This is a genomic window from Candidatus Lernaella stagnicola (assembly GCA_030765525.1).
GTDB lineage: Bacteria > Lernaellota > Lernaellaia > Lernaellales > Lernaellaceae > Lernaella > Lernaella stagnicola.
Genome location: JAVCCK010000002.1, coordinates 1 through 57671, shown reverse-complemented (window position 1 = coordinate 57671; position 57671 = coordinate 1). Strand labels below are relative to the sequence as shown.

Below are 57671 nucleotides of genomic sequence, written 5' to 3'. Positions count from 1 at the left end.
TGATCGCCGCGAACGGCGAGCGCCGAAAACACATCGAGAGAAAACGCCCGTAGTAATCGAAGTCGACGCGGTCCCATGCCACGAAGGGCAGTTCATCCAGCGGGATGTCCAAGGGATGCGACGGATTGACGTGAACGGTTTCATCGTCGCGGTAGATCAAGCCCGGGATGGAACGATAGTCTTCGCCCGCTCGCAGGGCTTGGATCAATGCGGGGAGGGCTTCTTCTCCCTCGCCGTGCACGGCCATATCCACTTCGGCCCGCTGCAGCACGCCGTGTGGATCCGCACTGGCGAAGGGGCCGCCGAGCACAATCGGCGTGTCCGGCAGGCGGCTTTTGAAAAACCGCGACACGGCGCGCGCGAAGGGCTGGTGGTTGGATACGGTGGACAAGCCGATCATCTCGGGGCGCGCGTCCACGACCCGTTCCAGACGGGCGCGCAGGTCGGTAAATCGCACGATCGATGTATCGACAACGTCGATGACCTCGATACCTTTTTTCTCCAGCACGGAAGTTAGCTGCAGAATCCCGAGCGGCATCATTACGCACGGATTGAGCATGGAAAGGTATTCCGTGCGAATCAGCGCTATTCCAGACACAGCGAAAACCTCCGATCCAACCGCCGGAGCAGCCTTCGCTTGAGTGGTAGCGGCGCCGCAATGCTCACGAGCTTCCACAGAAGCACGTCCCATCGCACGGCGAACCGCCAACGAAACTCGGAGGAAATCGCGAACCAATACCGCGGTCTGAGGAAGCGTCGCCGGGTGATTTTCAACGCGCGTTCGAGCAGTCGCCCGCCCTCATCGTCGTCGAAGCGATACCCATACGCGCCGTCGATGTCTTCGGGATTCAGGCGCGCGCCATCAGGATACACCATGTCCCACAGGGCGGTGCGGGGATAGGGCGTTACCATCGAGAAAACGGGAACCACACCCGGTAATTCACGGGCGAGGGCGAATGTCTGCTCGATTTCCTCGGGAGTCTCGGTGGGGAAGCCGACCATGAAGCAAACGAACGACGCAATTTGATACTTGTCCAGCAAGCGCGCGGCGTTTCTGATCTTGTCGACGTCGAGGCGCTTGCGAATCATTTTCTGCAAGCGGGGGCTGCCGGTTTCGGCGGCCATCGGCATGAAGTCGCAGCGCGCCTGTTTGAGCAGTCTCACAAACGGTTCGTCCAGAAGGTCGCCCCGCACGGCGTTGGGGAAGGATATCCGCAGGTCGGGGTAGTCGTCGCGGATTCGCCGAAGAATCGTCGCCGCGCGCTCGTATTCGAGGTTGAAACAATCGTCGATGATTTCCAGCCGGCGGATGCCGTGCTTGCGGTAGAGCAAATCGATTTCCGCCAACACGTGCGGCGCACTCCTCGCGCGAAAACGGCGACCGAAGTAGTTCTGGCAGTAAATGCATTCGTAGGGGCAGCCGCGCGACGTATGAATGCAGGCGCGTTTCCCCAGCCGGAGCGAAATGGAAAGGGTCCGCGCGTAGAGATCAAAATCCATCAGATCCCAAGCCGGTTGAGGCAGGCTGTCAAGATTCTCGATCGGCGCCACCGGTGGATTGACCACCGTACGATCGCCCTCTCGATAAGCGAAGCCTGGGAACCCGCGCCACGGGTCACCCGCCTGCAAAGCCGCAAGGAGGTTGGAAAACGCGGTTTCGCCCTCGCCGATCACGCAAGCATCCACCGGCAGGTTTTCAAGCACGTAGTCGGTGTTGGCCGTCGCCAGCGGCCCGCCGACCACGAGAAATGCATTCGGTAAGCGCTTGCGGACATAGTGAGCCAACTGGCGGGCAAATGCCGCATGGTGCGAGTGGGCGCTGAAACCGACTACGGCCACGTCTTCGCCCAGCGCGGCGTCCAAGCGGCTTTTCGCGTGCTTCCCCTGCAGGACGCGGAAGTCCAGCAGCGTCGGCTCGTGACCCGCCTGCCGCGCCACGGACGCGAGGTACATGATGCCGAGCGGATTGGTAACCCACCGATCGGTTTCGGTGATTCGTTCGGCTTTGATCAAGGTGATCTTCATTGCGTTGGTGCCCCGCCGAGCTGTTTGGGCGCACGCGATGGTTCGCGGCGACCGGGAATCAAGTCTAGGGTATCACTGCGGCGGGGGTCAAACTGAAAGCCGATCTCCGGAGGCGTGAGCGGCCGATGGACGTGGTTTAGCGCGGCGTTCGTTGCGGCTGGGTTCACCCTGTGGGATACTCGGCGCGGTTCGAACACACCGATTGGAGCTACGTTGCGCGCCCTGACCGAAACGAAACTCGACCTGCAATACGCGCTGTTTGTGCGCAAGCCGCTCATGCTCGCGCGCCTCGGTATGACCGTGTTTCGTGGCTTTTTCATGACGCGTGAGCCGCTTTGGTACGTTGATTTCGGCGTGGATTACGAGTGCAACTTGAATTGCCGACACTGTTACGCCCAGGCGCTCAAACAAAACGACCGGCGGCAAATGACCGTCGCCGATTACCGGCGGGTTGCGGCCGAATGTATGCGCTTGGGTACGATCAACTTTTCCTTCGAAGGCGGCGAACCCTTGATGTTCGATGCACTGCCCGACATCATCGCCGCGTGTCGCCCCGATCGAAACATCATTTCGATCACGACAAACGGCACCTTGCTCACCGCGGCGCGCGCCCGTGAATTGCGGCGAATCGGCGTCGACATCTTGACCTTCAGTTTGGACAGCGGGATCGCAGCCGAACACGACGATTTTCGCGGCCAACCGGGCGCTTTCGAAAGTACCTTGGCCGGCATACGCGTGGCGCGGGAAGCAGGCCTCCGCGTTCTGCTGAACTCCGTGTTAACCCACCAAAGCGTACAAGGCCCCGGGCTTCAGCGCCTGATCGAAATGGCCGAATCCTGGGGTTGCCTGCTGTATCTGCTCATGCCTGCGGCAGCCGGTCGCTGGCTGGGCCGGCAGGACATGTACCTGAGCGAAGACGACCTGCGTTTTGTGGATGAGTTGACCGATCGCTTGCCGCACGTGCGCACCGATTTGCAAGCCAATCGCGGTCAATACGGCTGCGGTGCGGTCAAGAAGAACATCTACGTTACTCCGTACGGCGACGTGATGCCGTGTCCCTTCCTACACATCGCGGCAGGCAACATTTTCGAGGAATCGGTCGAGAAAATCCGGAACCGGGCGCTGGCGAATCCGTACTTCGGGCGCTATCACGAAAAGTGCCTTGTCTCCACCGACCCGGAGTTCATCAGGAAGCATCTGAGCAAGACGGCAACCGCCGATCGACTGCCGCTTCCTTGGGACGAAGCGTTTCCCCCGCAAGAAACGCGGGATTAGCGGAGCTTGATTGTGATTCGCGATTCATGCTACCCCAAGCGGCGTATGGCGTTTTCCCGCTTCCTATTGAGTCGGCGGCCCTTAAGGTATTCTTTGAACACGGACGTTTGCGCGGCAAAGGTGAAATGGTCGCATCGACGATGAAAAGCACAAGTTACGAGAAAACCAAAACCCTGCTGGTTCACGTCCACAATCGCCGGCGTATTCGTTTCAATTTGAGCGGCCTGTTCCCCATGTTGCCGTTGGGAATCGCGATGCTCGGCGCGGCCTTGGAGCGCGCCGGTCACCCGGTCGAATTGCTGGACCTCTCCCTGAACGAAAACCAAGGCTTGGATGTCGGAGCAAAGGTGCGAGACGGCGGATTCGGCGTCGTGGGGCTGTCGGCAACCGTCTTCTCCCTTCCCGAGACGGCCGAGTTGGCGGCTTCGATTCGCCGCGCCGCGCCGCAGGTCGTCATCGTCGTCGGCGGGCCTGCCACGGTGTTCCCGCCCCAGACCCTTTTCGAATACATGCCGCAAATCGACGTGGCGGTGCTCGGCGAGGGTGAACAAGCGCTTGTGGAACTTCTGGAAGCAGGCCCCGATCCCGACGGTCGGCGGCACATCCCCGGCGTCGCTTACCGTCATGACAACGAGTGGATCGTCAATCCGCCCGCGCCGCCGCAGCCCATGGACGAGTTGCCGCTGCCGGCCCGCCATTTGTTGCGGCGCGACCGCTATCACATCCACCCGCCCTTCGGTCGCTTCGCGCCGGTAACCTTGGTTGAATCCGCGCGCGGCTGCCCGAACCACTGCGCGTTCTGTTCGCTGCCGCGCATCTGGCGCGCCCGTGGCGTCGAACACGTGATGGAAGAAGTGGATCAAGTGATTCGGGAAGACGGCGCGAAGGAAATTCATTTCGTCGACCCGACGTTCACCGTCGATCCGGACCGCGCCCTTGAACTGGCCCGGGCGCTGGCCCATCGAGGTCTCCACTTCACGTTCAAGACCCGTATCGACGCGGTTACAGTCGATTTGCTGCGGGAGATGCAGCAGTGCGGTTGCTACCTGATCAGCTACGGCGTGGAGTCGCTCTCCGATAGCGCTTTGGACCGTTTCAGCAAGGGTCACCAAGGTAACCTCAGCCTGGAAGTGTTGCGGCAGACCGATCAGGCGGGAATCGACTCGCTGGCGTATATGTTATTCGGCAATCCCGGCGAAACCTTCGGCGATGTCGTTCGCACGGTCGGCCAATTGGTCCGTTCCGGAAGTGAGTTCGCCTTGTTTTCGGGCTTGTTTCCCGACCCAGCCTCCGAGTTGACGCACAAGGCGATCGCGGCGGGTAGTCTCACGGCAAAGAACGTTGCGGATTACTATTTTCGGCGCGGCCCGTTGCCCGATTCGCCTTTTCCAGATACGCCGAGTTCTCGAATCGTATGGCGTCGGGTGCTTGTGGCGTTCATTCTATTTTATTTTTCGCCTCGGACCTTGTGGCGGCTCGCGCGGCGGGCGACAACCTATGGATACTTCGGCGGCTTTCTGAAAGCCGGTTGGAAACTTGTGGGAGACTTTTTCCGCGCCGATGACGTGACGTAGCCCGGGACCGCCAAAGGGCGTTCTTGTCACAGCGCGGAGTTGACCGACTCAACGGGACGGAATCGACGGATCACGATGAACTGCCTATTTGTTCACACGCCGAAATTCCGGAATTTCTACAATCCCATCGGATATTTTTCGCTGGGCGACATTCCTGCGAGCGGGCTCTTCTCGCTGGCCGACCACCTGGACCGGCGCGGGTACGGCGCGCGCATCCTGCATCTCGGCCTGGAGAAAAGCCGCGACCCCGATTTCGATGTCGTGCATTACCTCCGTTCGCAATCGCCGCGGGTGGTTGGCCTGTCCCTGCATTGGCACTATCAACTGCCTGACACCATTGCTTTGGCGCGAGCGATTCGACGCGGCGTCCCCAACGCGAAAATCGTGGCCGGCGGACTGACGGCGTCGCATTTCGCCGCGGAACTGCTGCGCTTAGTCCCGGAAATCGACTTCGTTATCCGGGGAGAAGGGGAGGCGCCGCTCGCTGAATTGTTGGCGTCCTTGGAAAACGACAGCGGCTTCGAGGCGGTTCCCAATTTGAGCTACCGCGCCGGCGGAGAGATTCGGCACAACGCAATCGGCTTTGTGGCCGACCGCGCGTTTCTGGCCACCGCCGATTTTGCACGCTACGATTTACTCGAGCACAGCCAAGACTACTTCCGGCTAGCCAATCACGTGCTCAGACCGCTGAGTCTGCCAGGCCGCGCGGCAAACCGCATGTTTCCTTCCGGGCGGCTGGGCCACGTGGTGACGATCGGCCGCGGCTGCCCCGTGGAATGCTCCTATTGCAGCGGGTCCAAATCCACCACGGCTACCACGACCGGGCGGGAAAATACGACGCTCCGCCCGATCGATTCCGTCCTCCGTGAACTGCGCTCGCTGAAGGAATGCGGCGTCAACGGCATCTATTTCGCCTTCGACCCATACCCGTACGCGTCCTACTATCCGCGCTTGTTCGCCGCGATTCGCAACGCCGGTTTGAAATTCCACGCCGGCTTCGAAAGTTTCGCTTTGCCCGACGAGCGTTTACTCGACGCGTTTGTCGAATGTTTCGGCGCGGGAACGGAAAACGAAATTCTGCTCGGCGTGGAAAGCGGCGACGAAACCCTGCGTGCAGCCAATCGCGGCTATCCCTTTACCAACGACGCCTTGTGGCAATCGCTCGAGGCGATGGCGCAGCGGAATCTGGTTTTCAACATCAGCTACACGCTGGGCTTGCCGGGCGAGACGACGCAAACGCTCCAGGCGACGCAGGACATGTGGCGGCGCGTGGCTCGCCGATATTCGACACAAGCGCGGCAGAATGCGACCATCATTCACTTGTCTCCCGGTTCCCCTGCGGAGAATAAGCCGGCAGACGCGAAGATCGCCATCCAGCCGGCGACCCTGGCGTCGCTGTTGGAAACCCACCGCCACGGAATGGGTCGCTTGATGGGCGCGTGGGGCCATTTCCCGATGCGCCACGAGTGCCTGACCCTCACGGGGCGTGATCCGACCCCGGCGGGCGTCACCGAGAAGATCCTACAACGAACCAAATGTCGCCATTTCTGCCCGCTGTCGGCGCGCGGCCTTCGCTACCCGTTGAATCGACTCGTCTGCGAGTGTCTCGGGTTGTTTTGGCGGGTAAAAGGCGTACGACGAAGCCGAGTTTCCGCCGTTCCCAGTGGCGGGAGCGACGTCGTTTATGATTGAATGACGACATGACGCGTTACGGAGACTCAGCTCAAGTGGAATACGAAGCGACGGCCGACGGTCGCCGGCGGCAAGTCGAATTCTGGCACCTTTGCGACTCGGATCGCGTGTTCGCCAGTTCCCCCTACTTACGCATCGCGACCTTTCCGCACCTGGGCATGCTGACCTTGGCCGCGATTTTGCGGCAAGCCGGATACGACGCGATCTACCGCGACCGCGCCTACGACACCATCGATGGCGACACGGTCGAACGCACGATCGATCGCCGCCCCGTGTTTTTGGGAATTTACAGCAACATCGCGCTCAAGGACGACGTCTGCGAATTGATAAGCGAGGTGCGGCGCCGTGATTCCGACCTGCCGGTGCTGATCGGCGGGCCATCGCATTTCCACGCGGACGAATACTTCGCGGCGGGCGCCTCGGCGGTCGTGGCCGGTATGGCGGACGAGGTCATCACCGAGCTTGCGAACCGGCTGCGCAGCGGCCGATCCCTCGAGGGCGTACCGGGAACGATCTTACCCGGCCAGCCGTGGGACGGATCGTTGGCGCCGTTTCCCGAAGACGTCGACGCGCTGCCGTTTCCGGCCTCGGACTTGGCGCCGCCGGGGCGCTTCCGCAACGATTTGGCGTTTATTCAAAAGCAGCCGTGGTACGTCATGCTCGCTTCGCGCGGCTGCCCGTATCGGTGTCACTTCTGTTCGCGGATTTATCCTCCCGAGATCCGCCAATATCGACTGCGCAATCCGGAACTGATCGTCGCGGAGATGCGGCATCTGCATGAGCGATACGCTACCCGCCACATCAAATTCCAGGACGACACTTTCGGCGGCCAATCGGCTTGGTTGCGCGAGTTCTGCGAACGGAAAATCGCGGCGGCGCTCCCTGTGGAATGGAACGCGTCGAGCATTCCCGTGTGCCTGCAAAACGAGCCGGAAGAAACCTATCGGCTGATGAGAACCGCCGGCTGCACCAGCTTCCACTTCGGCTTGCAGTCCAGCGATCCGGAGCAGTTGCGGCGAATCGGCAGGAGCCCCGAGGAACCGCGAATTCTCACGGAGATCATTCCCCGTTTGCGACGCGCCGGGATTTATTCGCTCGTCGATATCATCATCGGCCTGCCGGGGGAGAACCGCGCGACCATCGCCTCCCACGCGAAGTTTTTCGCGGACCTTCCGGTGGATATGATCCAGGTCTTCCCACTGCAAATCGTTCCGCACACTCGCCTGGCCCGCGATTATCCCGAAGGTCATGTCACCGAGCTTTCGAGCGGCGAGATAGATGACGCCGTTCGCAGCATCACGCGTGGTTTCATGCTGAAGCCCCGTACGATCATCCGGAACCTCGGGTACATCGTGAAAAACAATCCCCGCTACCTTCTGACCCTGGTTCGGCTCGTGCCGTACTTGGCGCGACTGGCGTTTGGTCGGTATAGGATGGCTCGCGTGCCGGGGCCGGCGGTCGGGAGCGAGCCGCGGAAATGAAAGTTTTACTCGCAACCCCGCCGCTGCACCCGTATCAAAGCTACAATTTCAAGTTCCCGCAATTTCCGATTTTCAATCTCACGCTGTTGGCGGCCTTGATTCGCGACCGACACGAAGTCCGCGTCATCAACCATGCCGCCGCGATCGACCGGCCGCATCTTGTCCTGGAAATCGCCGACGAATTTCAGCCGGACGTCGTCGGTTTCGCCGTTCCCTCACCGGTCAGTGCGCTGCGCCTGGCTGACGCGATTGCGGATCTGAAAAAAAGGCATCCCCGCGTACACGTCGCATTGGGCGGCCCGTTTCCGACCGTCGAGCCGCGGTATTGTCTCGAACGACTCGGGGCCGACGCGGCGTTCATCGGAGAGGCTGACGCCGCGTTTCCCCGTTGGCTTGACGATCCCGATGCGGCATCGGCCCCCGGCGTGCTGACAAGAAACAACGTCGGCGGAGACTCGGAACCGGTCTGGAACGACGACCTCGACGCGCTTCCTCCGCCCGCTTGGGACCTGTTGCCGTACCACCCGGAGATTTACACCGGCCGGCGGGCCGCGGCCGTGGAGATGTCGCGCGGTTGCCCGTACGAGTGCGAGTTCTGCACGGTGCATCGTGTGGGGCCGACGTACCGCGAGAAATCACCGGTCGCGATGCTGGCGGAATTGGCGCGCCTTTGGGCGGACGGCGTTCGTGAACTGCTTTTTGTCGACAATTCCTTTGCGCTCAACGAAGGTGCGGTGGATGAACTGGTCGAAGGCATGTTGTCGCACGGTTGGCGGTTTGAATTCGGGGCGTATTTTCGCGCGGACACCATTGCGGCCCATCCGGAAATGATTCGACGCCTGGCCCAGGCCGGGTTGCGGTATGCCATCGTCGGGTTCGAAAGCTACAGCGACAGCGCCCTCGCAACTATGCGAAAAGGCGCGCCCGCCGAGCGCAACCGCCAAGCCGCCGACATTCTGCGGGACGCCGGCGTGCGCAGCATCGGTAGTCACATCTTCGGCACGCCCAACGAAAGCCCCTTTGAAATGCTGCGAAGTTTCGCACACGGGACGCGCGACTCCGACGTCTTCAAAGCGGGGCTGTTCACACCCTTGCCGGGGTCGCGACTGCACGAGCGGCTTGCCGCCGAGGGCCGTCTTGCGGAAACCGATCCTTTGGCGATGGATTACCGACATTATCGGGTCGGTGGACGCTTGCGCCGCCTCGGCATACCGGCGCTGACGATGGTGTTGCTCGGCGGCTATTATCTTTCGCCTTGGCGCTTGGTCCGATGGCCGTTCCTCGACACGTGGTCGCGGATGTTGCATCGCGTCGAATACCGTGCGCTCTTGGGTCGCCTGCGCGCCGAGTGGCAAATGCGGGGGCGTTCGGCCCATCAAGGGGGCGGACGTGGCGATGCTTGATTACCTGGTCGTCGCGCCGCCGGCCGGCGATCTTCCCTTCGTGTTCCCGCTCGGTTTGCCGGACCTGGTCCGACGCTTGGGCAGGCCGACGCGTGGCTTCTACGCCGAGGAAGTGCCCGCTGCGCTGGTGGAACAGGTCGGCGTCGCGGTCGTTCCGCTGCACTGGTATTACTCGCTGGCGCCGGCGGCCGCATTGTGCCGGCGGTTGAAGACGATCAATCCGCAATTGAAGATCGTAACCGGCGGCTACACTGCTTCTGCGTTTGCCAATGAAGTGTTGGAGCGCGTGGCGGTCGATTTCCTAATTCGCGGCGATGCGGAGGAACCCTTCGTGCAACTGATGACCGCGTTGCTCGACGGCGGCGACCCGCATGCGGTTCCCAACGTGTCTTGGCCGGGCGGAAGCACGCCGCTGAGTTACCAGGCGGATTCGCAGACCCTCGCGGATTTCGACAACCGCGACATCTCGTGGTTTCCTTCCTTCGCGCGAATCGTTGCGGCGACGCAGCGGCTACGGGAACCGTCTTTTCTTTATCCCTGGGTCGTCGTATCCCGCGGGTGCGTCTTTGATTGCCCCGAGTGCTTTGCCTCGCCCGCCGCGCAGCGCGTCTTGACCGGACGGGCGATGATTCTCCGCCCGGCGGAGGCCGTCGCGGCCGAATTGCGGCATTGGTCGGGGTCGCCCGAGGTGCGGCACGTCCACTTCAACAGCGACTTTTTTTCCACCGCGCCGACCGGCTGGGGCGATCGTATTCTCGAGGACCGATACGATTTGGCGACCTATTATGAATGGTATCGCCCGCCGCAAACCCCCGACGTGGAAAAGCTGCTGCGTTCTTTTCGCGACGTGGTGTTCGGCGTGTTCTATCGACCGGACGGCCGCTGCGCTCACCCCGAATCCGCTGCCCCCGATGACAGCGCCGCCGCGCTTGCCTCGTTTGCGGAAAGCTGCCGCGGTCGAGCCCGCATCCTCTTGTACGTCACACCGAGTCTCGCCGTCGGCAAGCCGGATTACGTGCGCACGACCCGCCGCATCCGCCATGCCGGTCCGGTTCAACTTAGAACATTCGAAGAAGCGCCTCTGCCTCCAATCGCCTCAATGACGCCGGCAGATCGCCGGGAGACCGCCGACGCGCTTTTCGCGGCGAGCGAAGCGGCCATACCGCGTTTGATGCGCCAACACCGGCTGCTGGCATTCGTGTTCCTGCGCCTACCGATCCTGTATTCGGCACTCTCGCGACTTTCGGGTTTTCGAACCGGCTTGCGGTTGGCGTGGAACGCTTGGGGGCGAAGAAGCGCGAAACGCTGACGGGGCTAGTCGCAATCCCACGGCGGCAACGCGGGCAGTTCCGGCCCCTGCCACGGCCTCGATGTGCGATGGGCGAAGACACGGCGGCTGGCCTCGTCGAAACGAATGACGTAGTTCTGGCCGAACACGTCCAGGTACTTCGGATACTCGAACCACAGATCAAGTAGAAAGCGGTCGACGAGTGCGACGCGCGGGCGCGTAAACTCCAAATCCCGAATCAGATTTTCTTCGATCCCTGACGCGCGCGGGTCAAACAAGCGCTGGCATTCCCGGCTCGCGAAGAAACACTGTACCTCGTGCGGGATATGCCGGCTGATCCGGAATACGAAATCAAGGCCGAGATCGCCGACCACCGCGAGACCCAGAGACCACGCCGCGGAGCCGCGTCGAAATACGTGCAGCGAGTTCGAAGCCATCGCCATCTCGTCCCGGCCGACGTGTTCGTTGAAATAGCGAATCGCCGCGGATTGCTCGCGCCGCGTCACGAAATGTTCGAAGAGAAACGGATCGTACAGCTTGTAGAGCGTCACAAACGCTGCGCGCGGATTGGGCTCCGGAATCTCGGCCAGTGCGGCCTGCAATTCAACCAGCCGCCGATCGACGGCGCGGCGTTCCTCCGCCGGCCTGCCGAGGTTGGCGTGCGCCGTGAAGATGCCCGACGCGGCGACGGCAACGACCAGCCCGATCACCACGCGGCTCCGGCCCTGTCGCCAGATGCGCGCGCCGGCCAGAGCCATCATGGCTGCGACGGACAACGCGGGCAGCAACAGGTCCTGCAGATAGAACTGCCGTTTCACAAGCGGCACGAAAAACAAAGATATCGCCGCGCCGATCATCATCGCCCGCGTGAAACTGGCGAAAGCGGGCGCCTCGTCGCTGGGGCGAAAAAGGAAATACGCGCTCGCCAGCCCGCATGCCCAGAAGATCGGTTGTTGGGTCATCAAGCGGAAAATTTGGATGTTCGACAAACCTTCGATCAGCGTCCCGTGCAGTTGCAGGAAACCATCCAGCGGTCCGGAAGGAAGTTGAAGCAAGACGTCAAGCAGCGGCCGAAACATTGCGATCAGCATGGCAACGGGAATCGTCGCTCCGATAAAAAGCAGGCCGAGTATTTTGAGTCGCGACGTCGGTTTTTCATCCGTTTGCCCGCGAAGATGCAAGGCAAACAGCACAAAGGAGATGAGATAGGGAGCCGCCAAAACTTTTACGCCGACCGCGAACATGGCGCAGAAGCCGGCGGCAATCGTCGCGACGACCGGCCAACGTCGATCGGCCGCGAATTTGAGGGTGAAGAAACCTGCCGCGAGGAAAAACAGGACGAAGGGATCGTATCGAATTTGCTGCGCCGAAATGAGAAAGGGCGCGGAAATCGCGGCGGCAAAAACGCCGATGGTGGTCGATATCAAGCCCGCCCCGCAGCGAACGAGCGTCAGAGCGAAAAACACGAGCGCCGCCATCGATACCAGCGCCATCGCGGCGCGATACGGCAGTAAGTCGCCTTCTCCCAGGACGCCGAATAACGGCTTCAGCATCAAATGCAAGAACGGAGAGCGCGCTAGGTCGCAGACCTCAAACAGAAACCGGTCGCCCTGCGCGTACTGCCAGGCGAAATGCGCATGCGCGAGTTCGTCCACGTTGTAGGGCACGGCGCACATGAAGAAGCCGCGCCAAATCAGGTAGACCGCCGCCGCCGCCAAAAAGTACGGCCAATACCGGCGCAGCGTGAGATCGTGACTACTCATCGGCATCCTTGGCGCAGCGGAAACCTACCTGCGAAACGCCGCGATCCGGGCGCCAGAACAGTCGCAGCGTCGGCCGCACGTGGCGCGGGTCCGTGTGCCAACTGCCCCCGCGTAACGCGCGGTAGTGACCTTCCACGATCAACTCCGGGCGGTCGAATTCCAGCGGAAGGTTCGGCCACCAATTCACCGCTGGATGCGTATACCACTCGTCGCACCATTCCCACACGTTGCCCAACATGTCGTAGAGACCCAGGGTGTCCGGCGCTCGTGTCGCCACCGCCCGGGGACCATCCCCCGCGTTCCCCGCGTGCCATGCACGATCATCAAGCGGCGCGCGATCGCCGCCCGAGGCGCCAAACCGCGCCGCGAGCTCCCACTCGGGTTCTCGCGGCAGGCGTTTGTCCCGCCACTCACAATATCGCCGCGCGCCTTCCCATGTGACGCCGGTGACCGGCTGACGCGGGTCGTTGTAATTATCTTTGTCCAAGCTCTTCGCGGGCGGGCACGCACCGGCGTCGACGCATTGACCGTACGCGCCGTTGGTCACTTCGGTGCGGTCCAGAAAGAAAGGTCGAATGTCCATGTCGAGCGGTTTTTTGGCGGGCCAGGGCTTTTCGTCGCTGAACAAGTGGCCGGGAAGGGTGGCCGCCCCCATGGTGAAAAAGCCACCGGGAACACGCACCATGCCGTCGGGAACGACGCCCGCCGAAGCACGGCCGCCGACAACCAAAAGCGTTGCGGCGAACACAACGAAGGCCGCGCGGACGAATGCAGAAGCGACTTTTCGTGCCATATGGCGGCGTCCGGTCAAAGAAAATCTCTTTCGTTTTTATAGGAATACGAAATCGGTGAGAATCTAACACAACGCGTGCGGGCACTCAATGGACGCGAGGTTCCAGCGGCAGCCGGAAGCGCGCCGAACGGCAGCGTGAGCCCGCGTGTTAGCTCGGAAACACACCACAGAGCTGTTCGCCGGTCACGATATTATCGTCCACGAAATTTTCTTCGGCGATGCGTTCACAGTAGTATGCGGTTTCGCCTGCAAGAGTTCGACCTTCGACGCCGAATTCCACGCGTTCGACAAGCAGGTCCGTGTCACAAATCGATTCCTCGGGAGATAAGCGAATCTCGACGACCAACACCACACGATTCTCGGCGGTCAACCATCCGGTCACGTCATAGCTTCCTTCGAGGAAGTCCCAGAGCGGATTGAACGGAACCACCAAGCCCGAGATCGATCCGTCGGTTGCGAAGTTCAAGTAGTAAAAGCCGTCGCAGGTTTCGACGCCGCCCCAATGGTCAGATACGTGAAACACGGCATCGAACCCATCTTCGCATGATACGGGCGCCGCCGTGCGTTCATCGCCGCCGGCGATTTCCGGCGCGGCGGGTCGATCCTCGAGGGCGTCGTCACCGTCCTCGGGCGAAGGCTCCTCACCGGTTGCGTCGCTGGCGGGATTTCCTTCGTCGTCGTTATTCGCCGGCTCGCCGGTACTCAGGCGATCCTGTCGAGGAGTTGAATCATCAAGGCAACCCAAGGCCAGGATGAGAAGGAAAACGAGGCACGCTGCGGCAATTGTATTTTTCATGTCACACCCTTTTTTTCTCTTGAAAACAATAGCAACTTGCCCAGCCGGGTCAACATGGCGCCGTTTTGTTCGTCGTGATCTTGGGCTTCGCGATGCCGGCGTCCTTTTACCCCAATTACAAGGATATGAGATCCGATGCCTACTACGCAGCCGCCATGTCGGCCGGACGTAATGGGTCCATGGCGCAAGAAATCCATCGGCAGGAAAACAATCATTACGTCGACAATTTGGAGGAGTTGTTGAAGGTTGACCGGGGACTCACGGACGATGCGCAGGTCACGTTTGTCTTCGGCTTCGTCAGCGAGAGCGGATTCACTTTCACGACCCAGCACGGGAAAGACAAACAAAAGCGAGAGGTGGAATTCAACTACCGAGACAACTAATTCGAGATTCTTTCCACGCGTTATCTGACCGTCAGTATCTCCGTCGTCATATCAACAACCGGCACGGGCGGCGCGGCGTCTCCCAAAAGATTGATGATCACTTGGGGCAGCCCGCGATAGCGCAGCCGCGCCGTCACCGTAAAGGGGCGCTTGGTGGCTTTCGGGACGGCGAAACGGAATTCCTCATCGCGGTAACCCGCCGCCGGGATGCGGTAATCGAACAGGACGCGATCGGCTTTGAGAATGTTGAAGGTCGGTTCGCCCGTCGCATCGCCCATCGCGGTGTGATAGAGGACGGTATCTTTCGATAGAAAACCGCTTTTGGACTCTTCACCCGAAACGAATACGAGCTTGCCCGCCGCGTCGATCACCTTGATTTCCAGCCAAACCTGCCGCAACTCGGTCACGCCGGTGGGAATATCGTGTCCGGCTCCCGTGTTTTTCACGCGGACCCGCAGCGTCGCCACGTCGCCGGTTGTCCACGGTCCGGCCTGCAATTCGATGGCGGCGCAGTGTTGCAGGCGCTCGGTCGCCATTTGGACCGCCGTGCCGTCGTCCCCCAGCAGCGGTGGCACGAAAACGTTGCCGCCGACCGTGCGGTGACGCCAGACGTGCGGACGCTGCGGGCCGTCGTCGGCGGCGTTACCGGGCCGATCAGGCCGCGCCGTGATGCCCGTAGCGGGAATGCCGGGTGCCTGACGCATGTGGCAGTCCTGGCAGTTAACGGTCGTTTTCGGGTCGTCGGTGGAATAGGGGCCGGCGAGCCATTCGGTGTAGGTCGTTTCCAGGGGCGTGCCGTAGTCGACGTGCCGCACTTGATGGCAGCCGCCGCAGAAGGCCGACGACGTGTGCAATTCAGAGAACTCGCATTGGTGATACTCGCACGCGCCGTCATTGCGCGGCCCGCGTTTGTTGCCGGGTTCTTCCTCGCCGTTGCCCGGATCGAGCAGGTGTCCCGTGTTTCGAATTTCGTTCAAGCCCGCGACGCTATGGCAGAAATCACACGCGATGTGGCTGTTGGTTTTCTTCTCGCCCATGGCAAACGGTTGCTCGGCGGAAGTCATTACGCCGGCGCCATACAGCAACGGTGCATGACACTTGATGCACAACTCGGCTTCGTGTTTCTCGGCCGGTGTCTTCGCCTCGGCGGCCAGCGTTTTGGCGATGGCTTGATAGACGGGGTCTCTGAGCGCAGCTGCGTGCAAGGTTGTGCTCCACTCACCGTGAATCGTGCTGTGACAATCGCCGCACACATCCGGCGCGACGAAGCGTTCCATCGACCAGGCACCCTTTTCGACCGGCAAGTTTTTGGAAGCGGCCACGGCGAAAACCGTGGCGGTCAGCATAACCAAAGTTACAGCGACTAGTTTGGACATCCGCATCACAATCCCCCTTGTCGGAAGCGTCCCTAGCATACCGCGTTTGTCGAATTATTTGGAGAGTCTATTCAGCATCGGAGAACAGAAAATGCGCGGCGCTCGCGGTTGGTGAGGTACGCGATTTGGCAGGCCAGGGCGGACTCGCCGCCGTCTTCCGGATCGCAGGCCAACAGGGTATCGGTCGCGGCCGGCGTGAATTGGGCGGGGGCAATCAACACGCCCAGAAGCAAAGTCATTTGCCGCGTGGCGAAACAAAGTGCGGAATTACACCGCTTAGTAGCTGATCAACTTCACGCCCGCGTCGTCGACCAGGCCGATCCCGCGTACGTACACCTTGTCGTCGCTCTCGCAATCTTCGAGCGGATTGAAATCCGTCACCGACATCGTGTCAGTGAAGTCGCCGGCCGGCGTCGAGATTTCTCCACCGAAGCCCGTGATCGAGCCCATATCCTCAGCTTCGCCCACCCAGTATTCCTGGTAATAAGCGTCGCCGACCTGCGGATCGCCGGGCATGAGGATACCTGCTTGAGCGCCGTTATCGCCCGCGCGCCAAGCTCCGTCGTGGCTGACGACTTCATCGTCTTCGTAAATGTCGACGTCTTCACCGAAGTAGCAGACCGTGCCGTCGGCCGCCTGGGCGAACCAGTTCCAGGATACTTCGATTAGGTCGCCGTCTTCGTATTCGGTTTCGCGCACGACGCGCGTCTCGACGCCCGCGACCGTTTCCACTTCGTCCAACACGTCGATTTCCACGCGAATCGTCTCGCCGTCGTCTTCACCTTCCAAAACGAACCGGTCGCCAACCACGAGCGGCAACCACGGATTATCGATGGTGGTAGAGAAGGCCCCGTTGACGGGGTCGCAAACCGAGATGTCGAGCGTCGGATCCGGACATTCACCTGCTTCGTCATCGTCCTCGTCATTGTCGTCGCAGCCGATTGCCCATAGGGACGTTGCCAGCGCGAGCACCAAGAACAAAAACAGTAATCTCCGATTCATGTCTTTGTTTCCTTCGGTTTTCCGAGTTCGTATTCTTTTCCAGCCACCCGTATGGAAGCACCAATAATCGAGCCAAGCAAACGACCTGCGTTGTGTGTCAGAAGCGTGGTCAAGCGGCCGAATGTGACAAGGGTTAAACGGCAAGGTTTCAGCGGAGCCAAAAGTTAGCGCCGCCCGCGCAGACCTTCGAGCAAAGCGCGCAAACCGCGCCACGCATGCTCCATCCGTACGCGCCGGGATAATAGCAGGCGAAGGATCTTACGCGGTCGCAAATAAAAACGGCGCATCGCCAAATTCTGCAAGCGGACGAGTCGGCGATGGGTCAGGTTTTCGGGAACGTACAGCGGCTCGATGTCCGGCGCGTTCAACCAAGGGTTGTAGAGCGCGTAATCATCGGGATTGTGCAGGCGGTCGTGCATTTCGGTATAGAAACAAGAACCGGGATAGGGAATGGCGCGATTGAACTTCGCAAAGTCGGTGTCCAACGAAATCGCCAGGTCGATGGTTTGCCGAATGCTCTGCTCCGTTTCGCCGGGCAAGCCAATCATGTAAAGGCCCAGGCTCTGGATGCCGACTTGGCGAGTAGCTTTCATCACCTGCCTGGCCGCGGCCAGCGTGGCGCCGGGCTTGATACGGTCCAGCACATCCTGATTGCCGACCTCGAATCCGAAGATGATCATCAACAAGCCCGCTTCGCGCAGGTGACGTAGTAATTCCAGATCGGCCGAATCGACCCGGCATTCGGTGACCCACTGCACGCGGCGATGCAGATTGCGGCGGATCATTTCGTCGGCAATCTCGTGGCCGTATTGTTTGCTCAGCGGGAAAATCGCGTCGGAAAACCAGAAGAAGTCGACGCCGTGCTGGTCGAGATTAGCCTCGATTTCGTCGACGACGCCTTCCACCTGCCGGCGGCGGACATGCGGCACCATGGCGTTTTGGCAGCAAAAATAGCAGTTGTAAGGGCAGCCGCGGGACGTTTGCACCGCCAACATCGTCTTTTGAAAACGAAACAGCGGCGGATTCAGGTACAGGTGAAGGGGAAACAGGTCCCACGCCGGAAACGGCAGGTTGTCCAAATCGGGCGGCGTGGCCAGTTCCGCGGCCAAATGCCCCGCGTAGCTTACGCCGGGAATATCGGGCTCGGTGTTTCCAGCCGCAAGACTCCGCGCCAGTTCGACGATCGGCAGTTCGGCTTCACCGCGAACGACATAATCCGCCACTTGCTCGGCGATGATCTGCTCGTGGAACAGCGTGGCGTGGAGGTTGCCCGCGACAATCGGGGCGGTGACGCCGGCGGACCGTAGCGCGGCCGTCGTCTTTTTTAGCGCCGGGTAATCCGGGGAGAGGCAGGAAAAGCCGATGAAATCGGGTTTCTCCCGAACGATGGAATCCACCAGTTGCGCGGTGGTGTGACGAGCCGCGAATTGGTCGATCGCCGCGATATCGTGGCCGTCGGCCCGCAGTACCGCCGCCAGGTAAGCGAGGCCGTGTGGGGCGAACGCTTCCGAGGCGCGATCATAGGCTCCCAATATCCGCCGGTCGGGATCGCCGGGATTGATCAAGACAATTCTCAACGTTCAGCTCGCTTCATCAAGGCTGTGCAACCAGTTTGCCAGTTCACGAGCGTACAAATCGCAACCGGTTTCGTCCAGGTGACCCATGTCCCGGTGCAAATGGGCGCGGAGCTGCTCCGGAAACGGCCAGTAGGGAAGTTCGTGTTTCTCGAACAAGTGCTCCAGGCAATTGTCGGAACAGGTCACCGGCTCATCGAACGAAATGATCCGCGCGAGGGCGCCGTGCTCCGACGCAATCCGCTGAACGCTGAGCGCGAAGCGATCGAGGGCCGCCAGTCGCTCTTCTTGGGGACTCTCATACCGCTGAGTTGCGGCTAACATCTCGGCGAATACGACGCGGCCCAGGTAAAGGTGATGCAGCAGCGAAAACGTGGATTCGCTCCAATGCTGAGTCAGTTGGCAAACCGTGGGCGAAAAATCGTTCTGGGTGATTTGCATCAAGACCACATCCGGCGAAAAGCGAACGGCGTCCGTCATCAAGTGCGCCTCCAGTTCCGCCAGGTTATGACTGGGCACCCCGAAATTCAGCACCTCGGTGTTCGTGTCGCCGCGCTGGTTGAGGTGGAATTCCAATCGACTGGGGTAGTCGCGCTTTTCCGCAACGCCGGGACAGAACGTGAAGGAATCGCCGACCACAACGATTCGCCGGACCGACGCGGTCGCACGCGGCGGCCTGGCCGGACCGCGATATCCGTATCGATTGACCGCGTGAACGACGGGCGAAATCTTCTTGAACAAACCGGTGTGCGTCACGCGCGCGTTCTTCTTCAGGATCACGCAGGGGAGGTCGTTGCGGTCGAACTTCATTAACCTTCCAACCGCGTTGTTGCCGAGACACAGCCGCATCGCGCCTTCGGCGACAAGAAGCAGCAGAAGAACGCCGAGCAACGCGCAGCCCACGATTCTAAAAACGCGAAACCGCGGTGTCGAAATTCCCTCTGCCACTTTGTTATCACTTTCCTTGAGTCGCGAACGCGATCGCCCTGCATATCCCGTGGAATGATCTCAGCTTATAACACGGCAGACCTAACCGGGGGAAATAGCGTCCTCCATCCGCGCCGGAAAAGGGGATCGAAGCGTCGGCCCGGCCTCCGACTTCCGGCGGTGCGCGCGAAAACAGAACTTGACGAGGACGGAATGGAACACTATATAACTAACCGGTTAGTTACTAAATGAGGCGGATGGACGTATGACTCGCAAAACGGTCCTCATGTTGCTGGTTGCCATCTTCGTCGCGGCCCACACGGCGATCGCCGAGCCGACTACGCTCAGCTTGACCGAGGCCATCAATCTGGCGATGCGCAACAATCACAAAATTCAGATTGCTCAAACCCAAGTGTATCAGGCCGACGCCGAGGCCCGCAGTACCGCGGCGCGCTTTTTTCCGATCCTAAAGGCCGACGGCCACGCTCTCTGGTGGAACGATGCTTACGAAATCGACGTGATGGACTTCGTCGAGGTCGACCCGGCCATTCAGGTGTTGGTTGACTACATCATCGGCGATTTGCCGCCCATCGAACTGCGCAGCGACATGACCACGGAATTCAACCTGACGGCCATCCAACCGATCACTCCGCTGTTCAAGGTTTACCAGGGCTACCAGGCGGGCCGGGCGGCGAAAACCGCCCGCCAGGCCATGGCGCGACGTACGCGGCGCGAAATCACGTTAAAGACGATACAAGCCTACTATCAACTGTTGTCGGTTCTCGAAATGCGCGACGTGGCGCAGGCGGCCGTGGACACCATCAGCGCGCATGTGGATCAGGCTCAGGAATTCGCCAAGCAGGAATTCATCGGCCGACATGAACTTCTCACCGCGGAAGTGGAACTGGCTAGCGCCCAAGAAATGCTGATTCGAGCGAAGTCAGGGGTCTCACTGGCCAGTTCGGCTCTTGCGCATGTCATGGGGCTGCCGCTGGACGTCGAACTCACGCTGACCGACCGGCACATCGAGGTTCCCGGCGGTCTGCCCGATTCCCTCGACGACGCGCAACGCCTGGCCGATTTGAAGCGCGACGAGCTAATCGCCCTGCGCGCCAAGGCGAAGGCCACCGAGCGGCTGGAGAAGTTGGCGTACTGGGGACTCACGCCCGACTTGGCCGCGGTAGGGCGTTACAGCTACCACGACGGCAACCTCTTGCACGAAGAGGAAGAGATGTTCGCCGGACTGACCATGGAATGGAATTTCTGGGAATGGGGGCGTCAGTGGCACACGGCCAAAGCGGCCGGTTGGCGCCACCGCCGCGCGAATCTTGAAGCCATCGAGGCCGCGCAGTTGGTTCGCTTGCAAGTCAAGCAGCAGTTCTTGCGGCTCGACAGCGCGCGGCAACGGTTGGCGGTGATGGACAAAGCCGTCGCCCGAGCCACCGAAGCGTTGCGCATTTGCCAGCTTCGCTTTGAGGAAAACCTCGACACCTCCATCGACGTGATGGATGCCCAAACCCGCCTGACCAAGGCGAAAGCCGATCGCATCAAGGCCGAATACGATGTGCTGACCGGCAAATCCGAACTGCTGCTGGCCACCGGCGCGGACCCCTGGACGGTCGAGTCGTCGGCGGATCGAGCGGGCGATCAGTAAGTAAGGAAAGGTTCGACGCGATGAGTAACGGGAGAAAACGAGACGCCGAGCGAACCCGCCTGGCCCTGTTGACGGCGGCGGAAAACCATTTTACCCAGCGTGGTTTCGACGCGGCGCGGGTGGACGATATCGCCGCCGAGGCCGGCGTCAACAAGCGCATGATTTACGTCTATTTCGGCAGCAAGCAGGAGATGTACCAGGAAGTGCTGCGGACCAACATCGAACTGTTTCTCGAAGACAGCCGTCGGCTCCTGTCATCGCTGAGCGATCCCTACGAACAGGCCGTATACGCGTTGCGGCACTTCTTCGTTTTTCTGGCCGAGAACCCGAAATTCGTCCGGCTCCTGGCGTGGGAAAGCCTGCTGTATGAGCGCTGGGATCACAGCCGCCTGGCCGACCTGCTGGCCACGGGATTGCAGCCGATGCTCGACTCGGTCCAGCACGGCGTCGAATCGGGACTATTTCGCAAGGGGCTCGACGCCCAACAGTTTATCGTCAGCGCCGTGGGCATCTGCCTCACGTACTTTCAGAAACGACTGCTGCTCTCGGCGATGTGGTCGCAGGACCTTTCCGATCTCGACACGCGCGAGCAGGTGCTCGATCACATTGTGGCGCTGGTTTTTGAAGGAATCCTGGCGCGGCCCGCATGGCCGCACGCCTAACCAGGGGATGATCATATGAGACGCATTGTTGCCATGTTGCTGCTGCTGATGGCTTCCGTTTTGGCGGCCGGCTGCCACGGCGACCAAACCGTGCTGGTCGGGTTAGTGGACGCCAACGAAATCGACATCGCCACCAAAGTGCCCGGGCGCGTGCAGACCCTGCTGGTCGACACCGGCGACCACGTCGAGAAGGCACAGGAGGTCGTGACGATCAACGGCGATTTGATCGACGCGAAAATGAATCAAGTCGAAGCCGTCGTCGATGCGGCCGAGGCACAGCTCAAGATGGCCAAGAAAGGCGCGCGGGAGGAGCAAATCCGCGCTGCCAAAAAGCAAATGGACGCGGCGGCTCATCAAGTTGAGATCACGCGCAAGATGTACGAGCGCATGAAAAATCTGCTGGAGAAAAAGGCCATTCCCCGCGCCAAGTTTGAGGAATTCGAATTCAAGTACAACGTCTCGCAAGAGCAATTCGGTATAGCCCAAGCCCAGTACGACGCCTACGTAAACGGCGCGCGCGACGAGCAAATTGCCGCCTTGGCCGCGCTCGTGCGCCGCGCCAAGGCCACGAAGGACGAGGTCGAGGACTACGCCAAGGAGATGACGCAGGTCGCGCCGATCACCGGTGAAGTGGCGAAGATCCACCTGCGCGAGGGCGAGCTGGCCGCCACCGGCTATCCCATCCTCACGATCGTGGATATCGACCACGTTTGGGTAACGTTCAGCCTGCGCGAAGACTTTCTGCACCAGGTCAAAAAAGGCGACAAGGTTGACGTATTCGTACCGGCGCTGGACAAGGACATCGAAATGGAACTCACGCACCTGGCGCCGATGGCCGATTTCGCAACGTGGCGGGCCACCAGCCAGAAAGACGGTTTCGACCTCAAAACCTTCGAAGTGCGCTTGACGCCGACCCGGAAAATCGCCGGCCTGCGCCCGGGCATGACGGCGCGGTGGACGATCCGATAATCACGATGACAAAGGCTCTTGCCGATCTGAAAACCGGTTACTTTCAGCAGCTAGGCCGCCTTTTCGGCGAGCGCCGGTATCAAATCATGTTGGGGCTACTGCTCGTGATGTCGTGGGTGGCCATCGACGCCTATGGGCACTTGGTCCCCTTGGGTTTGCCGATCACCGTAATCGATCACGACAATTCGAAAATCAGCCGTTTGGCCTGCGAGTTCATCTCCGCCAATCGTGAAATACGGATTGTCGCCACCTCCTTCCAAAACGTACAACAAGCTGAAAACGCCTTGGCTCGCGGAGAACTGGCGGGCGTTGTTTACATCCCCGAGAATTTCTCGCGCCGCATCAAAACCGGCCGGCGCGGAACGATCAACGTCAGTGTCGACATGGCCAACATCGTGATCGGCAAAAACCTCTACAAGGCGATCAAGCGGTCGCTGACGACGTTGTCGGTCGGCGTGCAGATGGGGATTGTCGAAAAAATGGGCGTGCAGAAAGAACACGCGCTCTCGGTCGTGATGCCGATTTCGGTGCACGAAATGACCGCCTTCAATCCGGCCGGTAGCTACGGTGTGTACATCATGGCGCCGATGCTCTTTTTCTTCCTGCATATCTACTCGCTCATCACCGCGCTGAGCCTCTACCTGCCGCTGCATCAACCGCTCAGCAGGCGCAACATGCTCGGCGCGCACGCCGCGATATGGACGGTCTGCATGGCCGTGGGCCTGTTGTTCGTGTACGTGTTCTTGCCGATCGAAGGCTTGCCTTCGCAAAGTTCGTTTTTCATTGTGTTTGGTAATCTCGCCGTTTTCTTCGTGCTTAATTTCCTCTTTGCCGCCATGACCAACGCCCTCTTCAACAAACCCATGGTCGCGTTCGAAGCGACGGTCATTATCGGCATGCTCAGTTTGATGTTCGCGGGTATCACCTGGCCGACCAAAGCCTTCCCCACACTTTTCAATTGGGCCAGTCAGGCCGTTCCCTTTACGCCCTTCTCGGTGGCCTATCGCATGTTCCTCAATTCACCGATGACCTGGCACGACTTGGCGCCCAACCTGTGGCATTACCTTGTTCTGGGTGTCTCATTCACGCTCCTCACCGTGGCGGCGAAAGCGACCTGGGCGTTGCTGCGCGGTACGCGGTCGGCGGAGGCCGCATGACAAATCGGCGGCCCGCGATCGTGGATTTCTGGCGTCGCGTCTGGGACTCGATGACCGCCGAATGGCGCTTTTTGCCGCGGCACCCGATGACGCTGCTCATCTTGGTCGGCCTGCCGTTTTTATATCCGCCCATCATTTCGCTGCTGTACGTGGAAGACCAAGCCACCGAGCGTCCGGTCGTCGTGGTGGACCAAGACAACAGCGAGCTTTCCCGCCGTTTCACCACCATGCTCGACGCCACCCAAGGGGCCGAGATCATTCGCCGCACCGGCGAACTCGATAAGGAATTGCTGGCCTTGCGACGGCGGCAGGTCGACACGGTCGTCTACCTACCGGCGGGTTTCTCTCGCCAAGCCCGCACGGAAGGCGGGGCGGAACTGCCGGTTTGGTTCGGCGCGGCCAACATGTACACCTATTCGCTGACCGTGCCCGCGGTCTACGGCGTGGTGGGGGAACTCAACAAGCAGGCCGCCACGCGCTTTTTCATGCAACGCGGTATGACCGGCACCCTGGCCGAGCGGCGCGCTGATCCCATCAACCAGGATGTGCGTTATTTATTTCATCCCACCGCCGGCTACGGCAATTTTTTCGTGCCCGGCATTTTTATCATCGTCATGCAGCAACTGGTGTTGATTTCCTTGGCTTTCTCGATCGGGATGCAGCGCGAACTGGACCTCTATGATACACAGGCGGCGCGGCCGATTGCGTATTTGCTGGGCAAGTACAACGCCCACCTGGCGTTCTACGTAACGGCGATGCTGGTCATCCTGTTTGTGATGACGCCGCTGTTCGGGTGGACGGTCACCGGCTACACCTCCATCATCCTTTTGTATGTCGTTTTTATGTTGGCGATGATGCCGCTTGCCCTGGCCGTGGCGCACTATTGCCGCGATCGCTACATGGCCTTTCAGTTGTTGATGTTCGCCTCGACGCCGCTTTTCATGCTTTCCGGTTTTGCCTGGCCGTACGAGCAAATGCCGCGCTACCTGCAGATCCTCTCCTGGCTGTTCCCTGCGACGCCCGCGCTGCAGGCGCTGCGCATTGTGGCTATGAAAAGCGCGGCGGTGAGCGATATCGCGCCGTATCTAGGCGTCTTGGCGTTGCAATTCGTAGGCTATTGGGTGTTGTTGGTCGTCTTGGTCCGCCGCTTTCCGATTCTCCACAACCGCCCACCGTTGTCTGGAAAGTCCGCACCCTAAGGTGTTGCATCGAATTACTTACGCTATTCGCCTACACATCACGCGAATGTTATCATTGGCTCTTCAAAGGTCGCCACGCAGGCTGTCGAGGTACACCGAATGAAAGGTGCGCGCAGAAGATTGCGAATCGGATATTACAACGCGTTCTCCCGCGTGTACGACAGTTTCATCCAAATGCACTCCTCCGGCGACAGCCGCACATCTTTGCGCGACGAACTAGCCGCCTCTGTGGGCGTTGGTCAGGGTGATAAAGTATTGGACTTATGCACCGGAACCGGAGCAATGCTACCTCCTTTGTCCCGCCGCGTGGGGAAAGACGGACAAGTGGTCGGCGTCGATTTCTCGCCCGGTATGCTCCAGCGGGCGCACGATCGCGTCGCCGATACCGTTAACGTGGAACTGTGCAGGGCGGACGTAACCAATCTGCCGTTTGAAGACAACACCTTCGACGGTGCCACGATTTCGCATGCTTTTTACGAACTGAACGGCGAAGACATCGAACGGTTTTTGCGCGAGGTACATCGGGTTCTCAAGCCGGGTGGTCATTTCGTCATGATGGAACACGAAGTGCCGACTAGAGCCGTAATCCGGATGCTTTACTATCTGCGGATTCTATCGATGGGATCGGCCAAAACTCTCGGTATTCTGCGGCACGAGCAGGAGCAGTTCGAAAGCATCTTCCAGCATGTGGAGAAGCGCCTGGCCTCATCGGGCGAATCGAAAATCTACATTTGCACCAAGAGGGACGCCGACTAACGATCTTGCGTCGCTTGTAAGCCTCCGATCATGCCGATACCGGCGCAGCAATCGGAGCAAAGACACCGACCCTGCCGCGCGTTTCCACCAAAGCGAAATGCTGTTCCCGCATCTGGGCGACCAAACTCTCAGGCGACCGGCGACCGTAATGGAACGCAATGCGACCGCCCGGCTTCAGCACGCGTCGCAATTCATCGGCGACCGGCCCCAGTCCGCCCGTAATATGTGGCACGCCGATGAAAAACGCGAAATCAAAAGAATGAGCGGGCAGGTCGGTGTCGGCGGCGTTCGCGTGAAGCACGCGGGCGTTTGTGATTCCGTGCCTGTCTACTTTGCGTTGCGTGTAGTTTATGGCGAAAGGGTTGACGTCGATCGCGGCGATCTCGCCTTGCGGGCCGACGATCTGGGCGGTTGGGATCGTGAAAAAGCCGGGTCCGCAGCCGATTTCCAAAACCCGGTCTCTCGCTTTGACGCCCATGCTTTGCAGAATTTTGTGCGGATTCCGAAAACGGCGAATCAAGAAGTTGTCATGCATTAACCGAATGCACGAAAAACTGATTCGGTTGATCCAATTAGAAGATCCAGCCTCTGTTGCGTGTGTTGCCGTTGCCATCTCAAAACTCCTTTCATTTGGACCGGGTTTGACAGCCCTTTGCCGCCTCGTTCTGCAGCGTGGCCCGCCACTCGGCCGACTCAAACCACTGACGAACCTCCGCGAGCACCCGGGTTGCCGACTGCACTGACTCAACGCCTATCGTAGGCGGAAGGCCCTGAAGCAATTCGGCTTCCCGAGCGTTCATCCTGTCGACCAATCGCGTGCCCGCCGGTGTCAGGACAACCAACTTGGATTTTCTGTGGTGCGGATTCTCTTTGTATGTGACTAGATCACGCTCCAGCAGGCCGTTCACGATACTCTGGATATACTGCCGGGATACCGACCGGCGGCGTGCCATGCGGGGAACCGTGCCGGCACCCTCGCGGGCCAACTGATAGAGGATCCCGCGAATACTCGCCGTGGTTTCCTCGCCGTGAATCTCCTCGGCTAGAGCCTTCAAGCGGAGGAAAAGAAATGCGGTCTCCGAAAAAAGCGCCTGTAACTCCTTGGCTTCTTGATTTGCCGGCATGATTTGCTTCCTCCTCTGGCTTGTCTGACAAGGAATATGTCATAATGACAACTATATTGTCAATAAAGCTTCCGGGCAGCATCGAACATTCTATAACCTTATGATTTAATACATAAATTCGGCGGTCGAGCGCATACACGCCGTTAAGGCAACGGCGTAGTTGTCGTGAAACAGCCGACTGCAACGCAGACTACTGCCGCCATCCCGTCGGCGGGCATGCGCTTTACCCCGTTTTGTGACAAACTGCGACGCGAAATCAGTCACCAAACAAGGGAAGCAAGATGAGCGAGAAACCCGCAACGCAGACGACGCCCTGGTGGAAGACCGGCGTGGTGTACCAAATTTACGTGCGCAGTTTTGCCGACTCCAACGGCGACGGCATCGGCGACTTGCCCGGCATTACGGCGCACCTGGATTATCTCAACAACGGCGGCGATGACTCGCTGGGCGTCGATGCGGTTTGGCTGACCCCCTTCTACGAAAGCCCCAACCGCGATTTCGGCTACGACGTCACCGATTACCGCAAGGTGCATCCGGAGCACGGCAACATGGCCGACTTCGACCGCCTGCTCGACCAGGCGCACCAGCGCGGCATCCGCGTGATCAACGATTTCGTGCCCAATCACACCTCGGACGAGCACCCGTGGTTTGTCGAGTCCAGCTCGTCCCGCGATAATCCCAAACGCGATTGGTTCCTGTGGAGCGACGACAAAGCGGGCGGCCCGCCCAACAACTGGCAGGCGGCTCCGGGCGGCCCGGCCTGGCGCTACGACGAGCGAAGCGGTCAGTATTTCTACCACGCGTTTTTCGACTTCCAACCGGATTTGAACTGGCGCAATCCGGACGTCAAAAAGGCGGTGCTGGCCGATATTCGCTTTTGGCTCGAAAAGGGCGTCGACGGCTTTCGCCTCGACCTGATCAACTACCTGCTGGAAAACGAGAATCTGACTGACAACCCGCGCAGCTTCGCCGGCTGGTACATGGCCAAATTTCAAGACACGACGCACACCCGCGACTTGCCCGAAACCCACGCCGTATTGCAGGAGTTCCGGCGGCTGACCGACGAATTCCAAGACCGCATGATGATTGGTGAGGTCGTCTCGTTTCCGTGGCAGGATTCGCCCGCGGCGACCTACACGAAGAGCGATGAATTGCACCTCGCGTTCAATATGGAGTTCCCGGCGGTGGCGCGTTTTCGGGCCGATTCCTATCGCCGGGTGGTCGACCGCTTCGAGGAAAAGTGCCCCGCCGACGGATGGCCCGCCTACGTGCTGTCCAATCACGATTTGCCGCGGCACATCGGACGCTTGGCCGGGTGGGGCATCTACGGGTATCGCGCTTGTGCCGTGGCGCGCGCCAAGCTGTGCGCCGCCATGCTCATGACCCTGCGCGGCACGCCCTTCCTGTACTACGGTGAGGAACTGGGCATGACCAACCGCTGGTGGCCGCGATCGCAAGTGCAGGACCCGCTGGGGCATTTGGCCTGGCCGCTTTACCAGGGCCGTGACGCGTCCCGCACGCCGATGTTGTGGGAACCGGGGCCGGGCGGCGGTTTCACCACGGGCCAGCCCTGGCTCGCCATCGACCCGGAAGTCGACCGCCTTTGTGTGGCGAGCGCTCAACGCGACCCGCAGTCGTTGTTCAACTTCTACCGCCGCCTGCTGTGGCTTCGCAAAGCCACGCCCGCCCTGCAACTGGGCGCGTACGAACCGATCGGCGACCCGCGCCGCGATCTCTTTTTGTACCGTCGCGAGCATGAAGGCCGGTCGGTCGTCGTGGCGCTCAACTTCACCGGCGCGTCGGTCCGCCTGCCCGGCGGCGTAAGTGGCGAAGTGTTGCTGAGTTCGACCCAGCGCGACGGATCGGTCGTTTCCGGCGCGAGTCTCGAACCGTACGAGGCGCTGATCCTGGAAGAGTAGGCGGCCGTACTCCGGCGGAAGCGCGGGGTGGAAACGGCGACAATTAAGAGGCAATCGACTCCCTTGCTTGCGAGCCTCGGGCTGCCGAATTAGTATGGCGTGACAAAAGCCCGATGGCCCGCGGCGTCTGCGGCGGGCAAGAACGGTAGGCAATGAAAAACAAAGGATCCGACAGCAAAACCGACAACGTGACGGAAATCATTCTTGAGAGCATTTCCGAAGGCGTGTTTACCGTCGACGAAACCTGGCACATTACAACGTTCAACCGTGCCGCCGAAAAAATCACCGGTATTTCGCGGGATATCGCCATCGGCAAGCATTGCTGGGAGATATTTCGTTCCAATATGTGCGAAGGCGACTGCGCGCTGCGCCGCACGATGAAAATAGGTAAAAACGTCGTCGATACAGCGACCTACATTGTCAACAGTGAGCAACAGCGAATCCCCGTTGTGGTTTGCACCTCGCTGCTCAAAGATGAAAACGGACGGGTTCTCGGGGGCGTCGAAACCTTTCGCGATATGAGCATGGTCGAGGAACTGCGGCGGGAACTTGACGGCCGTTTTCAGGTCGGGGACATGATCAGCCGCAGTCCGGCGATGCACAAGATTTTTGCGACTCTGCCCCAAATCGCCGAAAGCGACAGCACCGTGTTGATCCAGGGTGAAACGGGAACCGGCAAAGACATGCTCGCCCACGCTATCCACGAATTGAGCCCGCGTCGACAAAAGCGCTTTGTAGCCATCAACTGCGGCGCATTGCCCGAAACTCTTCTCGAATCTGAACTGTTCGGATACAAGGCCGGGGCGTTCACCAACGCGATCAAAGACAAACCGGGGCTTTTTTCGGTCGCCGAAGGCGGCACCGTATTTCTTGACGAAATCAGTGACATCAGCCCCGCGTTTCAAGTGCGATTGCTGCGTGTTTTGCAGGAGCGCACCTTCCAACCACTCGGGGCGACGCGGGAAGTGAAGGCCGATGTGCGCATCATCGCCGCCGCCAACCAGGATCTGACGGTGCTGGTGGAACGAGGCACCTTTCGCCGCGATTTTTACTACCGCATCAACGTGGTCACGTTGACTTTGCCCCCCCTGCGGGACCGCAAGGAAGATATCCCGCTCTTAGTCGAGCGTTTTATCGACCGGCTCAATCGGTTACGGGGCAAAGCGGTTACCGGTATCGGGCAAGGCGCGTTAGCGACCCTCATGTCGCACAATTATCCCGGTAATATCAGGGAGTTGGAGAATATTATCGAACATGCCTTCGTTCTTTGTCCAGAGGGATCGATTGCGCTGCGCTGTCTACCCGATACGCTGGCTAAACCGGCAGCGCAACCTCATGCCCACGGTTCCATGAACACAGCGCTGCGATCCGCGGAAACGCAAACGATCCTCGATGCGCTAAAACGCAACCATTTCAATCGCTTGGCGACCGCGCGCGAACTCGGTATCCACAAGAGCACCTTATATCGAAAGCTCAAGAAGCTCGGCATCGAGGTTCCCGAAATCGACGGCCGTAGGGGTCGAAAAAAAGTTCGGTAGAGTCGCGTATACGCTACTCTAACCATGCATATCGTCGCAAATATGCGACTGTTGCCCCGAGGCCGGCTGGCTTTCAAATCTCCCGATAATGCTCTAATAGCCTGATATCATTTATTTATTATCTTATCACTTGAAAGCGACGCTGTTTGGCACGCGATATGCTTTACTATTTACAACCGGAAGGTGGAGTTGCTGTGAAAATTGCCCTAACCGTTTGGGGAAATCGCATATCCCCGGTTTTCGATGCCGCGCGCCAAGTGCTTGTCGTGGATATCGAACAAGGCGTCGTCGTCAGTCGACACGTGGCGTCTTTGGGCACCGAATTGCCGCATACCCGGGCATTGCGCTTGTCCGGGTGGGGCGTTCAAAGTCTCGTTTGTGGCGCGATTTCCCGGGAATTTGCGCAGACTTTGGAATTTCACGGGATACAGGTAATCCCCTTCATCACCGGTGAAGTGAATCAGGTTCTCGATGCCTACCTACGCGGCGCATTGGCTGCCGGTGGATTTCGGATGGCGGGAACCGGAGCGAGACGCCGTAAGCGTTTTCGCGGCGGTTCCTTGTAGCGAAACGAAAAAGGAAAACAAAGGAGGTCGTTATGCCAGGTGGAGATCGTACGGGCCCTGCGGGAATGGGGCCGATGACAGGGCGTGGCGCTGGTAACTGTGCTGGCTATCCCATGCCCGGATATGCTAACCCGGTTTCGGGCGGTGGTTTTGGCTACGGTCGAGGATACGGTTTTGGGCGTGGCTTTGGCCGCGGACGCGGGATGGGTTTCCGCGGCGGCCGCGGATGGGGTGCGCCGAACTACGGCAACCCGGCACAGTACGCGCCGGCATACGCCCCGCCATACGTCGCTGCACCCGCGCCGGAACAAGAATTGGACGCGCTGCAAGGCCAAGCGCAATATTTGACGAACGCCCTGGAGGAAATCAGGCAGCGAATCGCCGAGTTGGAAGCCAAGCAAAGCGAGTGATGAGCGCGGCACATTTCGCGCGGCTCGAATACCCATTTGTAGATAAGCCGCCGCTTCGGTGGTGGCTTATCTTTGTGCATTGCGCCGGTAGTTCAGGCGCGTTGGGCGGTCGATACCCAAAGGTGCATTGAGAAGAATCAACGGCAACGGAACTGCCAAGCAGTCCGCCTGTCATGAAAAACTGGGAGAAGGTCGTATGAATTTGGCAATTGCCAGCGGCAAGGGCGGAACCGGGAAAACAACAGTTGCCGTGAATCTGGCCTATGTGTTAGCCGAGCGCGGTGAAAAAGTTCGGCTGCTTGATTGCGATGTGGAAGAACCGAACGACCACTTATTTGTGCAACCGAATTTCACACAGAAGATGCCCGTCGAGGTTTTGAAACCCGTGTGGGACCAAGAGTTGTGCACGGCGTGTGGCATCTGCGCCGAGGTCTGCCAATACAACGCGATTGCGGTGGTCAAAGGGACCGTCCTGATATTCAACGAACTGTGCCACTCCTGCGGCGCATGCTCGTATGTGTGTCCCGAAAAAGCGTTGACTGAAAAGCCAATCGCCATCGGAGTCGTCGACGTCGCGCCGGAAAACGAGCCGTTTTATTTTGCTCACGGTGTGCTGAACATCGGCGAAGCGTTGGCGCCGGCGGTCGTCCGCCGAGTTAAACAGCACTGTCATGCGGACTGCATTAATATCATCGACGCCTCACCCGGCACCTCGTGCCCCGTGGTTGAGTCCGTCGCGTCGGCCGATGTGGTTCTTCTGGTAACAGAGCCGACGCCATTCGGGTTGAACGACCTCAAACTGGCAGTCGGGCTCGCGTTAATTCGCGAAATTCCAACATGTATTGTCGTCAATCGATCCGATGGCACGGATGAAATCATCGCGAAATACGCCGAAGAGATTAACGTGCCGATCGTTGGCCGAATTCCGTTCAAACGTGAATACGCCGAAGTGTACTCGCGGGGCGAAATATTGGTCCACGCATTCCAAGATTGGAGAGACAATCTCCTGGATATTTACGGTGCGATTTCCGATTTGGTCGGCACCACGCCGCCGCCCAACCCGCCGGAAACCGACTTCGCTATCAGTACAGAACCGCGAAAACCGTTGCCCGAAGGTGACGCAGACCACTACAAAGAAATCACCGTTGTCAGCGGCAAAGGCGGTTCGGGAAAAACGACCGTCGTGGCTTCGCTCGCCCTACTCATCGATAACAAGGTCCTTGCCGACAACGATGTTGACGCCGCGGATTTGCATTTGTTGCTGGAGCCTTCGGTGCGCGAGGCGCACGATTTTATCGGAGGACAACAGGCGGTCATTGATCCGAAAGTCTGCACCGCCTGCGGGCAATGCTGCGAAGCTTGCCATTTCGACGCCATCTACGAGGACGGCCCGCTTACCGCCCAAGGATTAACGACATGTCGAATTGATGAATTCGGGTGTGAAGGATGCGGGCTCTGTAAGTACGTGTGCAAATTCGGCGCAATTTCCCTTACACCCAACACGGTGGGAAAATGGTACTTGTCGGACACCGACTACGGCCCCATGGCGCACGCGCGCTTGGGCATCGCCGAGGAGAACTCAGGCCGTTTGGTGACTCAGGTTCGGCATGTTGCCGCCGAATTGGCCAGGAGCGGTAAGCATAGCCGAATCCTCGGTGACGGCCCTCCGGGAACGGGATGTCCGGTCATCGCTTCGCTCAGCGGCGCGGATTTGGTGATGGTGGTCACGGAGCCGACAGTTTCCGGCGTACACGACATGGTGCGCGTGTTACAACTGACCGAACACTTCGGCATTCCGGCCCGCATCGTGATTAACAAGGCCGACTTGAATCCCGATCAGGCGGCACGCATTGAGCAGATTGCCGCAAGCAGCGGCGCGAAAGTGATTGCGAAAATACCGTTTGACCGTAACGTTAACGATGCGTTAATGGCGGGAAAAACCGTGATCGAACACGGGGCTGGAAAAGCGTATGAGGCCTTGGTTCGTTTAGGTAATGATATCAAAAAGGAAATGTAAAGAAAGGGAGAGATACTATGATTATCGCTGTGACTTCTACCGGCCCGACGCTGGAAGATGCTGTGGAAACTCGTTTTGGACGTTGCGCCTATTTCCTGATCATTGATACGGATTCCATGGCGTTTGAAGTCATTGGAAATCCGAATGTCGCCGCGGGGGGAGGTGCCGGCATACAATCTGCGCAATTGATGGCGGATAAAGATGTCGAAATCGTCCTGACCGGAAATTGCGGACCAAACGCTTTTCAAACCTTCGGCGCGGCCGGTATTCAAGTGATTTCCGGTGTAACCGGGCAAGTGCGACAGGTCGTCGAGCAGCATAAAGCCGGTGGCTTTGCTGCGGCTTCAGGGCCGAATGTGCAAAGCCATTTCGGTATGGGCGGCGGCGGCGGCAGTATGGGCGGCGGTCGCGGCATGGGAGTGCAAAATGCGCCACCCCCCAATGCACCGGCCATCGAGCCTTCGGTGGCAAGCTCGGATAAGCAACCGGAAACTGAAAACGTCCGCGCGCTGAAAGAACAAGTCAAGGCGCTTCAGCAAAAGTTGGTGGACTTGTCCGGGAAAATCGAGGAGATGGAAGGAGACTAAGACAGCCACGGGAATGGCTCCCGACGACGGTGCACAAAAGAGCGTGAATATTCGACAATACACAAATGGCGAATTAACGCCGTCGACTTGAAAACCTTATGGAAAAGGACTCATCCATGGCCGGCAAGAAGCGCACAACTCGCTTTATTATCGTGATTTTCCTCATGTTAATCGGGATGGGCAGTAGTATTTACTTGACCGATCTTTTCGTGCGCGTGCATGCGCCGGGAGCCGGCGCGGTCGACAGCTTTTGCGCCGTCAGTGAAGGCGTCAATTGTGTCACCGTCGCCGATAGCAAATACGCCACCGTGTTGGGTATCCCGGTCTCGATGTATGGCGTGGAGTTCTATGCCGCGGCGCTTGCCATGCTGCTGCTCACGGCGATCGGCGCCTGGCGAATAAAAGAGTGGGAATCCTACCTCTTCTGGTTGACGGCCGCCGCGATCCCTATTTCCTTGCTGCTCGCTTTCGTCGCGATAGTTCTAATTCATTCGGTGTGCCTGCTGTGCTGCGCCGTCTACGTCGTGAACATCGGCGCCTTCGCAATTCTCGCCGTCACCCACCGTCGCGACCTGGGCGGCTTGGTACGCTCCGGACCGCGTGAGCTGTGGGCGATTCTGAAACGCGGTTGGTCGTTTCGCATCGCGGTCGTACTTGTGGCGCTGGTCGCGCTCTCGCAGTTCGTGTGGCTGCCACTCCTTTTTGGCAGCGGTGCGAAAGCCCTCTCACAGGAAGCTTGGAACGGCGTTCCCACGTCCGGCCAAACCATCGGCTCACCGCAGGCACCGATCAAAATTGAAGAGTTCACCGACTTCGAATGCCCGTGGTGTAGCCGCTCGAACAGCGTGGTGCTCGAACTGGTCATGAAGTACCCCCAAGACGTCCAACTCACCCACCGCGATCTGCCGATGGATATGGCGTGCAATCCATACATGCCGCGGCGCTACCACGACTATGCCTGCCTCGCGGCGAAGTACGGCCGCTGCGCCGCCGAGCAGGGCGAGTTTTGGCCCTATTCGGAAACGCTCTTCCGCAACGGCAAAAACCTGAACAAAGACACCCTGGAAGAGTTTGCCGAGCAGCACGGCTTAGACTTGGATCAACTGCACGAATGCTTGGCAGAGCCGGCGACAATCGAGGGCATTCAAAGAGACATCCATGAAGCGCGCCGCCGGAAAATTAACGGCACCCCGACTTATTTCGTAAACGGCGAAATGATCGTTGGATACCGTCCACCGGAGTTCTGGGAGGGCAAGGTCGCGGAAATCCAAAACGCGAAAGAATAAGAACCGTGGAAAAAAAAGGTTGCGTTGTTTGCAACGGTGAAATCGGCGACTACGAGATGGCGAAGAAACGCATCGCTTCTTGCGACGTGATCATTGCCGCCGATGGTGGCTATCGACACTTGCAGGCTATGGGCATTGTTCCGGACGCCATCGTCGGCGATATGGATTCGATCGGCGATGACTTTCAACCCGAGACCGACGAGATCGAGATCATTCGCTTTCCGGAAAAGAAAGATGAAACCGACGCCCAACTTGCCGTAGAAATTGCGTTCAACCGTGGTTGCAAAGATGTCATTCTTGTCGGCGCCGTGGGCGGTCGAGTGGATCATTTTCTCGGCAACATGAGTTTGTTGACGAAGTATCCGGGTCGGCTTTCGATCGTAGACGAAGACGCGATGTTGATCGTCGCGGATGCCGCGCATCCCTTCGAGTTCCGCGCCAAACCCACCTCGGTCGTTTCGTTAATTCCCGTGCCGTTCGCCAAACAGGTCACCACCGAGGGGCTGCAATACGCCCTGCTGAAACAAGATATGACTTCGGGTACACGAGGTATCAGTAATGTGCTGCGTGGCTCGCGCGGCAAAGTTCGGCTGGAAGGCGGCTTGCTGCTTGTCTACGTCGATCGATGGAGGGCATGAGATGTGAACGATCTGCCTCAACCTTCCTCCTTCGATTTTGATCCCGTCGCTGACGTGTACGACCGTTGGTACGACACCGCCGAGGGTCGCCTTTTCGACAAGCTGGAAAAAGAGGCGTTGCGGCGCTTAATCGGCGGAACCGGCGCCGGCATCGATCTGCTCGAAATCGGCATGGGAACCGGCTGGTGGAGCTCCTTTTTCGCCGAATTGGGATATCACGTCACAGGAGTCGACATCTCACCGTCAATGGTCTCGTGCGCCCAGGCAAAGAAAATCCCCGGCGCGCATTTCCAAACGGCCGACGCCCACGGGCTTCCCTTCGCCGCCGCTTCCTTTTACGTCGCGGCCGCGCTGACCTCGCTTGAATTTACGCGCGAACCCGAAACGGTTATCCGAGAGATGGTCCGGTGTGTGAAGCCGCACGGCGCACTTTTACTCGGTGTTCTCAACCGTGACGCGCCATTCAACCAGGCACGAAAAAAACAAGGTGCCGGGCCCTATGGTGCGGCCCGAATGTTCACCGTGCGGGAACTAAAGGGGATGCTTGCCCCCTTTGGAAGGGTTTGCATATGCGGCGCGGCGTTTCCCATATCGATGAAACTTCCCGGCGCACTCGCCACGGCGGCGGACACGATTCAAGCTTTTTGCGGCGGAACCAGCGCCGCGTTTCTGGCTGTGAGGGTTGACCTATGAAAATCCAGGCGGAATTGAGTCTTTACCCCCTGCGCACCGATTTATTGGAACGAAAGGTGGCGGGATTCATTGAACAACTTATCGAAACGGGCTTAACCGTTGTGCCGGGAAGCATGTCCACTACCGTCTCCGGCGAAAATGAAGCTGTGTTTCGGGGCCTTTCGCGTTGCTTCGAGGCAGTGAGTGAACAGAGCGAGGTTGTCCTGATAGCCAAAATTTCCAACGCATGCCCGGCGGTGGCCGGGGATGTGAAAACAAAACCATAAAGGAACTCTGAAATGGCAGTCATCGTAGTAAAAGAACAATGCACCGGCTGCGGACTGTGTGTCGATACCTGTCCCGTGGATGCCATCACAATCGACGGCATCGCCAAAGTCGACCCGGACCTTTGTATCGATTGCGGCGCCTGCGTGCGTGCGTGTCCTAACGAAGCGCTTGAAATGCAAAGCGCACCGGGCGTCGCGGCATCGTCGAGTGAACCCATAGCGCAAGTGCCTCGCCCGCCGACCGGGCAACAGGATTATCGACCGGCCGACAACGGGAGCTTTCTGGATCGAATCGTCAGCTTTTTCGGTGGCGGGAGAGGGCAGGGTCGCGGGCAGGGGAGCGGCCGGGGCCGCGGTGGCGGTCAAGGGCAAGGCCGCGGCGGCGGTCAAGGACAAGGCCGCGGCGGCGGCCGGGGTCGCGGAGGACGTTAACATTCAACAAGAAGGTGAATCGCCGTGAGTGAAACGAAGAAAGACGACTTGTCGCAAGGCGCGATTTTCGGGCCCGTACCGTCGCGCCGGCTCGGCATGTCGCTAGGTGTTGACGTCGTACCGATGAAAGTCTGCACCTTCGATTGCATCTACTGCGAACTGGGGAGAACCACGCACAAGACCCTAGAGCGGCGCGAATATGTACCAACAGCATCCGTGCAGCGCGCGATGGAAGAGTATTTCCGGGAAAAACACGAGGGGCGGCTCGACTACGTGACGTTCTCCGGCTCGGGTGAGCCGACGTTGCATTCGGGTATCGGCGTGCTGATTCGCGGAGTGAAAAAACTTACCGACACACCGGTTGCCGTGTTAACCAACGGGTCGCTCTTGTTCGATCGCCAGGTTCGAACCGATTTGCTGCCGGCGGATTTGGTTGTTCCGTCGCTCGACGCGGCGACTCAGGACATCTTCCGCCGGGTCGATCAACCCGCTCCGGGTTTGGAAGTTTCCGATGTCATCTGGGGACTGCATCAGTTCAGCCGTGAGTTCCAGGGAGAATTCTGGCTGGAAGTGCTGCTTGCCCGCGGCGTGAACGACCAACCCGACCACGTGCGGAAATTGGCCGACGCCGCGCGCTGGATTAACCCGACCAAAATCCAACTGACCACCGTGGTGCGCCCGCCGGGCCATGGAACCGCGGCGCCTGTTGAAGCAGCGCGATTGCACGAGATTGCCAAGCTGTTCGAAGGAAACGTGGAAGTCGTGCCCAACGCGGCCTCCGGCGATCATCCCGCCTATTACGAAGACAAGCGGGAACGGATTGAAGCGATGCTTCGCATTCGGCCGATGACTGTCGAGGATATCGCTCGCACGACGGGAATGCATCGCAATGAGGTCGTTAAATATTTGGACCGCTTGCGTTCCGCACACACCGTTCAGGTCGAGACCTTTGCCGATCAAACTTACTACACGATCGATCGTGATCCGAAACACTGATGGGAGATGTCGACATGGAAATTTTTGAAAGATTGGAAACCGTCTGCGGAGGCCGGTGGCTCGGAATTTCCTTCTTGAGCAGCGCCGAAAACATTCCCGCGGGAGTCAAGGTTCGCCAAGTCTCGCGCTTTTGCGAAGCCGTAAAACTCGCGTCGCGGAGCAAGATGGCAGTCAAACCAGCCGAATTTACTTGCCCTGGTGCGAGCTACGCTTTTGGGGGCATGGTCGACTTGAACGAGGCCATGATTGAAAAAATGGTCACGTTGAAAGGTTACGCGCCCGACCGCGCCGCCGCCTTGGTGGAAGAAACGCCCCATTTAAGTACTATGCCGGAAGTCATCGCGTTCGATTGTGCGCCGCAACCAGACATCTATTTCGCCGCGTTGCAGCCTGCCCAGGTGATGCGCTTGATGCAACTGTACGGCGTCAAGCTCGCCAAAAAATTCCAACCCGAAATCTCAAGCGTCATCTCCGCATGCGGCAACACGGCCGTGCGAGCCTACGAAGAACAGGATGTCGCACTTTCTTTCGGTTGCGATGACTCCCGTGCTTTCGGCGGCTTGTCTCGCGATAGGTTGTACGTCGCGCTTCCCTATTCGCTGGCTAACGAAATGACCCAATAGCGGTCAGACACGATGCGAGCGGCGCGTTAATACTTCGAGCCGATCCACCCCTTGCGGTAGAAGTAGAACAACATGCCGCCCGCGCATGTCACCATGAAACCGATCAGCAACGGGTAACCGAACGGCGAACGCAACTCCGGCATATTCCATTTGGAAACAGAACTGTCGAAGTTCATGCCGTAGATACCCGCCAGGAAACCCAGCGGGATAAAGATCGTGGCGATGATGGTCAACACGCGCATCACGTCGTTCATCCGATTGCTCACCGTGGACAGGTAGACATCGACCAGACTGGCGGCAATGTCGCGGAAATTTTCCACCAGGTCGATGATCTGCGCCGTGTGGTCGTAGCAATCGCGTAAGTAGACGACGTTGTCCTGGCTCACCAGCGGCGGCGCATCGCGCATCAGCGAGTTGAGCAGTTCCCGTTGCGGCCAGACCGCTCGCCGGATGGCGATCAATTCCGTCTTGACGGCGAATACGTGCCGAATCGTTTCCCGATCGGGTCGCTCGAGCACTTCTTCCTCTAAGCTTTCCAGCAATTCTCCGAAATGCTCCAGGAGGGGAAAGCTGTGATCGACCACGGAGTCGATGAGCGCGTACGCAACGTAATCGGCCCCGGAATTGCGGATGCGGCCCTTACCCCGGCGCAGACGTTCGCGCACGCCGTCGAAACAATCGCCGAGACGCTCCTGAAACGTGAGCACGAAATTCTTACCGAGGAACAGGCTGATTTGCTCCGCCTCGAGTTCCGCGGCCACCGTCAGCAGTCGCATCGTCAAGAAAAGATGGTCGCTGAAGTACTCCACCTTCGGCCGTTGATTGACGTTCAACACGTCTTCCAAGGCCAGCCGGTGCAGCGAAAACATTGCGCCGACTTCCTCAACGATTGCCAGATTCCCCAAGCCCGCGACGTCGATCCACACAAAGGAATAATGCGCGCGGAGGGCGCTGATTTCCTCGGTCTTCTCCACCTGCGTTTCCATGAATTCGGCGTCCGAACTCCACGCCATGGCATGGATCGTCGGATGCGGCGCTTCCAAATCCACCGTAAGTTCGCCGGGCACGGTGCCGGGCTTAACGGTGCGACGTTTTTTACCTAGACGGAACCGGGCTTTTGGTTTTCGGCTTAGCATGATTCGCTCCTTCTTAAATCGCTTGCGGCAACCGAGTCAGCGCTTCGGTCACCGAGGGGTCAAAATGAACGTCCACCTGCGGGAAGGCGATCATGATTTTCTCGTCTAGGAACGCAAACCAGATTGCCTCGCGCAGTTCCGCTCGTAACCAGCGCGAGCGCCAGGGATCGGTAATATGCACCCAGACATCGAAATCGACCGACGACGACCCGAATTCGACCATCATCACGTGGGGCTCGGTCTTTTGGGACCGCCAGGGCAGTTCCCGCGCCGTCTTTTCCAGCGTCTGCGTCACGTGGCGCATGTCCGATCCGTAAGTGACGCCCACCCGCACGCCGAGCCGAAAATCGCGGTCGCGCAGCGTGTAATTCTTCACCGTCGATTGCGACAACGTCGAGTTGGGAATGATCAGATCCTCCTCGAGCAACGTACGCGCCGTCGTCGTGCGGATGCCCATGGCCACGATCTTGACGAGTTGTCCCTCCACTTCCAGCACATCGCCGGGTTTGATGGAGCGCTCGACCAGCAAGATGATTCCGGAGACGAAATTCTGCACGATGTTTTGCATGGCAAAGCCGATGGCGATGGCGAAAACCGCGCCGGCGGCAAACAGCGCGTTCATATTGATGCCGATTGTGTTGAGCGCGATGCCCAAACCAAAAAACATGACCAGGTAATGTACCAAACGTCGAATTGAGGCCAGCGTGCCTTCGTTGCCGGCAAAGCTCTTGGCCAGGACGCGGCGCATAGCCCGTTGCACCAGCCACGATAGGCCGAAACTGACCAGGATGATTGCCAGAAACGCCAGAATGGAGTTCGGCGTTACCTCGGACCCCGCCATCGAAAACAGCGGTTTGCTCATACCGGTGCCCGCCCACGCTTTGAATTCCGCCCAGGTCATAGTCCCCTCCTTCAAGGTCCAAATTTTCTGATTTCCCCCATCTGCGGTGAACATCATATCACTTCGATTGGAAACGACGGTCCCGCAATGACGCCTCTAGTGTCATCTGGAACAGCAAAAACTTAACTCCTGATATCTGATTTCGGCAGGAGGCATGCTTAAAATATATTTCGATTACCAAGGTGGCCGATGTTCCGATAACGAGCCGGCTTCGCCGGAACTGCCCGGGCCAACTGCCGCCGCGCCATCGCCTCCGGCGAGCCCTCCTGCTGAACAAACCCCCGCGGTCGCCACTCCCATGCCCGTGGATACCGCGACCCTCGCGTTGACCTTGGAAATCGACAAACTCAAACAGCAAATCGAGGCGTTGCGCCAACACCGTGAAGGACACGCGCCGGATAACATCGGCCCGACCGAATCGCCGGCCGTCTCCTGGCTCGACGAAAAATCCGTCGCCCTTAAAATCAAGGAACTGCAGGAATTCCTGCGCGCCACGCCGACCCCGGCGCCGGGGTGATGAGTCGGGTGTCATCAGCCGGGACATTAAGCTAGTCTGCGCTTTTGCATTTCGCATCAAACGTGGAAATTGCGCGTCGTTGCCGGCGACTTAGTGCGTCGGCCGGGCGACGTCGAAAGGGAGAAAGGCCGAGTGGTGACAACCGAACGAGCCAATGGTTTCGATAACGAACGCTATCTTCAAAAACAAGCCGAAGCCATCGTCACACGAATAGAGAGATTCCGGGGCAGGCTTTACCTGGAATTCGGCGGCAAATTGCTTCGCGATATGCACGCCGCGCGCGTGCTGCCCGGATACGATCCGGATGTGAAAATCAAACTGCTGCAGCGCCTGCACGATGTCGTCGAAATCATTTTCTGCGTTTGCGCCGGCGACATCGAGAAGGGCCGCATTCGCGGCGATTTCGGCCTTACCTACGACGCGGCGTCGCTGCGCACTTTCGACGATCTGGAAGATTTCGGTTTTAATGTTTCGGCCGTGATCGTCAATCGATACCACGGCGAGAAAAGCGCGGCGCGCTTCATTGATTTTCTTAGGTCGCGTGACATCCCTGTGTACACGCAGCCTGAGATTGATGGGTACCCGGCCGACGTCGAAAAAATCGTTAGCGACGAGGGCTACGGCCGCAACCCCTTCATCGAAACCACCAAGCCCTTGGTGATCGTCACCGGCGCCGGCCCGGGAAGCGGTAAAATGGCGACCGGCTTGTCGCAGGTGTACCATCACCAACTGCGCGGCCAAAACGCCGGATTTGCCAAGTTCGAAACCTTCCCCATCTGGAATCTGCCCCTGGAGCACCCGGTCAACTTGGCTTATGAGGCGGCCACGGCGGATCTGAAGGATCGCAACCTCGTCGATCCTTTCCACTTGGAGGCTTACGGGATCGCCGCCGTAAACTACAACCGAGACATCGAGAACTTCAGCATCATGCGTGCGATTATCGCCAGCATTACCTCGAACGGCCTAACGGCGATGGATTACCGTTCCCCGACCGATATGGGCGTAAATATGGCCAAGGAGGGGATCATTAACGACGACGTGGTTCGGGCGGCGGCGACGCGGGAGATCATCCGCCGCTATTTCCGTTACGCCTGGGAGCACAAGCAGGGGCTCGAATCTAGAGACACCGTGGCGATCGTCGAGAAACTGATGCAAAAAGTCGGCGCGAAGGTGACCGATTATCCGCCTGTGCCGGCGGCACGCGAAGCGGCCAAGGAGGCCGCGCGGCGCGAGAAGGGCGATCACGGCGTATATTGCGGCGCGGCGTTGGAGTTGCACGACGGCGAAATCGTCGTGGGCTTGAATTCGTCGCTGATGCACGCCGAAGCGGCCTTGGTCCTAAACGTCATTAAAAAACTAGGCCACATTCCCGCGGAGATCGATTTGTTGCCGCCGCCGATCGTCGAAAACATTTGCCGCCTGAAAACAGACATCCAGGCGCGCAAGACGGCGGGCTTGAATGTTGAAGAGGTCCTGGTCGCCCTGTCCATTGGCGCCGCCTCCAGCCCCACCGCAGCGCATTGCATGCAGAAATTGAGGCTGCTCGCGGGCTGCGACATGCACACGACCCACGTGATCGGCAAGGGTAACGAGAACGGCTTGCGCCAGCTAGGCATCACGGTGACCACCGACGGCCTGCCGGTGTCGCGCGGGTTTTACTATTAGATCACGCCGTTAGGTGTTATTCGACTAATCAGCCGCAGCCACCGCTGCCACCGCCCCCATCATCGTCACCGCCGCCGGGGGAGTCGTTGTTGTCGTCATCATCATTGTCGTCGTCATCGGCGGACGTGTCATTGTCATTGTCATTGTCGTCGTCGTCATCGGCGGCCGAATCATCGTCATCGTTATCATCGTTGTCGTCATTGTCGTCGTTGTCATCGTTATCGTCGTTGTCATCGTTGTCGTCGTTGTCGTCGTTGTCATCGTTGTCGTCGTTGTCATCGTTGTCGTCGTTATCGTCGTTGTCGTCGTTGTCGTCGTTATCGTCGTTGTTGTCGTCGTTATCGTCGTTGTCGTCGTTATCGTCGTTGTCGTCGTTGTCGTCATCGTCATCGACGCCCGGGTCAACAGCGAAAGCTAGGTCACCCCAGCCACTCTGGTCGCCGATCCACGCTCCGGACGGCCAGGACGACTCGAACGTTCCCGCATCCCAGTAGGCAAAATAAACGCCGATGGTTTCCCCCGGCGCACCGGGAAGCTCGCCTCCGGTATAATCAAACCGCGCTTCCCAGCGCACAGTGCTGCCGGTAGCGGTGGCGTCGGCCACGACCGTAGTAGCCGCCCACGAATCGCAGCCGTAAATGTCACGTAGCGCCGGCCCGTACAGCAAGCGAAACTGCACGTTCGCGCTCGGGTTGTATTTCAGGAGAAAATCACCTTCGTCGGTACCGGGGCACTCGCTGGACCAAGCACCGTTATTCTCAGAGTCGAAGCCGAACTGCACCGTGTCGTTGCTGAGCAGTGGAGTTTCGTCTTCGACTTCCCAATTGAAGTAGAGATACTGGCCGTCCGACATAAACTGAACCGTGAAGAGAATATCACCCACACTCGTAATCGAGGGTGCGCCGTCCCATTCGCCGGGGGAAAACACGCCGTCAATCGTCGGCGGCGTATTCGTCCACATGGGTTCGATCACGTCATCATCATCATCATCGTCATCGTCGTTGTCGTCATCGTCGTTGTCATCATCGTCGTCGTCATCGTCGTCATCATCGTCGTCGTCATCGTCATCATCGCCCGCCGTGCAGTCCTGGATCGTGATGTCGAATTCGGGAATGCACAGCGGCGAGGGAAAGGTGTCGATCATGACGTAGTAGGTGCCGGGCGTGAGCGTGGCGCAATCGGTTTGGTACACCGCCGGTGTGAAGCTGTCGTTGAACGCCGTGGCCACGCAGGTCGAATCATCAAAGGGGCAGGCGTCGTCCAGACCAACACCGGACCACCCGCTCTCCTTCGGATCGACAACGACCCGCACTTCCGTCGCCTCCGTCACCTCCAGCGTGTAGATAACTTCCTCGCCGCCGTCGTAATTTCCCAGGCAGGTCTCGGTATAATTGTTCCCGGCGTCGCAGGTCGTTTGGCCGGCGTCGAGGTACGGCAAGTCAGCCGGCACCGCCACGCTATCCGTTGGATTCTCGCAGGTGATATCGCCCGTCGTGTCGTCGTTGTTGTCGTCGTCATCATCATCGTCGTCGCCAGGTGGCACGGGGTAGGTCAGTTCGCCCCACGTGGACGGATCGTAGAAGTCGAACGCCGTGGGCCACTCCGATTGTTCGTCCGCGCCCGCGTCGTAGGCGAGGATGCAAAAGCCGATCGTGTCGCCCGGCCCGCCGTACAACTCACCACCGGTGAAATCGTATTGAGCCTCGAATTGCACGTTGCCCTTCGTCGTGACGCCCACGGCCGATGTAACCAGGTCGGTTGGACCGGCCTCGCACTGATGCAACAAGCCGTCGTAGTAAAACGTGTAGTACGAGTCCACCGCATGGCCTACGACATCCCAAAATTTGTTGTAGTAGTAGCCTTCGGTTGTGCCGGGACACACGCCGGGCCAGGCGCCGTCGTGGTTGTTATCGAAGTAAATGGTCACCTGGTCCTGATCGTTCAGAACGCTGTCGCCGGTGACGTCGTAGGCCATGTAGAGGATTTGGTCGTCGGCCTTGAGGTAGACGGTTACCGGTACGTCGCCGCTGATTTCCAGCACCGTCGCATCCGACCATTCGCCCGCTTGGATGTCACCGTCCAGCGTCGGCGGTGCGTCTGTCCAGTTCGGGGTAACGATCTCGCCGGCCGCTAAAAGCGGCACACAAAGACACAAGACGACTGTAAGAATCAAACACTTCTTCATGGCGGCAACTTTCGATGGAGTTTATGCTTGAGGGAAACATACCTGCCGAGAATGATATCTTCAAGTTAGTGAACGCTTCCGGTGCGCCCCGCTTGCGTGCCGGGCAATTGACCGCCGAAGTGCGGCGTGCACAATGGTCGCGCGAAGAAAACAAGACGTTAGGAACGCCCCCGATGAAATATAAGATGGAGATCCTGAAAACCGCCCTCCGACTATCGGTTCTTATTTTGCTGGTTGGACTCGCGTTTTTCGGTTGCGGCAACGGCAATGATGATGATGACGACGACAGCGACGCCGCGCCGCCTGCGGGCGACGATGACGATAACGACGACGACAACGACAACGACGATGACGACACGGTTGAGCCATCCGCCGAACTCACCCTGCCGCCGTTTCCATATTGGCCCAACGATGTGATCCTGCCCGACGTCGATCACATGGAAACGCTGGCGACCGATTATTGCCGCCATGCCACATCCCCCACGGCCAACGAATTCTTTTTCGGTCAACTGCCTATGCAGGCCTTCGATTTGTGTTTCGAGCCCACGCCGCCGCCCGAGCTTGAGACTCTGATGGGCGACCTGTTCGTGTCGGGGTATTTCGGGGGCGTCTGGCTGAACGAAGCCTTGGGTTTGGGGCTGACGGTGCCTCCAGTACCCGAGTACCCATTTGCTCACCTGCGGCCCGTGTTCGACGCGCTTACTTCCTTCGTTGGCCCGCAGCTTGAAATGGTTGAAGGCGGGTCCGACGACGAAGTGCTTGATACGGCTCAACAGCATATTCGTGCGATACTCATGATCTACGCGTACAATTTGGGTTATGTGAAGCAAATCCTCCGCCACCCGCCGCCGGGCGCGGCCGACTACTCGGAGTGGTTAACCTGCGCCGAGGATCAACTGCTCGCCTGCGAAGGCACCATGATGGACCTCGACTTTCTGCACCGTTACGATGCCGCGCTGGATAGTCTTCGCGATCCGCCTGATTCTCGCTGGGAGTTGATGGCGTCGTGGAGCCGGTCGGCGGAGCGCTTCGTGGCCTCCGGTGAGTTCGTGTGGAGAATGATCGACATCTCCGGTTTGAGCCCCGAGGATTACGAATTGCTCGTGGAACTCAGCTTGAACTTCCTTTTCGCCTCGCGCAGTTCGGTACTGGGCAATATGTCGACCTGGGCCGACGAGGATGCCGCCGAGGGCCGGTATTCGCTGCGTATCGACGCCGGGATGATCCTGTGGGCCGGATCCTACTTCATGGGCTTGGCCGGTGGCACAGACGAATTGCCGGAACTTGTCTGTCCGGAGTAAGACCGGCGACCAGCTCAAACCGCGCGGCGATTCCCACAAAGTCGTCCGGGCCGTAAAGACCGTGTCGCAAAAAGATCTTGTGCGTTGACCCACGCTCGGATACTATACACGGCGATTCATTGGCGGGGATAGAATACTTATATGTTTATTTCTCGAAGGTTCAGATGCGGCGCATGAGTGGAATGCCGTGATGATGAAAACGGGTCGACCCATACCGTGGATTCTTGTGCTGTGCTTCGTGTTGCTTCCTGTCACGGCGCACGCGGAGAAGAGCTACGTCTTCGCTTCCGGGCCGGCGCAATGCACGTACTTCCGCCTCGGGGAATTCGCAGCGTCGCGCGATTATACCGGCTTCTCGATTCACAACCTCGCGTCGGCCGGTTCGGTCTCGAACCTGGATCTGTTGATGTCGGGCAAGGCGCAGTTCGCCCTGACGCAGCAGGATGTACTTAGCTCGTTTCTACACAAGAACGGCTTCACCAAGAAAGATTCCCCGCTCAAGGTCGTCGGAGCGGCGTATTACGAATATCTGCACATTCTCGTGCGCACGCCGCTGCGAATCGAAAATCACCGTGATTTTCGCGGTATGCGTGTGTGGTTGGGGGCGGCCAACAGCGGCACGCATTTCACTGCCCGCCGGTTTCTTGACGTCTCGGGCATCCCGCTTCCATCGATGCAGATCATGGACGACAAAGACCTCTGCGAATTAACCCAGACTGCCGGTGCTAAGAAGTCTTCGAGTAAAGTCCCAAAATTCGACGATATCCCTTCGCTTTTTCGGCGCGACCAACTCGACGTGGCCATGCTGGTGGTCAGCGCGGGCGCCGAGGCTATCAAAAAGGCATGGTGCAGCGGCGACGTGCAATTTTTCGAAATTCAGTACGAATTGTTGCGCAACTTGACCATAGAGGGTGGCGGCGCGGCGACGCAGCATCAAACCTTTGTCGGCGAAATCCCGGCTGGTGCGTACTCTTGCCCCGGCTCCGTCGTTGTCGATAACCGACCTTTCGCGACCATCGTTGTGCCCGCCCTGCTGGTGACCAAGGCCGACGCGGATCCGCTTATCGTGCAATCGGTGTGGCAGGCCGTGCAAGCAGGCGCCGCGAAGTTGGAAAAGGACCACGAGTTGCTGCCGCCGGAAACCGGTTCGCCGCTGCGTCTGGCGACCTCGGGGCTTCCCCTGTGGCGGGAAATCGAAGAGCCGGCGAAGGGTCGCCGGTGGACGTGGCTGGTCAGCCCCTTCATCGTGCTCGTTATATTGCTGGCGATGCTGATTGTGGTGCGCCGAAAACGGCGTCAGATCCAGCGCTTCTTTCGCAATAACCGTGCGATATCCGTGTTCATGACGATGGTGTGCATCGTCTTGGTTTCCGTACTGGGAACCTACCTTTTCGAGCATAATGTCAACAAACACTTCTCGAATCCGGCTGAGGCCTTTTGGTCCGTTCTCATCTACTTCACCAGTGGGATGGAGGATCGGGTCCTATACACAACCGGCGGGAAGCTTTTCGCGATCATTGCCTTGTTGATGGGTCCGGCCATGGTCGCCGTGTTGACCGGTTACGTGGCGTCCCGACTGGTGATCAACTTTATGGAGAGCAAAATGCCGCACCGACTTACCGACCATTTTCTGATCTTGAATTGGAACCCGCGCGCGGTTCACATTATCAAGCAGCTCAAAAACGAAGCCCTGCACATGGAGTCGACGATCATCGTCGTCTCCGACGACACCGAACTGAACTTTAAGAATCTGGAAGCACAGCAAAAAGAGGCCGAACGCAGGGAAAAAGCAGGCGATCGGCTCTTCGAGGACGTGTATTTCAGCGCCGGAGATCCCACCGATTCGCGGGCACTGATCAACGCCAACATTCAAGACGCCCGCGGCGTATTGGTCCTGGCCGACCGCGCCCTTGAAGATCGGGCCGATGAAAAATCCATCCGCACGCTTTTCGCCATCCAACGCACGCTGGCCGAAATCGGCAACGGCCACTCGGCGCACGTCGTGGTCGAACTGGTGAACCTGGAAAACAACGTTGTCGTCGACGAGATGGCCAAGACCTTCCCCGGCACGCTCGAAGCGGTCGCCAGTACGCATATCCGCACCATGTTGATTTCCCAATCGCTTCTGCAGGAGGGCATCGTGTCCTTCTATCGGGACCTGCTCGAGGTGACGATGGACTCCAACGAGGTGCACTCCATTGTGATTCCCAAGTCGGCTGCGGGGTGGAATTTTCCCGAATACGCCAGCCGCGTTTTGGCCCACCGCATTGACGTGCCGCTGATCCCCGTGGCGCTGATCCGCCGCATCGACGGCAGGCACCAACTCTACACAAACCCCAAGCCCGGTTCACCGGGATACGTTTTGGAAGAGGGCGACAAACTCCTGGTCGTCTCCTACGAGGCACCCGAGGCGCAAGACTTGCCCGATGTCCAACCGCTCGAAAACTGACACAAACGGCGTCCGCGCCGCCGCAAAAAAGTGACGGCACGGTCTCATGTTATGCCTCGAGAGCGTCTAATTTTCGCTAATCGGTGACCAAATGACACGTTTTGGCGAGGCAAATCCGCGTGGCATTCACGTGAGAAAAGTGTTAAGAACACGATTGGGCCGGGAGCGGGGAGGCCCCAAAAACCAGAGTGAAAAATGAAGCATGTGACACGATTTTGCATAATGTTGGCAGTTCTCCTAATCGCCGGGCAGGCGTTGGCAGTATTCAATCAAGGCCATCGTGGCACCGGCACGAACATGGTCGGCAATCCGTTTCCCGAAAATACGATTCCGAGCTTTTTGCAGGCCTTCGCCGAGGGTGCGGACATGGTCGAATTGGACTGCACACTCTCGGCCGACGACGAAGTGGTCGTCATCCACGACGATAGCCTCGATCGCACTACCGATTGCAGTGGGGCTGTGTACGATTGGGATCTGGTCGACATCAAAACGTGCGACGCCGCGGTCGGTACACCGCTGCAGGGGACCGGCGTGGAAGTGCCCACGCTCGCCGAGGTTTTTGCGGCGCTTGATGCGGCGAAATACACGGGCGAAGTGAACGTCGAGATCAAAGGAAGCCTGGTCGGCGTGGTCGGCGCCGCGCACCTGGCGGAGCGGGTTACCGACGAGATTTTGCTGGCCGGTTGGGAAGATCGGATCATTTTCTCCTGTTTTTCCGCGTCGGTTCTCGATGAAGTCGAACTGATCGATTCGGCGTGGATCACCGCGTATCTCACCAGCGAGGTCAACGTCAACGCGCAGGCCGATTTGGCCTACGAACACGGCTTCGACGGCCTGCACCCCTACTTTGCGCAGACCTTCGCGCCGCAGGTGGACTACGCGCACGGCCTCGGCCTTTTCGTCAATGTGTGGACCCTGGATGTGCCCGCCTTGATGCAGTCGATGATCAACCGCGGCGTCGACGGCATCATCACCAACGACCCGGAAAAGCTCGCGCCCCTGCTCGATGACGATGACGACGACACGACCGACGACGACACGACGGACGACGACACGACGGACGACGACACGACCGACGACGACACGACCGACGACGACACCGCCACCGACGATGACGATGACGACACGACCGACGACGACACCGCCACCGATGACGACGATGACGACGATGACGATAACGACGATGATGATGACGACAACGACGATGACGATGACGATAACGACAGCGGTTGCGGCTGCTAAGTGTAGACTTGCAGGCGGATCGCCGGATTGATACGTAAACCTGATTTCAGATTTTGCGAATAAAAAGCAACCGTTTCTCGCCAAGCGCGACCTTCTCGTCTTCAGGCTAAGGAGCCAAAAAGCCAACCGGTGCAAGAACGCGAATTGAGACGCGTGAATCGTTTGTGCGAAACGGATGCGTGGTCGAGGGAAAGCGGCGGGCGAATCTTGGATTGTCCAATATCGGCGGCCATCTCATTGACTTACGTCTGTTATTCTGCTTTTTTATAAGCAGTCCGATAGAAGCAATAAAGAATTCAACTTAGAGAAACAACGCATTGATGATCCGCGTCTTATCGGTCATTTCCCACATCATTGTTACCGCCGGAGGAATGCTATGAAGCAGTGCCTGTCTCCAATCATGTTCGCTTTAGCGATGATCGTTTTTTTCATCTTGGCTGTTTCGCTGCAACCCTTCAGGGGCGAGGCCGGTGCTGAAGAAATCCTCAATGATTTCGACTTCGCCGAAACCACTGATGACGACACTTGCTTGGATATGGCGGGTATCGATGTCTCAGCCGACGACGAAGAACTCGGGCAATTCAGCGAATACGATCCCGAGACCGGCCGAACATGCTACTTGGACGATATAGCGAAAACAGCGTACGTCTATTATGGCTTTCCCGATGAGAATTTCGGCGACGAGCCGATTCTATCCGTCGGCTGGAATTTCGATTCCGGCCTCCAGGCCAGGTACAGGGCGCATTCACTGATCGGATTTCCCGGATGCCCGTCGGGTCTCTTACAGACAGCAACGCTGCACTATTATGTCAGTTTTCTTTCTCTGTTCGGCATGTCATCGGATCAACACACGATCAAGTTCCGCCTGTTGGAAGACTCCTGGACCGAGGGTGGCGTCACCTGGAACAATCGCCCGAGCGCAAATGATGAAGTGGCGGCTTACGACAGTTGGCTTACCTACGACGACGATGACGTATGGGAAACTGTCAATTTGCTGGACGTGCTATTGAAAATATGTGACGAGGAGTATCCGAACAACGGAATCATAATTACGTCGGACAATTTGGCCAATCCGGAAGAAATCACGTTTCTTACGGAGGACTACGATCCCGAGTATGAACTGTATATGAATATTTGCTATTGCTCAGATTGCCGCATCAGGCCGTTTCCCGGCGCCGCCGCGCAATGCTATTTGGATGGCGAACTGAATCCCAACAACGATTGCCAGGCTTGCCGGCTGCCGACTCGCCAGGATTGGACGGATCTCGACGGCGACACTTGCGACGATGGCCTGTTCTGCACCGTGGACGACTATTGCGACGACGGAACGTGCACCAGCGACACCCAGCGGTGGTGCGAGCAGGACGGCTTGTGGTGCAACGGCGACGAGCTTTGCGATGAAGACAATGACGAATGCGGCCACCAAAACGCGCCCGATTGTTCCGACGACGGCGTTTGGTGCAATGGCGAAGAGTTCTGCGATGAAGAAAACGACGAGTGCAGCGTGCAGAATGTGCCGGACTGCTCCGACGACGGCATTTGGTGCAACGGCGAAGAATTCTGCGACGAAGATAACGATCAATGCAGCGCGCAAAACGTGCCGGACTGCTCCGACGACGGTGTCTGGTGCAACGGCGAAGAATTTTGCGACGAAGACAACGACGAGTGCAGCGTGCAGAATGTGCCGGACTGTTCCGACGACGGCGTCTGGTGCAACGGCGACGAATTCTGCGATGAAGACAACGACGCCTGCGATTCCACAGGCAACCCGTGCCCCGACGACGGTGTCTGGTGCAACGGCGAGGAAATGTGCAGCGAAGACAACGACCGCTGCGTAAACTTCAATGTCCCCGCCTGTTCCGACGACGGTTTCTGGTGCAATGGCGACGAGTTCTGCGATGAAGACAACGACGAGTGCAGCCACCAGAACGTGCCCGACTGTTCCGAAGACGGTGCCTGGTGCAACGGCGACGAATTCTGCGACGAAGATGACAATCAATGCGCGTCGACCGGCGACCCGTGCGATGAGGACGAAACCTGCGACGAAGAGAGCGACGAATGCCTACCCGCGGCTGACGACGACGATGACGACACTGCCGACGACGATGATGATGACGACGACGATAATGATGACGACGACGATGACGATGACGACGCCGATGATGACAGCGGTTGCGGCTGCTGACGACCGGAGCCCACGGCCGATAGCGAACCGTTCGTTAACCTGTTGTCAGGTTTCATTAATGAATGATAAGCTTCCCTAATTGAGCCGGGTGGTGCCGGCCAAGGAATCAATATTTCTGAATCTCGTTGGCAGCGCGAATTGCATTTCACCGTGCATAACATTCGGGCTTTCAGCAGTTGATTCGGCCGATGAAGGGCACGGGCATGGAGACGAGTAACCAAAATGTTGGATCAAACAAGCTCGAGATATACGCGCCCAAACATAATTTGATGAAGCCTCTGGAGGACGATGCTTTTTATGTTCAAATGCTCGATTGGGTGGCCCTTCGCAAAAAGGTCGAAAAGAAAAGTAATTTGTTCCACGTATTGTCGTTACTAGGAAATGTATTTATTGCACTTTGCGCGTCTTTTCTTGTCGCGGGGTTCATGAACTCTCCGAAAGATCCCACGCGCCCGTATTGCTTTCTCGCATCAGGAACCTTTCTTCTCTTGGCGCTCGGGGCTCTTATCTATTCTTGGGATAAACGCTGGCCAGCTCGAAAAGAAGCATTGGAAATGATGGACCAGATTTTCCGCAGGGGGGCAGGAGGCGGGGGCAATCGCGCACCCGACGAAACAACCGGCGCGCTCGAACGCTTGAAGGTTGAGGAAGAGGATGGCGGAGACGGTGTTGCTCGGGGAGCAAGCGTTACGACCGTTGAGAACGATGAACATTTGGATCGCGAGCTGGACGACGAAGAACGAGATATCACGTTCAACTGGACCAGTATTGAAAGTTGGGTCGACGAGGACGAATTAGGCGAGATCGTCGAGCACGAGGGGGAGCCGGTGATCAAAGTGAGGGCAAAGAAAAACGATGACGGCTCATGGACGAATTGCTCCGTTTTTCGGAAGCTCGGAACGATCTCGTCGGGCGGAAGAGTGCGCGCGGAAGTCGAATTTATTGCGGCATCCGGCGCGTATGGCCAATTGCTTCTTGGCAGTCCAGGTGATGATCATTTCAATGAGGATACGAAGATCGGAGCCGGCGTTTGGCGGAAAATTGAAGTGACTGTCGAATACGAATGCGACGCATTGTGCGTTATTCATCTGTACGGCAACCGCGCGGCGCCGCCGGCGGAGAGGGAAGGCACCTTCGTGTTGTACCGGAACCTGCGGATATTCATACAGGAGCCGGGACTGTAGGATTCAATAAAGATTAGATGTCAGGCTAGTTCGGCCATCGCGATTCGAAGCGAAGCGACGATTTCTTCCCGGGCTACTTTTTTCCAAAACTCTCCGCCCTTGTAGAGCAAAAAGCCGTCGCGGGCGGCGATGACGCCGATGTCGGCCTCGCGCGACTCGCCGGGGCCGTTGACGCTGCAGCCCATCACGGCGATGTGCAGGTGGCTCTCGGACGCGCCGAACTCGGCCTCAATTTCATCGATGATTTCCTCGATCGGCTGCTCCAAGCGCCCGCAATTCGGGCACGACGTAATGTTAATGCCGCGCTGCCGAAGCTCCAGGCTCTTGAGAATGTCCCAACCCACGCGCACCTCGGGCAGGGGGTCGCCAGTAAGCGAAACGCGGATCGTGTCGCCGATGCCCTCGAAAAGCAGAATGCCGAGGCCGACCGCGCTGCGCACGGTGCCGGTTTGCAGGGTTCCCGCTTCGGTGACGCCCAGGTGCAGCGGGATGTCGGTTTGCGTGGCGAACAAGCGGTTGGCTTCGACGGTACGGGCCACGTCGGACGCCTTCAGGCTGACTTTGATGTCATGGAAACCCAAGTCCTCCAGCAGCTTCACGTTGTCCATGGCCGACTCGAACATCGCCGCCGCCGTCGCGCCGCCGTACTTTTCCAACAAACGCTTTTCGAGGCTGCCCGCGTTGATGCCGATGCGAATCGGCACGCCGCGTTCGGCCGCGGCTTGCACCACGGCTTCGATCCGTTCGCGCTTGATGTTGCCCGGATTGATGCGCAGCATCGCCACGCCCGCTTCCAGGCTTGCCAGGGCCAGGCGGTAATCGAAATGGATATCGGCCACGACGGGAGCGCTGGTGCGCGAGACGATCTCGGTCAGGGCGTCGGCCGCCTCGGCGTCGGGAACCGCTAGGCGCACGATCTCGGCCCCCGCGCCTTGCAGGGCGTTGATTTGCGCGATCGTCGCTTCGGCATCGCGGGTATCGGTGTTGGTCATCGATTGGACAACGATCGGCGCGTCGCCGCCGATTTTCACGCCGCCGACGTCGATTTGCCGCGTTTTCCGTCGCTCTTTCATGCGTCTTCTCCGGACGATGTGAGGCCCAGGGCCTTGATTTTTCGGTGTAAGTTCGTGCGTTCCAGGCCGATATGTTCGGCGGTTTTGGTCACGTTGCCGGCTTGTTTCTCCAGCTTGCGTTTTAGGAATTCGCGTTCGAAACCCGCGCGGGCTTCGCGGAAATCTTCAATCTCGAACATCGCTTCGTGTTCATCGCGCCGGCCGGGTTGAAGCTTGATGGCCTGCACGACCTGTTCGCGTGTTACTTCGTCGGCGCGCGTCATGATGACCAGGCGCTCGATGATGTTTTTGAGTTCCCGCACGTTGCCCGGCCAGTCGTATTCGCTCAGGTACGCGGTGGCGTCATCGGCAAATCGACGCGACGGAAGGCCCGAGCGCTCACAGAAAGCTTTGCTGAAAAAGCCGACGAATAGCGCGATATCCGCCCGGCGTTCACGCAGCGGCGGCACGTGCAGGGGGATGACGTTGAGGCGGTAGTAAAGGTCTTCGCGAAAGCGCCCGGCGGCGATTTCCTCCAGCAGGTCTTTGTTCGTGGCGGCAATGACACGCACGTCGACGGGAATCAGTTCGCTGCCGCCCACGCGCTCGAAACGCTGTTCCTGCAACACGCGCAGCACCTTGGCCTGCGTTTTCAGGCTCATGTCGGCGATTTCGTCCAGGAATATCGCCCCGCCGTCGGCCAAGTCAAATTTCCCGCGACGCCGATCCGTGGCACCGGTGAAAGCGCCTTTTTCGTGGCCGAAGAGTTCGGACTCGATCAGTTCGTCGGGAATCGCGGCGCAGTTGACTTCAATGAAGGGTTTCTTGGCGCGCCGGGAGCTCATGTGAATTTGCCGCGCCACCAATTCCTTACCCGTGCCGTTTTCGCCGGTGACGAGCACCCAGCCGTCGGTGGGGGCGGCCAGTTCGATTTGCTCGCGCAATTTCAGGATCGCGGGGTGACGGCCGATCATCTCGAATTTGGCTTCGATGTTTTCCTTGAGGTGGACGTTTTCCTCCTCGAGGCGGATCAGCTTCATCACGCGGTTGACGGCCAGGATCGTCTGCGGCAACGAAAGCGGCTTTTCGATAAAATCGTAAGCGCCCATTTTGATTGCTTTCACGGCGGTTTCGACGCTGCCGTGACCGCTGATCATGATGACCTGCAACTCCGGATCCCGTTTCTTGATGCGCGCCAGGGTTTCCATGCCGTCGATGCCGGGCATCCAGATGTCGAGCATCACCAGGTCCGGCCGTTCGGCGGCGATCGCCCTCAGCGCCTCCTCGCCGGAACCGACGGTTTTGACCTCGTAGCCCTCGTCCTCGAGGATGCCGCCGAGAGTCTCGCGGATATCGGGCTCGTCGTCGACGATCAGAATGCGTCGCTCCATGGTCACCTCCGAATGCGGCGCGATTGTAGCATAAATGCAACACCTATTGTGAGTGTCGTTTGAATGTTTTCTCCCCGCATGGAAGTCGTTTTCGTGGCTTGACGAGGGTGGGGTCGCCCCTTACAAGGGAGGATACTTTCGTATCCCCAGGAGGCAATCGTGAAACGTACCATCGTTGCGCCGCTTGTTTTGTTTGTTGTCATGTTTTTCGCCGTCACCGCGCAGGCGGAATATGGCGAGTGGGAGTACTTGTACGGACTCCAGCCGCCGGGCTTCAGCAACGCTTCGTTTCTAAACCTCAGCGTGGGCGATTACGATCACCTCTACACCGTCGGCATACACCAAACGAGTTTCGACAAGATCGTCTACGGCTGGTCGAGCGACACCGGCGGCACGTCGTGGAACCCGACCGTGGTGATGGAATACGACGGCTCGATGTGCGACATGATGAAAATGTTCACCATCATCATCGCCGTGGAAAGTCTAGGACCTGACGTGGGCGTGTTCGGCGGCTTCGGCATTCCGGAAGACTGCTACGAAAACATGCCCGAGCCGTGGTGCATGTTCGTGTGCATGCTCACGCTCTCTCCCGTGATTTACGTGACCGACGACGGCGGTGCGACCGTCCGGCAGGCCAAAGTGCCCTTCGGTTTCGGCAAGGCGGTGGTCGCCATGGATCGCGCGGGCGACGATGTGCTGATGGCCGTGGGTGGTGACGATTTGATTATGCGCAGCACCGACGGCGGCGAGACGTGGGTGGATATTCCGACGCTGCCCGGACAAGGCTTTTCGTACGGCGACGCGGATTTCATCGACGACATCGTCGGCTACGTGACGACGGGCGAAAGCGAGCCGGAACCCGAACGCGCAAAGGACATGACCGACCAGCAGTGGGCGCAGGCGATTTATGACCACCGTTTGAACGAAGCGCGGTGGCTGCACGATCCGGAATACCGCAGCGAAGTGCGGCGTCGCTACACCCGCGACGGTGTGCCGAACGACAAGGGCATGAACGGGCGCATTTTCAAGACCGAAGACGGCGGCAACTCCTGGGAGCAGGTGATGTTTTCCTACAACGAGGCGTTCAGCCAGATTCAGATGATCAACGAAGAGGAAGGTTGGGTCTGGTCCAATCCGCTGGAGGGTATGTCGCCCTCGTTCCGCATTTACCGCACGACGGACGGCGGCGAAAACTGGGTCGACTACACCGATCGCTTGCCCTTCGAGGATCTGGGCGGCATGGCGTTCGGTTTGATGTCTTTCGGCTTCAACCCGAGCGGTACGACCGGGTTTCTCGGCGGCGGCGGCCAGCGGGTTATCAACTTCCAGTCGGTGCTCTTCTACACGGCCGACCGCGGCGAGACCTGGCACGTTGACCAGGATCTGTTCTCGTGGGGGCACCCCATGGTGTCCTTCGGCTGGGTGGATGACAAAGTCGCCTACCAAGCCGGCGGCGATTTGAGCACGTATCGCTACACCCAAAGCAACGTGCCGCCGATCGCCGACGCGGGCGAGGATCAGGACGGCTACACGCAGCAGATTTCGCAGCTCGACGGCTCGGGGTCATACGATCCTGACGGCGACGAGATTACCTATCTTTGGAGCCAGGAGGACGGTCC

The 57671-nt window shown here is 58.9% G+C and carries 51 protein-coding genes (1 of these 51 running past the window's edge); 34 read left to right on the top strand and 17 right to left on the bottom strand.

The genetic code is table 11. The features are described from left to right. Positions 1-598: the 5' end (the start) of a radical SAM protein gene (locus P9L99_00280; GenBank protein MDP8221766.1), read on the bottom strand. It extends 878 nt beyond the left edge of the window; 598 of the gene's 1476 nt are visible here — the first part of the coding sequence; its start codon is at positions 596-598; its stop codon lies off the left edge, out of view. Then, positions 586-2025, bottom strand: a complete 1440-nt coding sequence (locus tag P9L99_00275; protein MDP8221765.1) for a radical SAM protein — start codon at positions 2023-2025, stop codon at positions 586-588. The genes P9L99_00280 and P9L99_00275 overlap by 13 nt, the downstream gene beginning before the upstream one ends. A 213-nt stretch (positions 2026-2238) precedes the next feature. Between P9L99_00275 and P9L99_00270 the strand changes: the two genes are divergently transcribed. The 6 genes from P9L99_00270 to P9L99_00245 all read left to right on the top strand — a co-directional run bounded on the left by P9L99_00270 (position 2239) and on the right by P9L99_00245 (position 10759). Further along, complete coding sequence (locus P9L99_00270; GenBank protein ID MDP8221764.1) at positions 2239-3300, top strand: radical SAM protein; 1062 nt, start codon at positions 2239-2241, stop codon at positions 3298-3300. 140 nt (positions 3301-3440) lie between these two features. Continuing rightward, on the top strand, positions 3441-4874 hold the full coding sequence (locus P9L99_00265; protein MDP8221763.1) for a radical SAM protein: 1434 nt from the start codon (positions 3441-3443) through the stop codon (positions 4872-4874). Between the two features lie 75 nt (positions 4875-4949). Then, entirely contained in the window at positions 4950-6566 is a 1617-nt protein-coding gene (locus tag P9L99_00260) for a radical SAM protein (GenBank protein MDP8221762.1), read from the top strand. 8 nt (positions 6567-6574) lie between these two features. Continuing rightward, complete coding sequence (locus P9L99_00255; GenBank protein MDP8221761.1) at positions 6575-8047, top strand: radical SAM protein; 1473 nt, start codon at positions 6575-6577, stop codon at positions 8045-8047. Further along, the gene (locus P9L99_00250; GenBank protein ID MDP8221760.1) at positions 8044-9450 is read left to right on the top strand and encodes a radical SAM protein; all 1407 of its coding nucleotides are present in this window, start codon (positions 8044-8046) and stop codon (positions 9448-9450) included. The genes P9L99_00255 and P9L99_00250 overlap by 4 nt, the downstream gene beginning before the upstream one ends. Continuing rightward, positions 9437-10759 (top strand): hypothetical protein, encoded by a 1323-nt coding sequence (locus tag P9L99_00245; GenBank protein ID MDP8221759.1) that lies wholly within the window; start codon positions 9437-9439, stop codon positions 10757-10759. Before P9L99_00250 ends, P9L99_00245 begins: the two co-directional genes overlap by 14 nt. Positions 10760-10764: 5 nt before the next feature. On the opposite strand, the gene P9L99_00240 is transcribed toward P9L99_00245, so the two are convergent. The 3 genes from P9L99_00240 to P9L99_00230 all read right to left on the bottom strand — a co-directional run bounded on the left by P9L99_00240 (position 10765) and on the right by P9L99_00230 (position 14090). Next, positions 10765-12501 (bottom strand): hypothetical protein, encoded by a 1737-nt coding sequence (locus P9L99_00240; protein ID MDP8221758.1) that lies wholly within the window; start codon positions 12499-12501, stop codon positions 10765-10767. Next, the gene (locus P9L99_00235) at positions 12494-13294 is read right to left on the bottom strand and encodes a formylglycine-generating enzyme family protein (protein MDP8221757.1); all 801 of its coding nucleotides are present in this window, start codon (positions 13292-13294) and stop codon (positions 12494-12496) included. The genes P9L99_00240 and P9L99_00235 overlap by 8 nt, the downstream gene beginning before the upstream one ends. A gap of 148 nt (positions 13295-13442) precedes the next feature. After that, a complete protein-coding gene (locus tag P9L99_00230) occupies positions 13443-14090 on the bottom strand; it encodes a hypothetical protein (GenBank protein MDP8221756.1) in 648 nt (215 codons plus the stop codon). Between the two features lie 179 nt (positions 14091-14269). Here P9L99_00230 and P9L99_00225 point away from each other — a divergent pair, with 179 nt between their 5' ends. Further along, entirely contained in the window at positions 14270-14473 is a 204-nt protein-coding gene (locus P9L99_00225) for a hypothetical protein (GenBank protein MDP8221755.1), read from the top strand. Positions 14474-14493: 20 nt separating this feature from the next. Here the strand turns inward: P9L99_00225 and P9L99_00220 are convergent, their stop codons facing one another. From P9L99_00220 to P9L99_00200, 5 genes are all read right to left on the bottom strand, one after another. Next, the gene (locus P9L99_00220; protein MDP8221754.1) at positions 14494-15849 is read right to left on the bottom strand and encodes a multiheme c-type cytochrome; all 1356 of its coding nucleotides are present in this window, start codon (positions 15847-15849) and stop codon (positions 14494-14496) included. 71 nt (positions 15850-15920) lie between these two features. Continuing rightward, positions 15921-16088 (bottom strand): hypothetical protein, encoded by a 168-nt coding sequence (locus tag P9L99_00215; GenBank protein ID MDP8221753.1) that lies wholly within the window; start codon positions 16086-16088, stop codon positions 15921-15923. 37 nt (positions 16089-16125) lie between these two features. After that, entirely contained in the window at positions 16126-16851 is a 726-nt protein-coding gene (locus P9L99_00210) for a hypothetical protein (GenBank protein ID MDP8221752.1), read from the bottom strand. A gap of 164 nt (positions 16852-17015) precedes the next feature. Continuing rightward, positions 17016-18428 carry a radical SAM protein gene (locus P9L99_00205; GenBank protein ID MDP8221751.1) on the bottom strand — a complete coding sequence of 471 codons (1413 nt, stop codon included), beginning with the start codon at positions 18426-18428 and terminating at the stop codon, positions 17016-17018. A gap of 3 nt (positions 18429-18431) precedes the next feature. After that, a complete protein-coding gene (locus tag P9L99_00200) occupies positions 18432-19373 on the bottom strand; it encodes an SGNH/GDSL hydrolase family protein (GenBank protein ID MDP8221750.1) in 942 nt (313 codons plus the stop codon). A gap of 244 nt (positions 19374-19617) precedes the next feature. Here P9L99_00200 and P9L99_00195 point away from each other — a divergent pair, with 244 nt between their 5' ends. From P9L99_00195 to P9L99_00170, 6 genes are all read left to right on the top strand, one after another. Continuing rightward, entirely contained in the window at positions 19618-21006 is a 1389-nt protein-coding gene (locus P9L99_00195; GenBank protein MDP8221749.1) for a TolC family protein, read from the top strand. 20 nt (positions 21007-21026) lie between these two features. After that, positions 21027-21668, top strand: a complete 642-nt coding sequence (locus P9L99_00190) for a TetR/AcrR family transcriptional regulator (GenBank protein MDP8221748.1) — start codon at positions 21027-21029, stop codon at positions 21666-21668. Positions 21669-21683: 15 nt separating this feature from the next. After that, a complete protein-coding gene (locus P9L99_00185; protein ID MDP8221747.1) occupies positions 21684-22637 on the top strand; it encodes an efflux RND transporter periplasmic adaptor subunit in 954 nt (317 codons plus the stop codon). Positions 22638-22642: 5 nt separating this feature from the next. Beyond that, the gene (locus P9L99_00180; GenBank protein MDP8221746.1) at positions 22643-23794 is read left to right on the top strand and encodes an ABC transporter permease; all 1152 of its coding nucleotides are present in this window, start codon (positions 22643-22645) and stop codon (positions 23792-23794) included. Beyond that, entirely contained in the window at positions 23791-24993 is a 1203-nt protein-coding gene (locus tag P9L99_00175) for an ABC transporter permease (protein MDP8221745.1), read from the top strand. The genes P9L99_00180 and P9L99_00175 overlap by 4 nt, the downstream gene beginning before the upstream one ends. 99 nt (positions 24994-25092) lie before the next feature. Then, positions 25093-25749, top strand: a complete 657-nt coding sequence (locus tag P9L99_00170; GenBank protein ID MDP8221744.1) for a methyltransferase domain-containing protein — start codon at positions 25093-25095, stop codon at positions 25747-25749. Between the two features lie 28 nt (positions 25750-25777). Here the strand turns inward: P9L99_00170 and P9L99_00165 are convergent, their stop codons facing one another. Continuing rightward, positions 25778-26269, bottom strand: coding sequence for a class I SAM-dependent methyltransferase (locus P9L99_00165; GenBank protein ID MDP8221743.1), 492 nt, complete (start codon positions 26267-26269; stop codon positions 25778-25780). A 106-nt stretch (positions 26270-26375) separates the two neighbouring features. Continuing rightward, on the bottom strand, positions 26376-26873 hold the full coding sequence (locus tag P9L99_00160) for a helix-turn-helix domain-containing protein (GenBank protein ID MDP8221742.1): 498 nt from the start codon (positions 26871-26873) through the stop codon (positions 26376-26378). A gap of 281 nt (positions 26874-27154) precedes the next feature. On the opposite strand from P9L99_00160, the gene P9L99_00155 reads away from it, so the two are divergent. The 13 genes from P9L99_00155 to P9L99_00095 all read left to right on the top strand — a co-directional run bounded on the left by P9L99_00155 (position 27155) and on the right by P9L99_00095 (position 38844). Further along, complete coding sequence (locus P9L99_00155) at positions 27155-28792, top strand: alpha-glucosidase (protein ID MDP8221741.1); 1638 nt, start codon at positions 27155-27157, stop codon at positions 28790-28792. A gap of 152 nt (positions 28793-28944) precedes the next feature. Continuing rightward, positions 28945-30330 (top strand): sigma 54-interacting transcriptional regulator, encoded by a 1386-nt coding sequence (locus P9L99_00150; protein ID MDP8221740.1) that lies wholly within the window; start codon positions 28945-28947, stop codon positions 30328-30330. 194 nt (positions 30331-30524) lie between these two features. Then, entirely contained in the window at positions 30525-30896 is a 372-nt protein-coding gene (locus P9L99_00145) for a NifB/NifX family molybdenum-iron cluster-binding protein (protein MDP8221739.1), read from the top strand. Between the two features lie 32 nt (positions 30897-30928). After that, positions 30929-31306 (top strand): DUF5320 domain-containing protein, encoded by a 378-nt coding sequence (locus P9L99_00140; protein ID MDP8221738.1) that lies wholly within the window; start codon positions 30929-30931, stop codon positions 31304-31306. 127 nt (positions 31307-31433) lie between these two features. Continuing rightward, complete coding sequence (locus P9L99_00135; protein ID MDP8221737.1) at positions 31434-33323, top strand: P-loop NTPase; 1890 nt, start codon at positions 31434-31436, stop codon at positions 33321-33323. Positions 33324-33340: 17 nt separating this feature from the next. After that, a complete protein-coding gene (locus tag P9L99_00130; protein ID MDP8221736.1) occupies positions 33341-33910 on the top strand; it encodes a NifB/NifX family molybdenum-iron cluster-binding protein in 570 nt (189 codons plus the stop codon). Positions 33911-34026: 116 nt separating this feature from the next. Next, complete coding sequence (locus tag P9L99_00125; GenBank protein ID MDP8221735.1) at positions 34027-35196, top strand: thioredoxin domain-containing protein; 1170 nt, start codon at positions 34027-34029, stop codon at positions 35194-35196. Positions 35197-35201: 5 nt separating this feature from the next. Beyond that, entirely contained in the window at positions 35202-35834 is a 633-nt protein-coding gene (locus tag P9L99_00120; protein ID MDP8221734.1) for a thiamine diphosphokinase, read from the top strand. A gap of 3 nt (positions 35835-35837) precedes the next feature. Next, a complete protein-coding gene (locus P9L99_00115; protein ID MDP8221733.1) occupies positions 35838-36527 on the top strand; it encodes a methyltransferase domain-containing protein in 690 nt (229 codons plus the stop codon). Next, positions 36524-36793, top strand: coding sequence for a YkoF family thiamine/hydroxymethylpyrimidine-binding protein (locus P9L99_00110; GenBank protein ID MDP8221732.1), 270 nt, complete (start codon positions 36524-36526; stop codon positions 36791-36793). The genes P9L99_00115 and P9L99_00110 overlap by 4 nt, the downstream gene beginning before the upstream one ends. 12 nt (positions 36794-36805) lie before the next feature. Beyond that, positions 36806-37225, top strand: a complete 420-nt coding sequence (locus P9L99_00105; protein MDP8221731.1) for a 4Fe-4S binding protein — start codon at positions 36806-36808, stop codon at positions 37223-37225. 24 nt (positions 37226-37249) lie between these two features. Continuing rightward, entirely contained in the window at positions 37250-38221 is a 972-nt protein-coding gene (locus P9L99_00100) for a radical SAM protein (GenBank protein ID MDP8221730.1), read from the top strand. A gap of 14 nt (positions 38222-38235) precedes the next feature. Then, positions 38236-38844 carry a DUF169 domain-containing protein gene (locus P9L99_00095; protein MDP8221729.1) on the top strand — a complete coding sequence of 203 codons (609 nt, stop codon included), beginning with the start codon at positions 38236-38238 and terminating at the stop codon, positions 38842-38844. 26 nt (positions 38845-38870) lie between these two features. Here P9L99_00095 and corA read toward each other — a convergent pair whose 3' ends face one another. Both corA and P9L99_00085 read right to left on the bottom strand, forming a co-directional pair. Next, positions 38871-39980, bottom strand: coding sequence for a magnesium/cobalt transporter CorA (gene corA, locus P9L99_00090; protein MDP8221728.1), 1110 nt, complete (start codon positions 39978-39980; stop codon positions 38871-38873). 13 nt (positions 39981-39993) lie between these two features. Beyond that, positions 39994-40881: a mechanosensitive ion channel gene (locus tag P9L99_00085; GenBank protein MDP8221727.1), complete on the bottom strand. Its 888-nt coding sequence runs from the start codon at positions 40879-40881 to the stop codon at positions 39994-39996. 154 nt (positions 40882-41035) lie between these two features. Between P9L99_00085 and P9L99_00080 the strand changes: the two genes are divergently transcribed. Continuing rightward, positions 41036-41398 carry a hypothetical protein gene (locus tag P9L99_00080; GenBank protein MDP8221726.1) on the top strand — a complete coding sequence of 121 codons (363 nt, stop codon included), beginning with the start codon at positions 41036-41038 and terminating at the stop codon, positions 41396-41398. Positions 41399-41530: 132 nt separating this feature from the next. Further along, positions 41531-43063, top strand: coding sequence for a DUF1846 family protein (locus P9L99_00075; protein MDP8221725.1), 1533 nt, complete (start codon positions 41531-41533; stop codon positions 43061-43063). 28 nt (positions 43064-43091) lie between these two features. Here P9L99_00075 and P9L99_00070 read toward each other — a convergent pair whose 3' ends face one another. Then, on the bottom strand, positions 43092-45248 hold the full coding sequence (locus tag P9L99_00070) for a hypothetical protein (GenBank protein MDP8221724.1): 2157 nt from the start codon (positions 45246-45248) through the stop codon (positions 43092-43094). A gap of 173 nt (positions 45249-45421) precedes the next feature. Between P9L99_00070 and P9L99_00065 the strand changes: the two genes are divergently transcribed. From P9L99_00065 to P9L99_00045, 5 genes are all read left to right on the top strand, one after another. Then, positions 45422-46549, top strand: coding sequence for a hypothetical protein (locus P9L99_00065; GenBank protein MDP8221723.1), 1128 nt, complete (start codon positions 45422-45424; stop codon positions 46547-46549). Positions 46550-46739: 190 nt separating this feature from the next. Beyond that, positions 46740-48998, top strand: coding sequence for a TAXI family TRAP transporter solute-binding subunit (locus P9L99_00060; protein MDP8221722.1), 2259 nt, complete (start codon positions 46740-46742; stop codon positions 48996-48998). 222 nt (positions 48999-49220) lie between these two features. Further along, complete coding sequence (locus P9L99_00055; GenBank protein MDP8221721.1) at positions 49221-50240, top strand: glycerophosphodiester phosphodiesterase family protein; 1020 nt, start codon at positions 49221-49223, stop codon at positions 50238-50240. Positions 50241-50616: 376 nt separating this feature from the next. Then, the gene (locus tag P9L99_00050) at positions 50617-52425 is read left to right on the top strand and encodes a DNRLRE domain-containing protein (protein ID MDP8221720.1); all 1809 of its coding nucleotides are present in this window, start codon (positions 50617-50619) and stop codon (positions 52423-52425) included. Between the two features lie 203 nt (positions 52426-52628). After that, positions 52629-53609 carry a hypothetical protein gene (locus tag P9L99_00045; GenBank protein MDP8221719.1) on the top strand — a complete coding sequence of 327 codons (981 nt, stop codon included), beginning with the start codon at positions 52629-52631 and terminating at the stop codon, positions 53607-53609. 20 nt (positions 53610-53629) lie between these two features. On the opposite strand, the gene ispG is transcribed toward P9L99_00045, so the two are convergent. Together ispG and P9L99_00035 are read right to left on the bottom strand one after the other, a co-directional pair. Beyond that, positions 53630-54682 (bottom strand): flavodoxin-dependent (E)-4-hydroxy-3-methylbut-2-enyl-diphosphate synthase, encoded by a 1053-nt coding sequence (ispG, locus tag P9L99_00040; GenBank protein MDP8221718.1) that lies wholly within the window; start codon positions 54680-54682, stop codon positions 53630-53632. Further along, on the bottom strand, positions 54679-56052 hold the full coding sequence (locus P9L99_00035) for a sigma-54 dependent transcriptional regulator (GenBank protein ID MDP8221717.1): 1374 nt from the start codon (positions 56050-56052) through the stop codon (positions 54679-54681). Before P9L99_00035 ends, ispG begins: the two co-directional genes overlap by 4 nt. A 159-nt stretch (positions 56053-56211) precedes the next feature. Here P9L99_00035 and P9L99_00030 point away from each other — a divergent pair. Continuing rightward, positions 56212-57671: hypothetical protein (locus P9L99_00030; GenBank protein ID MDP8221716.1), on the top strand; the 1460-nt coding region annotated here is incomplete at its 3' end.

Bases quoted from the DNA above. Each gene is read 5' to 3' on its own strand.
- P9L99_00275 (MDP8221765.1), bottom strand. From the start codon at position 2,025: ATGAAGATCACCTTGATCAAAGCCGAACGAATCACCGAAACCGATCGG.
- P9L99_00265 (MDP8221763.1), top strand. From the start codon at position 3,441: ATGAAAAGCACAAGTTACGAGAAAACCAAAACCCTGCTGGTTCACGTC.
- P9L99_00260 (MDP8221762.1), top strand. From the start codon at position 4,950: ATGAACTGCCTATTTGTTCACACGCCGAAATTCCGGAATTTCTACAAT.
- P9L99_00255 (MDP8221761.1), top strand. From the start codon at position 6,575: ATGACGCGTTACGGAGACTCAGCTCAAGTGGAATACGAAGCGACGGCC.
- P9L99_00250 (MDP8221760.1), top strand. From the start codon at position 8,044: ATGAAAGTTTTACTCGCAACCCCGCCGCTGCACCCGTATCAAAGCTAC.
- P9L99_00240 (MDP8221758.1), bottom strand. From the start codon at position 12,501: ATGAGTAGTCACGATCTCACGCTGCGCCGGTATTGGCCGTACTTTTTG.
- P9L99_00235 (MDP8221757.1), bottom strand. From the start codon at position 13,294: ATGGCACGAAAAGTCGCTTCTGCATTCGTCCGCGCGGCCTTCGTTGTG.
- P9L99_00230 (MDP8221756.1), bottom strand. From the start codon at position 14,090: ATGAAAAATACAATTGCCGCAGCGTGCCTCGTTTTCCTTCTCATCCTG.
- P9L99_00225 (MDP8221755.1), top strand. From the start codon at position 14,270: ATGGCGCAAGAAATCCATCGGCAGGAAAACAATCATTACGTCGACAAT.
- P9L99_00220 (MDP8221754.1), bottom strand. From the start codon at position 15,849: ATGTCCAAACTAGTCGCTGTAACTTTGGTTATGCTGACCGCCACGGTT.
- P9L99_00215 (MDP8221753.1), bottom strand. From the start codon at position 16,088: ATGACTTTGCTTCTGGGCGTGTTGATTGCCCCCGCCCAATTCACGCCG.
- P9L99_00210 (MDP8221752.1), bottom strand. From the start codon at position 16,851: ATGAATCGGAGATTACTGTTTTTGTTCTTGGTGCTCGCGCTGGCAACG.
- P9L99_00195 (MDP8221749.1), top strand. From the start codon at position 19,618: ATGACTCGCAAAACGGTCCTCATGTTGCTGGTTGCCATCTTCGTCGCG.
- P9L99_00190 (MDP8221748.1), top strand. From the start codon at position 21,027: ATGAGTAACGGGAGAAAACGAGACGCCGAGCGAACCCGCCTGGCCCTG.
- P9L99_00185 (MDP8221747.1), top strand. From the start codon at position 21,684: ATGAGACGCATTGTTGCCATGTTGCTGCTGCTGATGGCTTCCGTTTTG.
- P9L99_00180 (MDP8221746.1), top strand. From the start codon at position 22,643: ATGACAAAGGCTCTTGCCGATCTGAAAACCGGTTACTTTCAGCAGCTA.
- P9L99_00175 (MDP8221745.1), top strand. From the start codon at position 23,791: ATGACAAATCGGCGGCCCGCGATCGTGGATTTCTGGCGTCGCGTCTGG.
- P9L99_00170 (MDP8221744.1), top strand. From the start codon at position 25,093: ATGAAAGGTGCGCGCAGAAGATTGCGAATCGGATATTACAACGCGTTC.
- P9L99_00160 (MDP8221742.1), bottom strand. From the start codon at position 26,873: ATGCCGGCAAATCAAGAAGCCAAGGAGTTACAGGCGCTTTTTTCGGAG.
- P9L99_00155 (MDP8221741.1), top strand. From the start codon at position 27,155: ATGAGCGAGAAACCCGCAACGCAGACGACGCCCTGGTGGAAGACCGGC.
- P9L99_00150 (MDP8221740.1), top strand. From the start codon at position 28,945: ATGAAAAACAAAGGATCCGACAGCAAAACCGACAACGTGACGGAAATC.
- P9L99_00140 (MDP8221738.1), top strand. From the start codon at position 30,929: ATGCCAGGTGGAGATCGTACGGGCCCTGCGGGAATGGGGCCGATGACA.
- P9L99_00130 (MDP8221736.1), top strand. From the start codon at position 33,341: ATGATTATCGCTGTGACTTCTACCGGCCCGACGCTGGAAGATGCTGTG.
- P9L99_00125 (MDP8221735.1), top strand. From the start codon at position 34,027: ATGGCCGGCAAGAAGCGCACAACTCGCTTTATTATCGTGATTTTCCTC.
- P9L99_00110 (MDP8221732.1), top strand. From the start codon at position 36,524: ATGAAAATCCAGGCGGAATTGAGTCTTTACCCCCTGCGCACCGATTTA.
- P9L99_00105 (MDP8221731.1), top strand. From the start codon at position 36,806: ATGGCAGTCATCGTAGTAAAAGAACAATGCACCGGCTGCGGACTGTGT.
- P9L99_00095 (MDP8221729.1), top strand. From the start codon at position 38,236: ATGGAAATTTTTGAAAGATTGGAAACCGTCTGCGGAGGCCGGTGGCTC.
- corA (MDP8221728.1), bottom strand. From the start codon at position 39,980: ATGCTAAGCCGAAAACCAAAAGCCCGGTTCCGTCTAGGTAAAAAACGT.
- P9L99_00085 (MDP8221727.1), bottom strand. From the start codon at position 40,881: ATGACCTGGGCGGAATTCAAAGCGTGGGCGGGCACCGGTATGAGCAAA.
- P9L99_00080 (MDP8221726.1), top strand. From the start codon at position 41,036: ATGCTTAAAATATATTTCGATTACCAAGGTGGCCGATGTTCCGATAAC.
- P9L99_00070 (MDP8221724.1), bottom strand. From the start codon at position 45,248: ATGAAGAAGTGTTTGATTCTTACAGTCGTCTTGTGTCTTTGTGTGCCG.
- P9L99_00065 (MDP8221723.1), top strand. From the start codon at position 45,422: ATGAAATATAAGATGGAGATCCTGAAAACCGCCCTCCGACTATCGGTT.
- P9L99_00060 (MDP8221722.1), top strand. From the start codon at position 46,740: ATGATGAAAACGGGTCGACCCATACCGTGGATTCTTGTGCTGTGCTTC.
- P9L99_00055 (MDP8221721.1), top strand. From the start codon at position 49,221: ATGTTGGCAGTTCTCCTAATCGCCGGGCAGGCGTTGGCAGTATTCAAT.
- P9L99_00050 (MDP8221720.1), top strand. From the start codon at position 50,617: ATGAAGCAGTGCCTGTCTCCAATCATGTTCGCTTTAGCGATGATCGTT.
- P9L99_00045 (MDP8221719.1), top strand. From the start codon at position 52,629: ATGGAGACGAGTAACCAAAATGTTGGATCAAACAAGCTCGAGATATAC.
- ispG (MDP8221718.1), bottom strand. From the start codon at position 54,682: ATGAAAGAGCGACGGAAAACGCGGCAAATCGACGTCGGCGGCGTGAAA.
- P9L99_00035 (MDP8221717.1), bottom strand. From the start codon at position 56,052: ATGGAGCGACGCATTCTGATCGTCGACGACGAGCCCGATATCCGCGAG.